Source organism: Micromonospora sp. NPDC093277, assembly GCF_044765245.1.
Classification (GTDB): domain Bacteria; phylum Actinomycetota; class Actinomycetes; order Mycobacteriales; family Micromonosporaceae; genus Micromonospora.
Genome location: NZ_JBIWJO010000006.1, coordinates 225,884 through 282,090 on the forward strand (window position 1 = coordinate 225,884; position 56,207 = coordinate 282,090).

Here is a 56,207-nt window from a genome sequence, read left to right on the forward strand (position 1 = left end):
CCGGCTGACCGCCCCGGTCCGCGGCGGTGCCGCGTGGACGGTCATCGACCTGCTGGACGCGCACCTCGTGGCCCCACCCCGGAAGGTCCCGGGCGCGCTGAACGTGCTGGCCTTCGGCGCCGACCCGACCGGGCGGCGGGAATCCGCCGACGCGTTCGACCGGGCCGTGGCTTACGCCCGTCGGGCGCACCGCACGCTCTACCTGCCGTCCGGCACGTACCAGGTGAACCGGCACGTCATCGTGGACGACGTGACCATCGCCGGCGCCGGCAGCTGGTACACCGTCGTCAGGGGACGCGAGATCGCCCTGGACACCCCCGCCCCGGACGGCTCGGTGCACACCGGCGTCGGCTTCTACGGCCGGGACGCGGCGGACGGCGGCAGCAGTAACGTCCACCTCTCCGGCTTCGCCGTCGAGGGTGACGTCCGCGAGCGCATCGACACCGACCAGGTCAATGCCATCGGCGGGGCGCTGAACCACTCCACCATCGACGGGCTCTACCTGCACCACACGAAGGTCGGGATGTGGTTCGACGGGCCGATGACCGACCTGCGGGTCACCGACACCGTCATCGCCGACCAGATCGCCGACGGGGTCAACTTCCACACCGGCGTCACCCACTCCTCCGTCTCGCACACCTTCGTCCGCAACACGGGTGACGACGGCCTGGCCATGTGGTCGGAGCGGAGCGGCAATGCGCACAACACCTTCGACCACAACACCGTGCAGTCGCCGGTCCTGGCCAACGGCATCGCCCTGTACGGCGGCACCGACAACACGATCTCGCACAACCTGGTCGCCGACCCGGTACGCGAGGGCAGCGCGATCCAGGTCGGCTCCCGGTTCGGCGCCGAGCCGTTCACCGGGCACCTGTGGATCACCGACAACACCACGGTCCGCGCCGGCAGCTACGAGCTGAACTGGAACATCGGCCTCGGCGCGATCTGGTTCTACGCGCTGGACCGCAGCATCGACGCCGACATCCAGGTGGTCGGCGACGCCTTCCTCGACAGCACCTACAACGCGATCATGCTGGTCAGCGACTGGCCGGTGAAGGACGCGGTCACGATCAGCAACGTGCACTTCCGCGACATCCGGGTCGACGGGACGGGCACCTCGGTGGTGAGCGCCCGGACCGCCGGCTCCGCGTCCTTCGCCAACGTCGACGCGCGCCACGTCGGAGCCGTCGGGGTCAACAACTGCGGATCGTTCCACTTCACCCCGGCCGGCTCGGAGTTCACCCTCACCGACCTCGGCGGCAACGACGACGGGTGGCTCGCGCCCTGGCAGCTGCCCAACACCATCACCTGCGACGACCGTCCACCGGTGGTGCCGCCGCCGGCGCCCACACCGTGGTGAGCAGGGTCAGGCCCCCGGCAGCCCCTGGTGGTTGAGGTAGAGCAGGACGCGGAACCGTCCGCCGTCGTCGTGCAGCAGATAGGACGACGCGAGGTGCACCGGCGCGCCACCGTCGATCCGCGGGGCGTCCCACTCGGTGCGGGCCAGGACGTACCGGTCGTCGAGGCGGTGGCAGGTGACGCCGGTCAGCGCCGCAGGGCCGAGGCCGGCGTCGGCGAACATCCGCTCCCGGCGGGGCAGGGCGGCGAGGAATGCGGCGCGGGACACCGGGCGGGCCCCGGTGTCGTCGGCCAGCAGGAACGGATCGGCGAAGCAGGTGCCGACGGCGTGGGCGTCCACGCTGTCGGCGTCCGGTGACAAGCCGGCGAGGAAGCTACGGACGCGGGTGTCGAGAGCGGCGGTGGACGCCTCGGGCATGCGACTGGTCCCTTCGGGAGCCGGCCGCGCCGTGGCTGGCGCGGCATGAGGATGGGCGCTCCCGACGACGCGTGCCGCCGCCCCGGGAGCCGCCGCCAAGCTACCAGTCGCAAATGGATATAATACCATATGGACTTATTAATATCAAGTACCGTGCGGCCCTCCTCCGTCCTACCTGCGGTGCATTCCTTCGGCACCGGAGTCACTGCGTTGCCGGGACACCCCTGTCCCCGTGGGGCGCGGCGAGCGCGGCCAGACGGTCGATCTGCCGGGGGTCGGACAGCGCCGACCCGACCGCGACGACCCGCACCCCCGCGGCGAGGAAGTCCGGCGCGTTCTCCGCGTCGATCCCGCCGGTGGCCACGAAGCACGCCTCGGGCAGCGGCCCGGCGACCGCCCGGAACCAGGCCGGTCCGAGGCTGACCGCGGGAAACGCCTTCAGCCACCGCAGGCCGTGGTCGAGGGCCCGCTGCGCCTCGGTCGGGGTGGCCACCCCGGGCAGATGCGGAATGCCGTGGCCGGCCGCCGCGTCGGCGACCGCCAGGTCCAGCCCGGGTGCCACGGTGAAGGCGGCACCGGCGTCGACCGCCTGCCGGACCCGCTCCGGAGTGCGGACCGTCCCGGCACCGACCAGCCGGTCCCGGCGACGGCCCGCCGCCACCGCGGCACGCAACGCCGGCACCGCGTCCGGCGTGCGGATCGGCACCTCCACCACGCCGATGCCGAGGTCCCAGGCCCGCTCCGCGAGGCGGACCGTCTCGTCGGCGGGCAGGTCGCGCAGGATCACCATCACCCGCGCGCCGCCGAAGACCGGCCCGAAGTCGTGTTCGCTCAACGTTCGATCCCTTCCCGCAGGGAGTTCGACAGGTCCAGGGTGGCCCAGTCCGCCGCGGGCAGCGTCAGCAGGTGGGCCGTCCGCACCGGGTCGGGCGGTGGCGCGGTGTCCCCCGACGCGGCGAGCGCCGGGACCGCGGTGAGGTGCCCGAGCCGCAGACAGCCCGGCAGGTCGAGGCCGCGCAGCAGCCCGGACAGGAAGCCGGCGGCGAAGGCGTCCCCCGCCCCGACCGGCTCCACCACGACCGCCGGCAGCGCCGGCACGAACGCCGCCGCCCCGGTACGGGGCAGCGCCGTCGCCCCCACCGCACCGTCCTTCACCACGACGAGGTCCGGCCCGGGCAGCAGCCGGCGTACCTCGGGCGGGTCGACGACGCCCCACAGCGTCCGCGCCTCGTCCAGCCCGACGAGGACCACGTCGGCCCGGTCGGCGAGCTCGCGCAGCACCGGAGCCGCCCGGCGGGCCGACCAGAGTCGGGGCCGGTGGTTGACGTCGAAGCTGATCCGGGCCCCGGGCAGCGGCCGCCGGGTCAACGCGTGGTCGACCAGGCGTCGGCAGCCACGGGACAGCGCGGCGGTGATCCCCGACAGGTGCAGCAGCCGTACCTGCGCCAGCCGGGGGTCGTCGAGGGCCCGGGCGGTCAGCCGCGACGCCGCCGAGCCGGCCCGGTAGTAGTGCACCCGGGTGCCGGCCGGGCCGGGATCCTTGAGGTAGACGCCGGTGGGTGCAGCGGAGTCGACGGTGACCAGCGAGGTGTCCACACCGGCCGCCGCGACCTCCCGTACCACCCGGCGGCCGAACGGGTCGTCGCCGATCCGGCTGACCCAGGCGGCCCGGTGCCCGAGCCGGGCCAGCCCCATGGCCACGTTGGACTCCGCGCCGCCCACCCCGACGGCGAGCCGGTCGGCGTGCTCCAGCGCCGTCCCGGTCGGCGGGGCGAGCACCGCCATCGACTCGCCGACGCAGGCGACCTCCGGCCCGGTCACGTCCGCGTCGACCGGTCGAGCCGGGCCGCCACGGCGGCGCGGTCCAGGTGGCCGTCGGCGACCAGCACCCGGTGCCGGCGGCGACGCGGCCGGCCCGCGGGGACCACCGCAGGCCGGTCGAAGGCGTAGGCCACACAGACCCCCGGGTACATCGAGGTCCGCACGAACCACCGGTCGCCGGGCCCCCGCCCGGTGAAGACCAAGGTGTACGCCGCGCCACCCGGCACGGTGCCGGCCAGCGCGAGCCACGGCGCCGCACTGCCGTTGACCGTCTCCTCCCCCTCGGCCTCCGCGGTGAACACCCGGGGCTCCGCCTCGGCGACCGCGCGCCAGAAGAAGCCGCCGTAGCCAGCCCCGCCGGGGCGGCCGTTGGTGGCCGGGCTGCCCAGGTGCACGTCCCGACCGGTGGTGGAGGTGAGCGTGGTGTCCAGGTCGAGCCACCAGGCGCGGCCGTCGGCCGGGGTGGCGCCGAGCCGGCGCCGCTCGGTCAGCAGCGGGCGGCCGGCCCGGTCCCGCCAGTGCAGGTCGTGATCGAGCCGGTCGGGGGTCCGCTCCCGCCAGCCGGTGTGCGCGATCACCCCGTGGTCGTCCCGCCAGGTGTAGCCGCTGTCCCGCACGTACGTGCGGCCACCCCACAGGTTCGTGCCGTCGACGTCCTGCATGGCGAGGGAGGCGCCCAGGTGCCAGACGTGGTCGGCGGGGAGCACGTCGGTGACCGACGTGCCGGCCAGGGTCCGTACCGGGTGCAGGTACGGCCGGGGCCCGTGCCGTCGGTCCAGCTCGGGGTGGACGACGTAGCGGGCCACCTCGGTGCCGTCGACGACCAGCCTCGGGTCGTCGTCCGAACCCGGCGGGGTGGCGGGCGCGGCGGCCCGGGAGCCGCTCGTCACGGGGCCTCCGGCTGGGTGACCGGCCGGCGGGTGGCGACGGCGTGCAGGGCGGCCAGGGCGTATCCGGCGAGGATCGGCACCGCGATCGGGGTGACCAGCACCGCGAGCAGCCCGGCCAGGCAGCACACGCCGCTGGCGGCGGCCCAGGTGCCGGGCCGCGCCGGGCAGACACGCGCCACCGCCCGGGCCGCGGCCCGCCAGCCCCGGCCGCCGGTGCGGCCGACGGCGACGGCGACCAGGCCCGCGTACCCGAGGAGAGCGGCACCGACGACGGCGGTGACGGCCAGCGCGGGCCCGCCGCCGGGCACCCGGCCGGTGGCGAGGGCGACCAGGTCGGCGCCGAGCACGCCGGCCACCGCGAGCCCGACGGCGCTGACCGCCAGCCCGGCGGGGAGCGCCCGCCCGAACCGGGCGAAGGTGGTCCGGGCGTCCGGCCAACTCCCCGTCACGCTCCGCTGGTGCAGCGCGGCGCTGGCGGTGCCCACGGCCGGGGCGAGGGTGAGCACCGGCAGGGCGGCCAGGGCGAGGGCGAAGCCGAGCAGTGCCAGGTCGGTGGCCTCGCGCAGGGTGTCCCGCCAGTCCCGGCGGGCCGGCTCGCCGCTCACCGGCGCGCCGCACCGATGATTCGCTGGCTGATGCTCGCTCATCCCTTGATCCCGCTGGTGTTGATGCCCTCGACCAGGAGGCGCTGGAAGGCCAGGAAGAACAGGAACACCGGCAGCAGGGACAGCACCGACATGGCGAACATCGGCCCGACCGCGCTCTGGCTGGTGGAGTCGATGAACAGGGTCAGCGCCACCGGGACCGTGTAGTCGTCCAGCTTGGACAGGTAGACCAGCTGCCGGAAGAAGTCGTTCCAGGTCCAGATGAACGAGAAGATCGCGGTGGTGACCAGCGCGGGGCGGCTCAGCGGCAGGATCACGTGCCGGAAGATGCCGAACGAGGACGCCCCGTCGATCTTGGCGGCCTCGTCCAGTTCCCGCGGGATGCCCCGCATGAACTGCACCATGAGGAAGACGAAGAACGCCTCGGTGGCCAGGAAGTGCGGGATGAGCAGCGGCAGGTACGGCCAGTCGCCGCCGACCAGGCCGAGGCTGCGGAACAGGATGTACTGCGGCACGATCAGCACGTGCCCGGGCAGCAGCAGCGTGCCGATCATGACGGTGAACCAGACCCGGCGCAGCCGGAACCGCAGCCGGGCGAAGGCGTACGCGGCCAGCAGGCAGGAGAGCGCGTTGCCGACGACGGTGAGCAGGCTGACCAGTGCGCTGTTGAGGAAGAACCGGCCGAAGGCGACGTCGAAGTTGGCCCAGCCCTGCCGGTAGTTGCCGGGGGTGAACCGTTCGGGCAGCAGCCCGATGTTGTTGACGATCTCCTCCTGGGACTTCACCGACGTCCCGACCATCCAGACCAGCGGATAGAGCACCACCGCGACGATCGCGATCAGGACCAGCAGCCGGACGGCCTGCCGGGTGCCGGGGCGCCGCCGAACGGGGGCGAGCGTGGTCATGGCGACTCCCCATCGGAGTAGTGCACCCAGAACCGGCCGGTGCTGAAGAAGACGGCGGTGATGATGGCGACGGCGATCAGGAAGACCCAGGCCATCGCGGAGGCGTAGCCCATCTCCAGGTCGGTGAAGCCGGAGATGTAGAGCTTGAGCGTGTACATCAGGGTGGAGTCGACCGGGCCGCCGGTGCCGTTGCTCAGCACGAAGGCGGCGGTGAAGCCCTGGAAGCCGTGGATCGTCTCCAGCACCAGGTTGAAGAAGATCACCGGGGAGAGCATCGGCAGGGTGACCGCCCGGAACTTCCGCCAGGTGCCGGCGCCGTCGACCGACGCCGCCTCGTACAGCTCGGTGGGGATCTGCTTCAGCCCGGCCAGGAAGATCACCATCGGCGCGCCGAACTGCCAGATGGCCAGGACCATCAGCGTCTCCAGGGCCCAGTCCGGGTCGCTGACCCAGGGCAGGCCCTCGACGCCGAACAGCGCGAGGAAGGAGTTGAACGCCCCGTCCCGGTTGAACATGTTGACCCAGACGATGGCCAGCGCCACGCTGCCGCCGAGCAGCGACGGCAGGTAGAACAGCGCGCGGAACAGCCCGACGCCGCGCCAGGCCCGGTTGAGCAGCAGCGCCACGCCGAGCGCGGCGGCGAGCTTCAGCGGCACGGCAACCAGGGCGAAGGTCAGCGTCACCCGCACCGCGTGCCAGTACGACGGATCGGCGGTGAACATCCGTTCGTAGTTGGCCAGCCCCACCCAGTGCACCTCGGAGAGCGGGGTGAGGATGTCGTAGTCGGTGAAGCTCAGCCAGAGCGAGAGCAGCATGGGGATCGCCGTGATGCCCATCAGTCCGATGAGCCAGGGCGAGAGGAAGACGTACCCCGCCAGACCTTCGCCGTGCCGGACCCGGCCGGACCCACGCCGCTTGGGGTGGGTGCCGGCCGGGCCGGTGCGTCGGCTCCGGGCGGGCGCCGTGGTGAGTGCCACGGGCCGGCTCCTTTCCGTCGGCCGTCAGGTCAGCCGATCGCGGCCTTGCAGGCGTCGATGAACTGGGCGGCGGCCTCGGCCGGGGTGGCCCGGCCGTACTGGGCGTTCTCGGCGGCCTTGGTGAGCTCGGACCGGATCTTGCTGTGCCCCTTGATCGGCACCTGCGGCGACGAGCCGAACTTCTGCGCGAGCTCGGACTCGACCTGGATGGAGAGCTTCATCGCCGGGTCGGTGGCCGTCTCGCTGACCTTGGCCCGCAGGTCGAGGTTGGACGGCAGGCCGCGGTCGGTGCCGAGCAGGGCGACCGCCTCCGGGTCGTTGTTCATGAAGTTGATCACGTCGACCGCGACGTCCTTGTGCTTGCTGCCCTCGAACACCGACCAGTACATCGAGGCCCGAGCCCACTGCGCGCTCGGGTCGCCCGGGTACGCGATCACACCGAGCTCGTCCTTGGTGTTCTTCTTCAGGTCCGGCATCTGGTTGGCCCAGACCCAGCTGGTGGCCGCCTTGCCGGTGACCACCAGCTGCTTGGTGATGTCGGTGGCGTTGCCCTCGTGGATGACGTCCGGGGTCGGGGTGGCACCGCGGTCCCGGGCGCCCTTCCACAGCTCGAACCACTTGGTCACGTCCTCGGCGGTGAAGCCGAGTTCCTTGCCCTGGTAGAGGTCCTTGCCCTGCTGGCGCAGCCAGACCCAGAACGCCTTGTAGTCGGCGCTCGGGTCCTGGGTGCCGGGCACCTTGGTCTTCTTCGCCACCTGCTCGGCCCAGGCGATGTGCTCCTCCCAGCTCATCCCGGTGGTGGGCTCGGGCAGGCCGTTCTTCTCCAGCAGGGTCTTGTTGTAGACCAGGCCCTGGGTGTTCTCTCCCGAGGCGATGCCGGCGAGCTTGCCGTCGACCACGCCGTACTGCCACAGGCTCTCGGGGAACTTCGACAGCTCCAGCTTGCCGGAGTCCTTGTAGCTGGTCAGGTCGAGGGTGGTGCTGCGGCCGGCGTACTCGGCGAGGTAGTTGTCGTCGATCTGGAACAGGTCGGGCGGGTTGCCGCCGGCGGTCAGGGTGGCGAGCTTGTCGAAGTAGCCCTGGTTGGCCTGCCAGGTTTTCTCGAAGGTCACGTTGGGGTGTTTCCTGGTGTAGAGGGCGAGGGCGTCCTCGGTGAGCTTGGCCCGGGCCTCGCCGCCCCACCAGAAGATGGAGAGCTTGACCGGGCCGTCGGCGGCGGCCTCGTCGTCGCCGCCGCAGCCGGCCGCGCCGAGGGCCAGGGGTACGGCCAGCGCCACGGCGGCCAGGCCGCGCACGAATCGACGTCGGGTCAGGGGAGTACCGTGGTTCCGCCCGGCGGGTGTGCCGGTGGTGGGGGATGTTGCGGGGTGCATCTGCGCTCACTCCTCGGCTGTGGGAGGCGACGACGTCACCGGTGGCCGTCCACGGGCCGCCCGGGTCCGCACGGCGATGCGGGCCCGGGCCAGCACGTCAGGCACCGGGGGCGTTCCGGCCGGGCGGTGGGACGGGCCCGGTCGAGTCGCGGACGACCAGTTCGGTCTGGAGCATTACCTGTGCGGTGGTGCGACGGTCGCCGGCTGCCGCACCACGTCCCCGGGCGCCGCGGGACGCGTCGGGGTCGTGTTGCAGCAACATGTCGACGGCCGTCCGGCCGGCGGCCGCGGTCGGCGTGGCCACCGTCGTCAACTTGGGGCGGGTGAGCCGGCTCAGCGTGATGTCGTCGACGCCGATGACGCTGACGTCCTCCGGGACCCGCAGCCCGAGCGCGTCGAGCCCCTCGATCAGGCCGATCGCCATCAGGTCGTTGTAGGCGAGCACGGCGGTGACTCCGCTGCGGCGGACCTGCTCGGCCACGGTCCGGCCGCCCTCCTCGGTGGGGTGGTTGGGGCCGAGAACGGTCAGCTCCGCGCCGCCGGCCCGGGCGGCGACGCCGGCCGCCCGGCGGATCTCCCGGTTGGTCCACGAGCCGCGCGGACCGCCGAGCAGCGCGATTTGCCGGTGGCCCAGGCCGAGCAGGTGCTCCACAGCGGCCCGGGCGCCCTGCCCGACGTCCATCATCACGCAGGGCAGGCCCGCGACCAGCCGGTTGATCACCACCACCGGGACCTCCCGGCTGACCTGCTCGATCAGGCTGTTGCTCATTCGGGGGCTGCACAGCAGCACCCCGTCGACCTGCTTGGCCAGGGCGTGGACCAGTTCCTCCTCGGCGGAGGCGTCCTCACTGGTGTCGGCGACGAAGACGTGGTAGTCGCGGTACCTGGCCTGCCCCTCGGCCGCCTTGATCAGGGGCGGGAAGAACGGGTTGGCGATGTCGGCCACGATCAGCCCGATGTTGTGCGTACGCCCGGTGATGAGGGCCCGTGCGGCCCGGTTGGGCCGGTAGCCGAGGTCCTCCGCGCAGGCCAGCACGCGGACCCGGGTCTCCGGGTTGACCAGGTGCGGCGCCGAGAACGCCCGGGAGACGGTGGAGATGTGCACCCCCGAGGCGCGGGCGACGTCCCGGATGGTGGCTGGCACGGCGGGCTCCCTCGTCGGTGTGGCGGCGGTCACGTAGGTGCGGCCAATTAATGCAAACGGTTGCTCCAGTGTCAACGGCCGATTGTTACGGCTGGAGTACAGAGCCGCTTCCGGCGCACCCTTCAATCCCCCTAAACCAGCGTGAATACGACGGCTTTGATTGCCGCCGTTGACGGAGTCTTCACCGGCGTGGTTTCGTCGCTGCAAACCTTTGCAGCGACGCCGGGGAGGCCGACAGATGTCACCACCCGCCCGGGAACGGGTCCGTCACGCCCTGGTCGGGGCCGGAGCGCGGGCCGAGATGTTCGTCCGCGCCCTCGCCCTCGACCACGCCGACACCGCCGAACTGGTCGCCCTCGCGGACGTCAACCAGGCCCGGATGGACGCGCACAACCGGTGGCTGGTCGAGCTGGGCCACCCGCCGGTGCCCACGTACCGGGCCGCGGACTTCGCCGCGATGCTGGCCAAGGAGCGGGTGGACGTGGTGCTGGTGACCAGCGTGGACGTCACCCACGACGAGTACGTGGTGGCCGCCCTGCGGGCCGGCTGCGACGTGGTCGCCGAGAAGCCCATGACCGTCGACGCGCCGCGCTGCCGGCGGATCCTCGACGCGGTGGCCGAGACCGGCCGGCGGGTCACCGTCGCCTTCAACTACCGCTACAACCCGCTACACGAACTCCTCCGGCGGATGCTCGCCGACGGGGCGGTCGGCGAGATCGGTTCGGTGCACTTCGAGTGGCTGCTCGACGTGCGCCACGGCGCCGACTACTTCCGCCGTTGGCACCGCGACAAGGCCACCTCCGGCGGGCTGCTGGTACACAAGGCCAGCCACCACTTCGACCTGGTCAACTGGTGGCTGGACGCCCGCCCGGTCGAGGTGCACGCGGCCGGCCGGCTGTTCTTCTACGGCGACACCGGCCGCCGGCACGGCTACGCCCGCGACTACGAGCGGGCGCACCGCTCCCCCGCCGCCGAGGACGATCCGTTCGCCCTGCGGCTGGCCGAGCACCCCCGGCTGCGCGAGCTCTACCTCGACGCCGAGTCCGAGGACGGCTACCACCGCGACCGCAACGTGTTCGCCCCCGGGGTGACGATCGAGGACGACCTCGCCGTGCTGGCCCGCTACTCCTCCGGCGCGACCATGACCTACCACCTGACCGCGTACGCGCCGTGGGAGGGCTACCGGGTCATGATCAACGGCAGCCAGGGTCGCCTCGAGCTGGAGGTCACCGAGAGCGACCACGTCAGCCCGGCCGGCGCCGGGGCGCTCAAGGGCGCCGCGCTGCACGGCGACGAGGCCGCGGTGGAGCGCGGCGAGGCCCGGCTCACCCTGCGGCCGTTCTGGGCGCCGCCGGTGCCGATCCCGGTGGAGGGCTGGACGAGGCAGGGGCACGGCGGCGCGGACGCCCGGATGACCCGGGTGCTGCTGGGCGGCCAGCCCGACCCGCTCGACCGGGCCGCCACCGCGTACGACGGGGCGCTCGCGCTGCTCACCGGCCTGGCCGCCAACCGCTCGCTGGACACCGGCGCGCCCGTACGCGTCGCCGACCTGCTCACCCTGCCCTGACCGAGGAGTCCACCCCCGTGCCGATCGTTTCCCGCAGCGATTTGCTCCTGCCCGCCGAGCCCGGCCAGCGCGCCCTCGCACGCGAGCTGTACGCCCTGGCGGCCGAGCAACCGATCATCTCCCCGCACGGGCACGTCGACCCCGCCCTGCTGGCCGAGGACCGCCCGTTCCCCGACCCGGCCCGGCTGCTCGTCGTGCCCGACCACTACCTCACCCGGATGCTGCTCAGCCAGGGTGTGCCGCCCGCCGACCTCGGCGTGCCCACCATCGACGGCAGCCCGGCCGAGACCGACGGGCGGACCATCTGGCGGCGCTTCGCCGCGCACTGGCACCTGTTCCGGGGCACCCCGTCCCGGCTCTGGCTGGAGCAGACCTTCCGCACGGTGTTCGGGGTGGACACCGCGCTCTCCCCGGCCACCGCCGACGCGATCTACGACGAGCTGGCCGCCCGCCTCGCCGAACCGGAGTTCCGGCCCCGGGCGCTGTTCGAGCGGTTCGGCATCGAGGTGCTCGCCACCACCGAGTCCCCGCTGGACGACCTCGCCCAGCACGCCAAGCTCGCCGCCGACGGCTGGGGCGGGCCCGGCGGGCGGGTGGTCACCACGTTCCGCCCGGACGACGTGGTGGACATGGAGTTCGACAACTGGTCGGCCAACGTGGACCGGCTCGCCGAGGTCTCCGGCGAGGACACCGGCACGTACGCCGGCTACCTGGCCGCCCTGCGGCAACGCCGGGCGGCGTTCGTCGCGGCCGGCGCCACCTCCTCCGACCACGGGCACCCGACCGCCCGTACCCTGGCGCTGAGCCAGGCCGAGGCGGCGGCGCTCTACGACAGGGGCCGGCGCGGCCTGGCCGACGCCGCCGACGCCGAGGCGTTCCGGGCGCACATGCTGCTGGAGTTCGCCCGGATGTCCCTCGACGACGGCCTGGTGCTGCAGCTGCACCCGGGCGCGGTGCGCAACCACAACCGCAGGCTGTACGCCCGGCACGGCCGCGACGTCGGCGGCGACGTGCCACAGGCCACCGAGTACGTGCACGGGCTCGCCCCGCTGCTCGACGCGTACGGCAACGACCCGCGGCTGCGAGTGGTGCTCTACACCCTGGACGAGGACACCTTCACCCGGGAACTCGCCCCGCTCGCCGGCGGGTACGCGGCGCTGTATCTCGGCGCCCCCTGGTGGTTCCTGGACTCGCCGGAGGTGCTGCGCCGGTTCCGGGAGACGGTGACCGAGAGCGCCGGCTTCTACAACACCGCCGGGTTCGTCGACGACACCCGCGCGTTCTGTTCCATCCCGGTGCGTCACGACGTGGCCCGCCGGATCGACGCCGGCTTCCTGGCCCGGCTGGTCGCCGAGCACCGGCTGCCCGCCGACGAGGCCGCCGAGACCATCGTCGACCTGGCGTACCGGCTGCCGAAGCGAGTCTTCAAGTTCGGGGGAAACGCATGACCACCATCACCGACGTCACCGTGCACGACGTGCGGTTCCCCACCGCCGCCACCGGCGACGGCTCGGACGCGATCAACCGCGGCGACTACTCGGCCACGTACGTCGAGCTGGTGACCGACGAGGGGCCGATCGGGGCCGGGTTCACCTTCACCAACGGCCGGGGCAACGAGATCACCTGCGCGGCCGTGCACGCCCTGGCCCATCACGTACGCGGCCGGACGGTCGCGGAGATCGCCGCCGAGCCGGTGGCGTTCTGGCGGTCGCTCACCGCCGACGTGCAGCTGCGCTGGCTCGGCCCGGAGAAGGGGGTCATCCACATGGCCGCCGGGGCGCTGGTCAACGCGGTCTGGGACCTGCGTGCCAAGCTGGCCGGCAAGCCCATGTGGCGGTACCTCGCCGAGCTGCCCACCGACGAGCTGGTGGCCAGCGTCGACTTCCGCCACATCAGCGACGCGCTCACCCCCGACGAGGCGGCGGCCATCCTCGACAAGGGATTGGTCGGATGGGACGACCGGCTCGCGGAGCTCGAGCAGACGGGTCTGCCTTCGTACACCACCTCGGTCGGCTGGCTCGGCTACCCGGACGACAAGGTGCGGACGCTGACCCGCGCGGCGTACGACCAGGGGTGGCGGGCGATGAAGATGAAGGTGGGCGGCCCGCTCGACGACGACCTGCGCCGGGCCCGGATCATCCGGGCCGAGATCGGCCCGGACGCGCTGCTGATGATGGACGCCAACCAGGTGTGGGACGTCGACGAGGCGATCACCGCGATGACCGCGCTGGCCGAGGTCGACCCGTACTGGATCGAGGAGCCCACGCACGCCGACGACGTGCTCGGTCACGCCCGGATCGCGCGGGCGGTCACCGACCTGACCGACGGCCGGTGCCGGGTCGCCACCGGCGAGGTCGCCGCCAACCGGGTGATCTTCAAGCAGCTTCTGCAGGCCGAGGCGGTCGGTGTCATGCAGGTCGACGCCTGCCGGGTCGGCGGGGTCGACGAGGTCCTCGCCGAGCTGCTGCTGGCCGCCAAGTTCGGGGTGCCGGTCTGCCCGCACGCGGGCGGCGTCGGACTCTGCGAGTACGTCCAGCACCTGGCGGCCTTCGACTTCCTCCGGGTCGGCACCAGTCTCGACGGCCGGATGGTCGAGTACGTCGACCACCTGCACGAGCACTTCGTCGACCCGGTGCGCACCCGGGGCGGGCGCTACCTGCTGCCCACCGCGCCCGGTTACAGCAGCACCATGCGGCCGGAGTCGATCGCGCGGTTCCGCTTCCCGGACGGCCCGGCATGGCGGTGAGCATGGACACCGACCGACTCGGCCTGGCCGCCCTGCGCCGGCTGCCCGTCGACTGCCGGCCGCTGCTGCGCCCCGGCACCGTGCCGGCCGGCATCGTCCACCTCGGGCTCGGCGCGTTCCACCGGGCCCACCAGGCGGTGCACACCGAGGCGGCGGTCGGCGCGGCCGGCGGGGACTGGGGCATCATCGGTGTCGCGCCGCGCAGCACCGACGTGGTCGAGGCCCTCGCCGCGCAGGACGCCCTGTTCAGCGTCACCACCCTCGCCGCCGACGGCGCCGCCACGCGGGTGGTCGGCGCGCTGGCCGGGGTACGGCACGCGGCCAGCGACCCGGCCGCCGTGGTGGGCCTGCTCGCCGACCCGGCGATCCGGGTGGTGACGTTGACGGTGACCGAGAAGGCGTACCAGCTCGACCCGGTCACCGGAGAGCTGCGCGCGGACCCGGACCTCGTCGCCGACCTCACCACCGACCGTCCGCCACGGACCGTGCCGGGGCTGCTGGTGCGCGGGCTGCTCGCCCGGGCCGCCGCCGACGCCGGCCCACTCGCCCTGGTCAGTTGCGACAACCTGCCCGCCAACGGGCGGCGGCTGCGCGGCCTGGTGACCCAGGCCCTCGCGCTGGCCCGGGTGCCCGACGGCCCGGCCGGCTGGATCGAGGCGCAGGTCAGCTTCCCCGGCACCATGGTGGACCGGATCGTGCCGGCCAGCACCCCGGACACGCTGACCGCCGCCCGGCGGGCGCTCGGGGTGGCCGACCTGGCCGCGGTGGCCGCCGAGCCGTACTCGCAGTGGGTGATCGAGGACGACTTCCCCGGGGGGCGGCCCGCCTGGGACCAGGCCGGGGCCGTCCTCACCGACGACGCCGGCCCGTGGGAGCGGCTGAAGCTGCGCGCCCTCAACGGCGTGCACTCGGCCACCGCCTACCTGGGTGCCCTGGCCGGCGCGGAGACCGTCACCGACGCGCTCGCCCTGCCGCACCTGGACACCGTGCTGCGCCGGTTGGTCGCCGAGGACATCGCGCCGAGTTTCACCCCGCCCCCCGGCGTCTCCGTGCCCGGTTACGGGGAGCAGGCGCTCGCCCGGTTCGCCAACCCGGCGATCCGGCACCGCACCCTGCAGATCGCCATGGACGGCTCGCAGAAGCTGCCGCAGCGGGTGCTGCACACCATCACCGACCTGCGTGCCGCCGGCCGGTCGGCCCGGTGGGGCACCCTCGTCGTCGCCGCCTGGCTGCGTTTCCTCCTCGGGTACGCCGACGACGGCCGCCCGCTGCCGCTGGACGACCCGCTCGCCGGGCGGATCCGGGCCGCCCTCGCCGCCGGACGGGACACCCCCGCCGGGGTGGTCGACGCGCTGTTCGCCCTGCGCGAGGTCTTCCCCGCCGAGCTGGCCGCCGACGACGAGGTGCGCGCCGACGTGGTCGGCTGGCTGACCGCATTGGAACAGCACGGCGTACGCGCCACCCTGGCCGGTGCCGGATGACCGCCCGGGGCGGCGACGGCGGGGTGCCCCGGGTGGTGCTGGTCGGGGCGAACGGGCACGGCCGCTGGCACCGGCGGGCGATCGCCGCGCTGCACGCCGCGGGCCGGCTGCGCCTGGCCGGTCTGGTCGACGTCCGGCCGCTGGAGGACGAGCCGGCCGCCCCGGTCCCGCCGGACGCGGCGGTCGGCACCGACCATCGGGCGATGCTCGCCGCCGTACGCCCCGACGTCGTGGTGATCTGCACCCCGCCGCACACCCACCTGCCGATCGCCCTGGACGCGCTGGGCGCCGGCGCGGACCTGCTGCTGGAGAAGCCACCGGTGCTCGACCTGGCCGAACACCGGATCCTGGCCGCCGCGGCGGCGGAGACCGGCCGGGCCGTGCAGGTCGGCTTCCAGGCGCTCGGCTCGGCGGCGCTGGCCGAACTGACCGCCGCGGTCGCCGCCGGCCGGCTCGGTCCGGTCGGCGGCATCGCCACCGTCGCCGCCTGGCAGCGCCCCGACGCCTACTACGCCCGCTCCCCCTGGGCCGGTCGACGGACCCTCGACGGCCGGCCGGTGCTCGACGGCGCCCTCGCCAACCCGCTCGCGCACGCGGTGATGCAGTGCCTCGCGGTCGCCGAGGCGGTGGCCGGGTCGCCGGTCGCACCGGACCGGATCGAGGTGGAGCGCTACCGGGTGCGGCCGATCGAGGTGGACGACACCGCCGTGCTGCGGGTGACGCCGCGGACCGGGCCACCGGTGCTGGCCGCGGTCACCCTGGCCGGCGAGGACTTCGTGGCCGGCGAGGTGGTGGTCACCGGCGCCCGGGGACGGGCGGTGCTGGAGTACCCGACCGACCGGCTGTGGCTGCCGGGCGAGCCGGAGCCGCGTCCGGTGCCCGGCCGGCGGGGGCTGCTGGAGAACCTGCTCGACCACCGTGCGGCCGGGGTGCCGCTGATCGCGCCGCTGGCGCGCACCGCGCCGTTCACCGCGGTGCTCACCGCGCTGCGGGACGCGCCCGAGCCGGCGCTGCTCGGCGGCGACCTGGTGGACGCCGTCGGCGACGCTCCGCAGCGGGTGCTGCGCGTCCGGGGCGTCAACGCGCTGCTGCGCCGGGCGGCGAAGTCCGGGGCGCTGCCGTCGGAGCTGGGGGTGCCGTGGGCGGTCCCGCCGTACCGGGTGGACGGGCTGGCCGGGGAGGTGCCGCAACGGTAGTGCAAACCCGGCCCGGCCGGGTCCGGGGCGATCCGGACAGACGACCGCCATTCCCGCCGCGTACCGCCGGGGCGACGCCGCACGCACGGGAAAACTGCAACAAACCTGCACATCATACGCATTGACTGTTGTAAATATATAACTCTACCGTCGCAGCTATCGGCCATCGAAAGCTGACAGGACGGAACGAGTCATGCGAACAACAGCAGTCGGCGCCGCGCTCCTCGCCGCCACGCTCGCGATCACCGCCGCCGCCACACCCGCGCCGGCCGCCCCGGCCGGACCGGCACTGTCCTGGGCCGCCCGGCAGCTCGGCCGCCAGGCGTTGCCGGCGAACGACGGATGGGCCGCCGAGGGCCCCGGCACCACCGGCGGCGCGGCCGCCGCCCCCGACCGGATCCACGTCGTGCGCACCCGCGCCGAACTGGTCGCGGCGCTCGGCGGCGACAACGCCCGCAACGCCACCGACGCCACCCCAAAGATCGTCTACGTCGACGGTCTCATCGACGGCTTCGAACGCCCCGACGGCACCCTGCTCGACTGCGCCGGTCTGGCCGACCCCGGCTACTCGCTCGACGCCTACCTCGCCGCGTACGACCCGGGTGTGTGGGGACGGGTGGATCCGAGCGGCCCGCTGGAGGAGGCCCGGGCCCGGTCGGTGGCCAACCAGACCCGGCAGACCCAGATCAACGTCGGCTCGAACACCACGATCATCGGGCTGGGTGGCGCCCGGCTCACCGGGCTGACCCTGATGGTCGACCGGGTCAGCAACGTGATCGTCCGCAACCTCGCCTTCGACGACGCCCGGGACTGCTTCCCGGCCTGGTCCCCCACCGACGGCGACACCGGGAACTGGAACTCCCAGTACGACAACCTCTCGGTCCGCCGCAGCGAGCACGTCTGGGTCGACCACAACACCTTCACCGACGGCGACAACCCCGACAGCGGCCAGCCCAGCTACTTCGGCCGCCCCTACCAGGTGCACGACGGGTCGCTGGACGTCACCCACACCGCCAGCCTGGTCACCGCCGCCTGGAACCGGTTCGCCGGCCGGGACAAACTCATGCTGATCGGCTCGTCCAACACCGTCGGGCCAGATGTCGACCGGCTCAAGGTCACCGTGCACCACAACCTCTTCGACGGGGACCTGCAACGGCTGCCCCGGGTCCGGTTCGGCCAGGTCGACGTTTACAACAACCACTACCGCCTCCGCGGCCCCGGCTTCGAGTACGCCCTCGGCGTCGGCGTCCAGTCCGCGATCTTCGCGGAGAACAACTTCTTCACCCTGGCCGACGACATCGACCCGGCCGACCTGATCCGGGACTGGGGCGGCACGGCGCTGACCGAGCGGGGCAGCTGGCTGCGCCGCGGCAACGGCCCGGTGCGGCCGGTCGACCTGCTCGGGGCGTACAACGCGGCACACGACCCGGACCTCGGCGGCGACGCCGGCTGGACGCCCACCCTGCGCGCCGCACCCGTCCTGCCGGCACCCCTGGTACCGCCCGCCGTCGACATCCTCGCCGGCGCCGGCCGGCTACTCCGCTGACCCCCGGGCCCGCGCCCGTCGCGCGTGGTGCCCCGGGTCACGGCGGCCGCCCCACGGCCGCCCGTCCCCCACCACACCCACCACCACAGGAGGAAGCACCGTGCGACTCCGACACCACCACCGGGCGGCGCTGGCCACAGCCGGCGCCGGCCTCACCGCCCTGCTGCTCGCCGTCACGATGACCGGCAACGCCGCGGCGGCCACCCTGTTCGGCGACAACTTCGACGACGGCAACGCCGACGGCTGGTCCAAGTCCGGCGGGGACTGGTCGGTGGTCACCGACGGCACCCCGGCGTACCAGCAGAGCAACAACACCAGCGAGCTGGCCCGCGCCTTCGCCGGCCAGACCAGCTGGACCGACTACCAGGTCCAGGCCCGGGTCAAGCCGCTGTCGTTCAACGGCAGCAACCGGCTGGTCGGGCTGGCGTCCCGGTCCACCAGCGCCACGAAGATGTACCGGCTGGCGCTGACCAACGCCAACCGGGCCGAACTCCAGATGGTCAACGGCAGCCAGCTCACCGTGCTCGGCTCCGCCACGCTGACCGTGTCCACCGGCACCTGGTACACGCTGCGGATCGAGGCCAGCGGCAGCACGATCAAGGGCTTCGTCAACGGCACCCAGGTCGCCTCCGGCACCGACACCGCGTACTCCGCCGGCCGGATCGTGCTGGTCACCGCGTACGCCGGCGCGGTCTTCGACGACGTCACGGTGGACGGCGTCGGCGGCACCCCGACCACGCCGCCGACCTCCTCGTCACCGACCGCCTCCCCGACCAGGTCGCCCACGCCACCGCCGACCTCCGCCCCGCCGCCCGCCACCGGGCTGGTCGGCTGGGCCACCCAGAACGGCGGCACCACCGGCGGGGCCGGCGGCGGCACGGTCACGGTGACCGACGCGACGGCCCTGGCCAACGCGGTCAACGGCGACACGGCGACCACCGTGCGGGTCAGCGGGAACTTCAACTGCTCGACCGAGATCCGGGTCGGCTCGAACAAGACGGTCATCGGGGTCGGCGCCGGCTCCGGGCTGACCGGCTGCGGGCTCAACCTGCGTGACGCGCGCAACATCATCGTCCGCAACCTGAACATCGCCAAGGTGCCGGCGAGCGTCGGCAACGGCGACGCCGTCCACCTCGACAACTCCACCAACATCTGGATCGACCACAACGACCTGTCCAGCGACACCAGCCACGGCACCGACTACTACGACGGCCTGCTGGACGTCACCCACGGGTCGAACTTCGTCACCGCCTCCTGGAACCGGCTGCACGACCACGTGAAGTGCTCCCTGGTCGGGCACAGCGACAGCAACTCCGGCGAGGACACCGGCAAGCTGAAGGTGACCTACCACCACAACGTGTTCAGCAACTGCTTCCAGCGCAACCCGCGGGTCCGGTTCGGCAACCCCGTGCACGTGTTCAACAACTACTACGTGAACACCGCCAACCCGTCGTACAGCTACGGCGTCGCCACCACCTGCAACGCCGGGGTGCTGGTCGAGGGGAACTACTTCGAGAACATGACCGACCCCACCCACGTCGGCGAGGGCTCCTCGCCCGTCGGCAACCTGGTCCAGCGCAACAACGTGTTCGTCAACTCCGGCACGCCGCAGACCGCCGGCAGCGTCGCGGCCATCCCCTACGCGTACACCCTGGACGCCGCGAGCACGGTGAAGTCCGCGGTGACCGCCGGGGCCGGCACCGGGAAGATCAGCGGCTGACCCACCGTCCGCGACCGGGCCGGCGTCCCCTCGGGGCGCCGGCCCGGCCCGGGTACGTCCCGCTGGCGGCGCCTGGCCCTGGCGACCGGCGACCTGGGCAGGCGGTCGCCCTCGGGCGGTGCCGGGCCGAGTCAGGACAACCCGGCGGACGCCTTCCGCGCGCGGCGGGCCCGGATCAGCCGGACCAGTATCAGCAGCACCACCAGGGCCAGCAGCGCCTCGCCGCCCCAACCGAGCCGCCGCTCCAGCAGCCGGTACGACGCCCCGAACACGTAGCCCAGCACGGCCACCGTCACCGCCCAGAGCGCGCCGCCGGTGACGTTCGCGACGGTGAAGGCGCGGCGCGACATGCCACTCATCCCGGCCAGTCCGGGCACCAGCGCACGCAGCGCCGCCACCCAGCGGCCGAGCACCACCGCGAAGGAGCCCCGGCGACGGATCAGCGCAAGCCCTCGGCGTACGTCGTCGGGTCGGACGAGCCGGTGGGGCGCCCGGTCGAGCAGCCGGTGACCGTACCGGCGGCCGACGAGGTAGCCGGCCTGGTCGCCGAGGGCCGCGCCGGCGATCGCGGCCACCATCACGGCCCACAGCGGCAGCCGCCCCTCGTGGGCGAGCACGCCACCGACCAGCACCGCCACCTCCCCCGGCACGACCAGCCCGAGGAAGGTCGACGCCTCCAGCGCCGGGAACAGGAAGACCAGGGACAGGACCAGGGCCGGCGGCAACGTCACCAGCAGGTTCAGCACCCGGTCCATCCGCCGATTGTCACCCGGCGGGCCGGCGCTCCGCCGGTACTGGCGCGGGTTGCGGCCGTACGCCTGTTCGCGCGCCTCGGCGGCGACGGCCGTCGGATGACCGACGGCGGGTCCCGCCGGCCGGCGAAGATCAGTTATAAGGAACGCATGGAGTTCCCCGCCTACCTGGCCACCATGCCGATGCACGCGATCACCGAGATCCACGGTGAACCGGGACTGCTGGCACGGTTCCGACTGGAGATCCGGGCGTTCGACGCCGCCGCGCGGGAACGACTCACCGCGGCCCTCGACCTCGCCGCCGAGCTGCACCGCGACGACCGGCGGGTCCGCGAGCCGTACCTCAACCACCTGCTGCGGGTGGCGATCCGCATGATGCACCACTATCAGGTGCGGGACGTGGACGTGATCGTGGCGGGCCTCTTGCACGACGCGGCGGAGGACCATCCGGTGGAGCTGGCCGACCTGGGACAGCGCCAGCTCGGTGCGCCTGACCCCGCGCAGCCGCCCGGAGCCGGCGGCGACGATCCGACGGCCGCGGCGTTGGCCGTGCTGGCCGACCGGTTCGGCCCGCGGGTGGCCCGGCTGGTCGGCGCGGTCACCAACCCGGCGTACGACCCGGGACGCGACCGGCACGTCCAGTACCGGGAGCACGTCGCGGCGAGCCTCGACCGGGAGCCGTGGGCCCGGGTGATCAAGATGTCGGACTTCACCGACAACGGGGTGGGTGTGATCCACACGGTCGGGCCGAAGGTGGCCCGGTCGGCCGCCAAGTACCGGCCGCTGGTGCCGGTCTTCCGGGACCTCATCGCCCGGCCGGACACGCCGCTGTCCGCACCGGTGAAGCAACACATCTTCGCCCAGCTCGATCTGGCCGAGGAGCGGTTCAGCGCGATCCTCGACCGGCCGAACTGAGCGGGCGGGGTCACCGTCGGGTTGGTCCGTCGGTGCGCCTGTCGTCCGGTGGGACGGCCGGAGCGCCGGGCGGGACGGCGGCACCGGCGAGAGCCGACGCGATCCGCTGCCGCACGGCGGGCAGCCGTTGCGCCCGGTCCCGCAGCACCAGCCGCAGCGGCTGGTGCCCACCGGCGGCGACCCCGCCCAGCACGTCGAGGAAGGTGCCGAGCTGCGCGGGCGGCTCGTCGGCCAGAAGTTCCGCCGCGTCGCTGACGACCAGGGCCAGTGGGCCGGCGTCGAGCCGGTCGGCCAGCACGTCGGCGAGCGCGTCCCAGTTGCGCCCGAACCAGTCGGGCAGGGCGAGGGCCGTGGCCAGCGCGTCGAAGAGACCGGCGCGGGTGCGGGCCGCCGTCCCGGCGAGGACGACCTCGCCCGGGTCGGCCGGCGCTCCGGTGTCGAACGCGAGCCAGGACGGCGGGTGCGGCTGGGCTGCCATCCGTCCCTCCCCCCTCCAGTACGCCTCGGGCGGGTCGGGCCGTCGGGCGGCCCGACCCACATGGTGTCACGGTCAGATCCGGTAGAAGTTCACGTAGTGGTCGGGCGAGAACCAGGTGACCCCGGTGCTCTTGTTGACCACGATCCGGTACGCGTCACGGGCGGCGCCGTTGGCGCGCGGGTAGACGTCGTACTCGTAGTAGGTGGCGTTGGCGGGGAGCTGACCCTCACGGTTGAAGAACTGGCCGCCGGCGTAGTTGTACTGCCCGCCGCTCCAGGAGTACCAGCCGCGGCTGGTCGGGAAGCCCTTACCGGACCAGCCGGAGCGCGCGGTGCGGGCGTCCGCGCAGCGGGTCATCGTGCAGGAGCTGTAGACGGCGGCGTGGGCCGGGTCGGCAAGCTTGGTGGAGACCACCGACGGGCCGACGAGCCCGGTGGCGACCATGGCCGTGAGTAGCGCGAACGCGCCGAGAACGCGGCGTACGCGGGTGGCGGGACGCGGGGTCGCGAGCGTGGTCAAGGGGATCCTCCCTGTCCTGAGGCGACAATATATCGATCGGCGTCGTTTCCGATCGCGCCCCAGTCTGGCGGTGATCCGCTACGCCGTACAGGCCCCGGACGGAAACCGGGCCGCAATCCCCGATGAACGGTTGATGATCGGCCACGGGCCGGGCCACCCGAACACGGATCGCCCGGCCCGGGCCGATCAGCAGCCGATCTTGTTGGCGCTGAGCGCCACGTCGTCGAACCAGAGCGTGTCAGCCGCCCCGCCGTAGCTCTCCCAGCCGAGCTTGAGGTCGGTGAGCCGGGGCCGCCAGGTGCGGTTGTACCACTGCCCGTCGATGTCGTGGGTGGGTACGCCGTCGGCGGTGAGGCCGGCGACCGCGGCTCCGTCCAACCAGGTACGCAACTGTCCGGTGTTCCCGTCCACCATGAACTCCACACACGACCAGCGTCCGGTGGGCAGCGGCACGCTCAGCGCCACCCCGGCCGGGCTCTGCTCGGGCAGGGTGGCGTCGTCAGAGGCCCGGTTCCACTGCAGAGCACCGTTCTGGCCGCCCATTCGAAGGTCCCGGTTGCCGTCCGCGGTGTCGGTCATGGCGAGCAGGGTCACGTGGTCGGCCGGGAGCGCGGTGGTGTGCCGCACCCAGACCCGCCCGTAGCGCAGCGTGCCGAGCGAGCTGAGGTCACGGTTGGACCGGACGAAGACGTGGTTGCAGTAGCCACCCGCGCCGTTGATCCGGATCGACCGGCTGCCGGCGTGGACCGTGCTGGTGTCCACGACGGCCGAACCGGTCCCGGAGCAGTCCGGCTGGGCCACGCTCCAGTCACCCGCCGGGGTGGACCCGGTCTGGTTCTCGAAGCCGTCGCAGAGCACCCCGCTGCCACAGCCCGGCGGCGGCGGGGTCGGGGTGGGCGAGGGCGGCCTGGTCGTCGGCGGGGCGGAAGGGCTCGGCGAGGTCGTCGGCGGGGTGGAAGCGCTCGGCGAGGTCGTCGGCGGCGGGCTGTTCGTCGGCGGAGCGGTGGTCGGGACCGGCGCGCCGTTGCAGGCCACGCCGTTGAGCGCGAAGCCGGTCGGGGCCTGGCCGGTCGTGCTGGCCGTGCCCTGGACGCCGAACTCGGTGCTGCCGCCAGCCGGCACGCTGCCGTTCCAGTCCGCGTTGCGGGCGGTGACGGTCTTGCCGGACTGGCTGACCACGGCATTCCAGCCGCTGGTGATCCGCTGGTCACCGGGGTACGTCCAGGTGACCGTCCAGCCGTTGACCGGGGTGTCGCCGGGGGCGACGCGGACCGTGGCGGTGAAGCCGCCGGACCACTCGTTCGGCAGGTAGTCGATCCGGCACCCCTGGGCGGCGGTGGCGGATCCGGCGGCCAGCGGGATGACGACGGCGGCGGCGACCAGGGTGGCCGCGGCCGCGATGAGCGGGGTGAAACGGGTGCGGGAGATCCTCATCGGGGTCCTCTCGGGCGGACCACCGGCCGGTGACCGGCGGTACGGAGCTGTGAAGACCTCGCGTGCCGACGCGACGATGCGTACGGGAAATGCCCGGCTCGGGCGTGACATGCAGCCGCCCTGGGGCGGCGCCCGCCGGTCAATGTAATGAGTTTTGTCGATTCATAGCAAGGGGTACGGATGCGGTGCCCGCCCCGACGGCGAGCAGGTCCGCCCCACACCGGGCGGGCGGTCGAAGCGCCACCGCGATCTCGGGCCGTGACATTTGTCAGCGCTCCCCGAGCCCACGCGAGGCTAGCCTGGGGCGATGTCCACGACGCTGCGGGCGAGCCGTACGGCGATTCTGGTCTGCCAGGGCCGCGCCGCCGCGGACGGCTTGATCGCTTCCGGCCGGTTCGCCGACCCGACGGCCGCGCGCCTCCTGCGTCCCGGCGAGCGGGAGGCCGTCGAACGGGTACGCGAGGGTGCCGCACCCCAGGAGTGGCGGCAGCGAGTCGACTACGAGTCGGTCCGGGCCGCCGCCGAACTGATGGCACCCCGGACGGTCGCCATCGACGACGCCATCCGCGCCGATCCCAGCCCTCAGCTGGTGGTGCTCGGCGCCGGACTGGACGGCCGCGCGTGGCGGATACCGGAACTCGCCGGTGTGGCGGTCTTCGAAGTCGACCAGCCCGCCTCGCAGCAGGACAAGCGCGACCGCGCCGCGGACCTGTCCGGCACCCCGCCGACGTACGTTCCGGTGGACTTCGGCCGGGACCGGCTGGACCAGGCGCTCGCGGCCGCCGGCCACCGGGTCGACCAGGCCACGACCTGGGTCTGGGAGGGCGTCGTCCCATATCTGACCAGGGCGGAGGTCGCCGCCACCGTCAGCACGGTCGCCGCCTGTTCGGCGCCGGACAGCCGGTTGATCGTCAACTTCCAGCTGCCCTCCACGGTCGCGACGTTCGGCCGCCTCGCGGCCCGGGCCCTGGCCGCGTCCACCCGCCGCCGCAGCGTCTGGGCGGACGAGCCGTGGCGCTCGACCTGGACACCCGCCGCGATGGCGAGCCTGCTCGGACGGCACGGCTACACCGTCACGCGCGACGATGACCTGTTCCAGGTGGCGAAGGCGCTGGCGACCCCGACCCGCCACCACAGGTCGCTCGGCAAGAGCCGGGTGATGGTCGCCGACCGGCGCTGACACCCGGCGTACGCCCGACCCGCCTGGCGCGATGTCGCGAGGGCCGGCCGGGTTACCAGCCGGCCGGCCGGACGGGCCGGAGCCGCAGCTTGTCGCGGACGTTCGTCAGCCGGTGCCGGCCATCGCCGCGAGGCGGCGGGCGAGCCGGGCGGCGGCCTCCCGCAGTTCCGGAGGCTCCAGCACCTCCGCGTCGAAGCCCAGCCGGGCCACCTGCGCGGCGAGCCAGTCCAGGTTCTCCCCGCCGACGACGAGCACGCACCACCCGTCGCCATCGTCCTCGACCCGCCCCACCTGGGGCGGCACCCACTCCCGCACCTGGTCGGGCGTGGCGTGCAACCGCACCCGGGCGAGATACCGGTACGGCGCCTCGGCCACGGACCGCTGCACGTAGGCGACCGGGTCCGGATGCTCCCTCGCCCGGAAGCGCCAGGTCGTCGCCACCACCTCGCGCATCCGGTCCAGCCGGAAGGTGCGCCAGTCGTCGCGGTCGACGTCCCGGGCCATCAGGTACCAGCGGCGGCCGGTGGTCACCATCCGCACCGGCTCGACGGTGCGCTCGCGTTCCTCACCGTCGCGACCGGCGTACCGGAACCGCACCCGCACGGCGTCGCGACAGGCTCGCGCGAGCGTGACCAGCAGTTCCGCGTCGATCTCGATCCCGGGACCGACCAGTGTCTCGGTGGCGCCGTGCACCGCGCGCACCTCGGCACGCAGCCGGGACGGCATCACCTGGTCGAGCTTCGCGAGCGCCCGCAGCGCCGCCTCGCCCGCCCCGGCGACCGTGCCGCCCGACGCCAGCCGCAGGGAAACCGCCGCCGCGACCGCCTCCTCGTCGTCCAGCAGCAGCGGCGGCAGCCGGGTGCCCGCGCCGAGCCGGTAGCCACCGCCGACGCCCGCCGTCGCGTACACGGGGTAGCCGAGCGCGCGCAGCCGCTCCACGTCACGGCGCACCGAACGGTCGGTGACTCCCAACTCGGCGGCGAGTTCGGCGGCGGTCCAGGACGCCCGCCGCTGCAGCAGCGCCAGCATCCGCAGCACCCGCTCGGTCGTCGCCTCGACGGTCACCCACTCATCGTTCCACAGATCACGGAACGATCCTGTCCGCTATATCCGGGAGGCTGGAAGCACGACCTGCCGGCGACCGACGCCGGCCGCGCGGATCTTGGAGAGCTCTCATGGCACTCGGTTGGAAACTGGTTATCGATTCGGGCGACCCGCACCGCCAAGCCGCGTTCTGGGCGGAGGCGTTGGGGTATCAGATCGAGGACAACGGCAAGCTGATCGAGCGACTGCTGGCCGCCGGGACGGTCGAGGAGAGTCTGTGCGTCGAGTTCCGGGGCCGACTGTTCTGGCGGGACGCCGCCGCCGTCCGGCACCCCGACGACCCGTTCGACCCGGTCAGCGGCACCGGCCTGGGCCGACGCCTGCTGTTCAACCGCGTACCGGAGCCGAAGGCGGGGAAGAACCGATTCCACGTTGACATCCATGCCGATCGAGGTCAGCGGGAGGCGACGGTGGCCCGACTGCGGGAGCACGGCGCGACGCTGGTCCGGCACGTGAAGGAGCCCGGGGGCGAGTGGACCGTGCTCACCGACCCCGAGGGCAACGAGTTCTGCGTCGCCTGAGCCAGGACGGCGCGTTCCGCGTGGAGCGAGGCGGACGGCAAGAATCCGACGGTCAGGCCTCGCCGAGATCGGTGCAGTGTGCGATCGTCGCGTCGTCCGCCACCACCGCGTGGCGCGCCTCCGCCTGCCGGACCCGACGGATGACCTCGGCGGGTCCGCCCGACGCAAGGACGGCCATGACCTCCGGCCAGTCGGCGAGCCGGAACCGGTCCACGATGCGACTGGCTCCGTTGCTGAGCAGGACGGCACCGGTCACTTCGGAGGTCGGGCAGCTTCCGGTGATCGCCTCGTCCGCCGCCCGCGGGTCGTCCTTGGCCACCCAGAAGCCGCCCGGCTGATTCCGGTTGGCGCGCAGGTCTCGCAGGACTCGGTGGTACTCGTCGCTGCCCTTCGTGGTCGCTCCGAGCGCGGACTCGTACGCCCGGCTGATCATCACCTCGCGGGGATCGGAGACGACGAGCGGCGCAGCGGCTGCTCTGTCGAGTACGAGGAACGAGTCGCCGAGCACCAGGTGCTCGATGCGGCCGTCGGACAGCCGCAGGATGGCCACGGTCGCCGACGGACTGATGGGGTTGGTGACGTCGCAGGTGTCCCGGTGATCGTCGGTCACCTGCTCGATGGCCTCGGCGAGCAGCGCCGGAAGCCCGCCGTCCCGCCCGAGTGACAGGAGGCCGAGGAGGCTGCCGCCCAGGCGGGCGGCGTACCAGGCCACGCCGTGCCGGCAGACCGATCCGGTGCCGGGGATGCCGGCGCCGTCGACCAGCACCGCCGCCGTCGGTACGGCACCGGTGAAGTCCTCGTTCGCGCGGCCGATCCGTGCCGCCACGCTCGCGGTCGCCACCCGCATGTCCTGCCGCCGCCCTCCGGCCGGGTAGAGCGTCGACCCTACAACCACCCGACAGGCTCGGCGCGCACGATCCGCCGCCGGCGATGCACCTGTCGGGCAGCGGTCCACCCACCGCACGAGGGCCCGTCACCTCTGCGCGGCCGGCGGAATCTCAAGGGGCGATGGCCGCACTCGGTAGACTTTCGTGCCCAAGCCGTTACCCGCGCCAGGATGCGACCGTTGGGAGGTGCCGCGATGAGGGTCCGCCAGGAGAGCGACCGTCACCGGTCCGCGGCATGGGCCCTGGCGATCGCGCTGGCCGTGGTCACCGGCGTCGGGATGCTGCTGATCGGAATGAGCGCCGCGCCGGAGCTGAGGCCGGGCGACGCGTTCCAGGTGAAGCCGCGTTCCGCGCCGGGCGCCACCGCCACCGGCGTCACCTTCTCCGCGGGCACCGCCGCCTGGACGCCGTCGGGCACCTGCGACCCGCCGTACGGCGACAGCGGTGACGGCGGCGGTGGACCTCTGGCGGTGTTGCCGCCCCGGGCCCACCTCGACCCGATCGGCTACCTCGTCGTCCTCCCCGCCACGGGGACCGCCGCGGTGTCCTCGCGCGCCCCGGTCACCCTCGCGTGCCGGGGTCCACCCGCCTCCGTGACGCGCTAACGCTCGACGTCACCCATTCACCGCCGCCCGCTGGCCGGCGGCGCGTCACTGTCTTCGGAGGCTGTTTTGTACCGCCCGTTCGCGGTACGGGTCACGCTGCCCGTACCGCCATCAGCGCATTGCTGGACACCGAATCCCCATCCGCACGCGACCTGCCACACCATGGCCGACGGACCGCCAGGGGGCCGCCCATGAGCGCCGTCGCCGCCATCGTCATCTTCGCGGTGGCGTTCTTCTTCATCGCCACCGAGAAGGTCCACCGGGTCGCGGTGGTGCTGGCCGCCGCCGGGTTGATGGCACTGCTACGCCTGGTCCCCGGCAAAGACGTCTTCTTCTCCGAACACGCCGGCATCGACTGGAACGTCATCTTCCTGCTGCTCGGCATGATGATCATCGTCGGGATCGTCAAGCGGACCGGCCTGTTCGAGTTCCTGGCGATCTGGGCCGCGAAGAAGGCCCGGGGCCGGCCGTACCGGCTGATGGTGATGCTCATGCTCATCACGGCGGTGGCGTCGCCGTTCCTGGACAACGTCACCACCATCATGCTCGTGGCGCCGGTGACCCTGCTGGTCTGCGACAAGCTGGGCGTCTCCGCCGTCCCCTACCTGATCGCGGAGGCACTCGCGTCGAACATCGGCGGCGCCGCCACGCTGATCGGCGATCCGCCGAACATCATCATCGCCAGCCGAGCCGGTCTCACCTTCAACGACTTCCTGGTGCACATGGCGCCGGTGGTCACCGTGGCGTTCGTCGTGTTCGTGGTGATGTGTCGGTGGCTGTTCCGGCGCTCCTTCGAGTACCACCCGGAGCGGGTCGCCGAGGTGATCGCCCTCGACGAGCGCGAGGCCATCACCGACCGCCGGCTGCTGGTGCGCTGCCTGGCCGTCCTCGGCCTGGTCATCGCCGCCTTCTCACTGCACACCGTCCTGCACCTCGAACCGGCCATCGTGGCCCTGCTCGGCGCCGGCGTGATGGTGCTGGTCACCCGCGCCACCCCGGAGCAGTTCCTGCCCGAGGTGGAGTGGTCCACGCTGGTGTTCTTCATGGGGCTGTTCATCATGGTCGGCGGGCTGGTCGAGACCGGGGTGATCAACACCGTCGGTCACTGGGTGGTGGGCGCCGTCGGCGACGACTACTTCGCGGCCGCGTCCTCGCTGCTGTTCGGTTCGGCCGTCCTCGGGGCGTTCCTGGACAACATCCCGTACGTCGCCACCACCGCGCCGATCGTCGAGGACATCGTGGCGGAGAGCGGCGACCCCGCCGCCATGCAGCCGCTGTGGTGGGCCTTCGCCCTCGGCGCCGACTTCGGCGGCAACGGCACCGCGGTGGCGGCGAGCGCCAACGTGGTGGTGCTCGGGGTGGCCGCCCGCGCCGGCCAGCCGATCGGCTTCTGGCAGTTCACGAGGTACGGCATCGTCACCACCGCCGTCACCACCATCGTGGCCTGGGCCTACGTCTGGCTGCGCTATTTCGCCTGAGTTCGTCGGGGCCTCCGGCCTCGTCACCCGGCGGCGCCGGGTGACGCGAACCGGTTGGCCGCGCTGGTTCTGAGCGTGCCGGACGGCGGCCGGTTCGCCCTGCCCTGCCGCAGCCACCACCCGTGGCTGTAACGGCGGACAACGGACCAACGCTGACCTACGAGGGGACGGCCGGGGACGCACGGCCAACCCTCGCCGGACGGGACTAGGGACCCACCCTCCCCCTCGTCCCGTCCGGCTCCGGCGCTTCGCCGGTGGTGACGTCCGGGCTGGCGTTGAGGCCGGCGGCGGTCCGATCCGGCAGCGGGTAGACCTGCTCGACAGGCAGTCGAGCTGCCGCCGCCTGTTTGTCGCCGCCGCGCAGGAGCTCTCGGACCTGCAGCACCGTCGGGGTGATGTCGGTGATGGCAACGACCCAGTCGTCGACGTACCGGTCGACAGCCTCGCGGGACAGCCCGACCTGCAGTGACCGGTACGGCAACGCCGTCAGATGCAGGGACCGTTCGGGATCCCACTGCACTCGAACCGGGCTGGTCTTCAGTTGCCGTGACCAGGTCGCCTGGTCGCCGTGCAGGTCCCTGTCGTAGTGGCTCAGGCAGGCCCGCGCCAGCGCCCACTCAAATCCTTCCCGCGTGATGTCGATGGACAGCACGCGCTCCTGCCCTGGCTTGGTGGCCCAACCGCAGCGGTACATCATCCAGAGGAAAGACGGTTTGATCCACGTCATCCGGTCCCGCTTGAAGGGGGTCACGAAACGGCCGGCCGCCACCGCCGGCAGCGCGATCTGCGGAGGATACGCCTGGTACACGGTGATGGTGTCGGCCGAGTAGCGGGCGCGGATCTGACGGACGGGAACAGGCACACCCTGATCCTTACCGACCGGGACTCGACCGCTCCACCGAGATTCCGGAATCCGATCTTGCGGGCCTCCGGACGGTTCAGGCAGGTCTCCGGCCCCATGCCGAGATCATCGGCGAGGTGGCGAGGTCGAGATGCCCTGCCGCGATGTTGCCGAGGTGCTGGTCGATCTCTTCGTCGGTGGCCAGGCCGGCGACGGTCAGCCGGTGGCGGATCTGCCGCACCGTGGCCTCTTCCAGCAGGGCACAGGAGGCGCCGGTGATCGGGAAGAAGGCGTCGGCCTCGACGTCGGCCAGTCCCGCGTCGCGTAGCAACCGAGGCAGCGTGCGCCCGTAGGACAGGTCGACACCACGCTGGGCCATCAGCGTACGGAAGTCGCGCTTGAGCTTGTTGGCCAGCCGCTGGGCCGGGCCTGACTCGTCCGGGCAGACCAGCGGCTGCATCATCGGGTCCGCCTCCTCCAGCAGCAACCAGCCGCCGGGCCGGAGCGCCGAGGCCATGGCGGCGAGCGCCGCGGCCCGCTGGGGAACGTGTACGAGGACCAGGCGCGCGTGCACCAGGTCGAAACCCTTTCCCGGCGGTGGATCTACGCCGATGTCGTGGCGGCGGACCTCGTAGCCCGCGTCGGCGGTCATCCACGAGACGTCGATGTCGGTGGCGAGCACGTGCCCGGTCGGCCCGACCCGCTCGGCGAGCCAGGACGGTGTGCTCGTGCCTCCCGCGCCGACCTCCCAGCAACTCCAGCCTTCGGTGATGCCGAGCGCGTCGATGTGCCGAAACGTGGCGGGGTTGAACAGCGCAGCCAGGGCGTCGAAGCGTTCGCCCGCCTCCGCCTGCTGGTTGTCGAGCAGATAACCGCCGTCGTCAGCCACGATCGCATCATCTCAGCCGCCGATGCCCACGGCCAGGCCAGCCGTGACCTTTGACTGAACGAATCAACTCAGCGAATCAAGAAAATCAAGGCCTTGGGCTTGCCTGCTCAAGAAAATCAAGGTACAACTTAAACATCGAAGCCGAATGTGGGTGATCGGAGCACCGGATGGACTGGCAGGAGTTGACCAACCTCACGGGCGGCCAGCCGTTCGTGGTCGAGCGGGTGCGCCTGACCGCTCGGGGCGTCGCCATCGAGGGCGAGTTCGAGCCCCCGCAACTCGCCCAACTGGGCGTCGAGGACCAGGTGTTCGTCACCGCGTTCGTCCGCTGCCACGGCTCGATCAAGGAGATGGAGCGGATCTTCGGGGTGAGCTATCCGACGATCAAGTCCCGGCTCAACCGGATCGCGCAGGGGCTCGACTTCGTCGACACCGATCCGGCTCCGTCGCGGGCCGACGTCATCGACCGACTGCAGCGGGGCGAGATCAGCGCGCAGGAGGCGTTGCGGGAGTTGGAGGGACCGAGATGATGCCGCAGCTGGTGAGCGTACGGGTCAGTAACGGACGAGGTCGGCGGGTACGGCTCTGGATCCCGATCCTCCCGGTGCTGCTGATCCTGTCGCCGGTGCTGTTGCTCGCGCTGGTGGCGGCGGCGGTCGCCTGCCTGATCTGGCGGGTCAACCTGGTCCGAGCGCTCGGCGCCGGCTGGGGGCTGCTGTGCGCACTGCGCGGCACCCGGATCGAGATCGAGCAGAGCCGCACAGCCGTGCTGGTCAACATCAGGTAGGAATGGAGCCATCATGAGTGAGCAGCGCAGGCAGATCCTGCAGATGCTGGCCGACGGAAAGATCACCGCGGATGAGGCCGAGCGGTTGATCACAGCTCTGGAGCGGAACCAGCCCGACCCGTCGTCGCCCGACGCCGAGCCGCAGCAGAAGCCTCGGCCGAAATACCTACGGGTCGTGGTGGACTCGGCGGACAACTTCGGCGGCGACGGACCCGGCCGGGTCAACGTGCGGGTGCCGCTGCAACTGCTGCGGGCCGGGGTGCGGCTGGCCAGCCTGATCCCACCGCAGGCGCTCAGCCAGGCCAACGACGAGTTGACGAAGTCGGGTGTGCCGATCGACCTCACGCAGTTGAAACCGCAGCACATCGAGGAGCTGATCGAACATCTCGACGAGATGACCGTCGACGTCGACCAGCCCGACGCGAAGGTACAGGTGTTCTGCGAGTGAGTACCGGGCGGGGACGAGCTCCCGCTCCGTTGACCTCAGTGAGGCGCGGCGGGCAGGAGCACGGTCACGGTCGTGCCGTGCGGCGGGTGTTCGCACGGCACGTCGTACCGGGGGTTGACGCGCTGGTGGGCACCGGCGGAGCAGAGGCGTAGTTCCCCGTGGTGGGCACGGACGATGGCGTCGACGATCGACAGGCCGAGGCCGGCGCCGGGCGAGGTGCGGGCCGGATCGGCGCGGCGGAAGCGTTCGGTGGCGTGTGGCAGGAACGCCGGGTCGATTCCGGGGCCGTCGTCGTGCACGGTGATCCGGACCAGGCTGCCGACACCGCTGGCAGCGACGGTGATCGGGGGTGCGCCGTAGCGGGTGGCGTTGTCGAGCAGGTTGGTCAGAGCCCGGCCGAGACGGTTGGCGTCCCCGCGCACGGTCAGGCCCGGCTCGGCTCGGCTGTGTAGGGCGGCGGGGTCGGCGCCGGTGCGGGTCCGGTAGCGGTCGACCGTGGCCGTGAGCAGGTCGGTGACGTCGACCGTGGGGGCTGTTTCGTCCTGGTCGGGCTGGGTGCCGATGGTGAGCAGGGCATCGGCGAGGGCGATGAGATCGGCGGTGTCGGCAGCGGCGTCACGCAGGGTCTGTTCCAACTCGACGGTGGTGCGAGGGCGGCGCAGGGCCAGTTCCAGTTCGGTGGCGAGCAGGGTCAACGGGGTACGGAGTTCGTGGCTGGCGTCGTTGATGAACTGCCGTTCCCGATCCAGTGCCGCCTCCAGCGCGCTGAGCATGTCGTTGAGCGTGCGACCGAGGCGGGCGACCTCGTCGCCGGTGGCGGGGACCGCGAGGCGTACCCGGGTGGCGCCGGCGGCGATCCGGGCGGCTTCGCTCCGGTAGCGCTCGACCGGGGCGAGCGCGGCGCGGGCGAGGCGGTAGCCGACCAGGGAGGCGATGGCGAGGGCGGCGAGGTTGGCCAGGGCGAGTTGGCCGATGAGTTCCCGCAGGGCCTCGTCGCGTTGGTCGCGGCGGATTGCCGCGACGGTGACCGCGGGCTGGCCCGCCGCCGGGGCGGTACCGGGCCGGACGGGGGCCGCGTACAGGCGCAGGGGGCGCGGGCTGATGGGCAACAGGGTGCCCCGGTCGGCCCGGACCGGCTGGCGCAGGGCGCGGTCGAGTTGTTCGGGGGTGAGCAGGGAGCCGGCGGGTAGCCCGGGGCTGGCGGCGAGGACGTGGTTGGCGGCGTCGAGGAGTTGCCAGTACTCCCCCGGACCGGTCCGAGCGGCGGCGGCCAGTGGCGTGCCGGCGCGCGCGGCGGTGGTCAGCTGCGCCGACTGGGTGGCCAGGTCCTGGTCGAGACGCAGGTCAAGGGCATACCGGACGCGCAGGTAGACGAAGGCCCCCGCGCCGGCGAGGACCACCAGCATCGCGGCGGCGAAGCCGGCGACCAGCCGGCCCCGCAGCGGCAGCCGGCCCCACCCGGAACCCCGTCGGCGACGTCGCGGCATGTCAGCCACCGTCGGGGCGGAGCCGGTAGCCGACGCCGCGCAGGGTTTCGATGGCATGCCGGCCGAACGGTTTGTCGACCTTGGCGCGGAGGGTGGCGATGTGGACGTCGATGACGTTGGATCGGAGGTCGGTCTCGCCGTCCCACACCTCGTCGAGGATCTGGTAGCGGGTCAGGCACTCCCCCGCCCGGGCCATCAGCAGCGTGAGGATGTCGAACTCCCGCGCGGAGAGGTCGATCTCCGCCTCGCCGCGGAACACCCGCCGTCGGGGCGGGTCGAGCAGCAGGTCGCCGGCGCGGACCTCGGACGGCTGTGGGAGGGCGGAGCGGCGGTACAGGGCGCGTAGCCGGGCCAGGAGTTCGTCGAAGGAGAACGGTTTGGCCAGGTAGTCGTCGGCGCCGGCGTCCAGGCCGGCGACCCGGTCGGGAACCTCCCCGCGGGTGGTCAGCATCAGCACGGGTACGTGGTTGCCGTGCTGGCGCAGGGTGCGGCAGACCTGTGTGCCGTCGAGGCCGGGCAGCATGATGTCGAGCGCCACCGCGTCGTACCTGCCGGTGGCCGCGGCGAGCAGTCCTTCGGAGCCGGTGTGCCGGATGTCGACGTCGTGTCCGGCTTCGCGCAGCCCCTGGGCGAGCATGCCGGCCAGCCGCCGCTCGTCCTCCACGACCAGAATCCGCACCCGCGCCCCCGTCCCGTCCTCGGCCGGCAGTGGAACACACCGGCCGCTGATCTTCATCTGCCCTTCATGTCCGGCTGCCTCCTGTCGGCGTCTTGATCCCGACAGCGAAGGAAACAGCATGAACACCCGGCTCTTCCTGGAGATCAACGAGCTGGCCCCGGGCGACGCCATGGTTGCACGCCCCGTTGGGCCACGGCCCGGCTCTGACTTCGACTTCGAGGTTTTCGTCGTCCACGCCTGGGTTTACCCGGGTGGTGACGAGGAACGTTGCCCGCTGGGACCGGGGCTCCCTGCTCCGCAAGGGCGCGGCGGAGCAGGCGACGTTCGTCGAACTCTTCTTCGACCTGGCCATGGTGTTCATCCTCAGCCGGCTGGTCGCACAGGCGTTCGACGTGCTGGCCGAGGGGTCCGGCGCTTCGGGCTGGGTGCTGCTGGGGCAGAGCCTGCTGCTGTTCCTGCCACTGATGCGGGTCTGGACGTTGACCGCGTACATCACCGCCCGGTTCGATCCGCGACGGCCCGCGGTGCAGGGGTGCGTCATCGGCAGCGTGTTCGGTGTGCTGGTCTTCGGCGTCAGCGTGTCGTGGGCCTTCGACGGGCGTGCCGTGGCCTTCGCGGGCACCTACATCGTCATGCAGGCCGGCCGAACCCTGGCGACCGGCCTCCTCGCCGCGGTGCCCGCGGTGCGTACCGCTTATCTGCGGGCCTTCTGCTGGTACTCGGTCGTTTCCGTCCCGTGGCTGGTCGGCGCGTTCCTGCCCGGGCCCGTCCGCGCGGCGCTGTGGGCCTCGGCGCTCCTGGCCGAGTTCGGCGCGAACGCCGGTGGCTGGCCGGTGCCCCGGCTCGGCGCCGGCTTCGAGAACCTGTGGGCGACGGCCGCCCGATACCTCGCCGAACGCTACCAACAACTGCTGATGATCTCTTTCGGTGAACCGCTGCTCTCCGTGGGCGTCACCTTCACCCAGGTACCGGCCAGCCCGTACCGGATCACCGCACTGACCCTGGCGTTCCTGACCACCGTCCTGCTCTGGCGCCTGTACTTCCACGTCGCCGGTCAACTGGTCGACGACGCCGTCCTGGCCGCGTCGGACCCGGCCCGCGCCGGGCGCGTCGCCGGCGTCGCACACCTGATCATGATCTTCGGGATCATCACCACGAGTGTGGGACACGATCTGGTCGAGAAGCACCCCGCCGTGCACACCCCGCCCACCTGGTCGGCTGTCATCCTCGCCGGGCCCGCCGTCTTCCTCGTCGGCCGCTCCGTGCTGGAATACGTCGTCTACGCCCGGGTCTCGCTGCCCCGCCCGGCCGGCGTCGTCGCTCTCCTGGCCCTGATCGTCCCGCTGACCCTCACCCCACCGTTGGCGGTCTCCGGCGTCGCCGCCGTCGTCCTGCTCGTCATCGCCGCCGCCGACACCAGACGCTCGCACCGCCACCCCGGCGAACATCCCACCCCGCCCTGACAGTCGCCAGGACGGCGATCCGCCGGTCCACCCGAGGCTCGACTCGGCCAACCGATCCAGGCGGGTAGTGGGCCGGACCGTGTCGACCGGCTCACCGGGGGCTGTCGGGTCTGGTGGCCGCGTCGCGGACGAGGTGGTTGGCCTCCTCGGGGGTGATGTCGGCGGCGCGGAGCAGGTCGCTGGCCGCGCTGCGGATCTGCAGCATGACGGTCTCGCCGAAGGTGCATGTCTGGTGTCTGCTGGCGTATCCAGCCAGGCGTGCGGCTTCGAGAACCGCCCGGCGCGTCTGCCCCGATGCTCGGGCCGCAGTGCATTCGCCGTGGAGGTGGGTCAAGGCGTCGCCGAGAGCGTCGACGGCCTGGTGCAGTGGGGGCGGCACGGGTTCGCGGTATTCGAGCAGGGTGGCCACGCGGCGAGCCATTATCCGAATATCGGTGGTGAAGGCACCGAGTTGGTCGACGGCTGCGCGGTACTGCTGGTAGCGGCGGCGCCGGTGGTGCCACCAAGGGGCGATGCTGACGGTTTCCTCGGCGCCGCGCAGGGCTTCGTCGAGGCGTGCGGCGTCCACGTCGATCGTGGCGAGGCGGCCCATAGCCTGCACGGCCAGGTCCCGATCGCCGGCGGCGAGGGCCTGTGCGGTGGTGTGGATGGCGGCGGCCAGATCGGTGAAGAACGGCTTGGCGGCCCGGTCGACGGCCCGCAACGGGTCGAAGGGCCGCAACAGCGCCACGGCGAGGAAGCCGATCGACGCGCCCACGGCGGCATCGATGATCCGAGGTAACTCGAGACTGCGCTGGTTGCCGGCGAGCGTGGCGAACAGGGTGGCGGTGGCGCCGGCCTGACTGACCAGGGCGCCGCTGCGGCCGGCGACCAACAGGCCGAGCCCGATGGAACTGGAGACGACCACGGCGATCTGCCACGCCCCGCTGCCGATGAAATAGAGCAACGCGTCGGACACCGTGATGCCCAACCCCACACCGACGAGCAACTCCACCGTCTGCCTGGCACGCTGCCCGGTGGCCGAGGCGATCGTGGCGAGAGCGGCCACGGGCGCGAAGACCGGCGCGTCCTGGCCGAGGAAGTCCGAGGCGATGATCCACGCAACGGCGGTGGCGAGACCACCCTGGGCGGCAAGCAGCGCGATGGCGGCCAGCTGCCGGGTAGCCAGAAAGCGCCGCACGGCCGGCAGCACCCGGCCGAGGCGACCGGCGAAGTGGCCCGGCTCTCTGCCACGGCCGCCCGAAATGGCCATGCCAGGGCCTTCCCGCTCCTGCTGGAATTATTCCCGGCCCAATTGACCATAACGAGCGGTATCCCCGCTGATCGCCGAACCGCGCGGGCCGGGCCGTGACCGACGGCGGCGGACGGCTACGGCCCGTCGAGGGCGAACTCGTCGAAGAGCACCGGCGCGGCGTTCGGATCGACGGTGTCGAAGCGATACGAGCGGACCAGCCCGTCGGCGGTGTCCAGCAGCGTGAAGACGGTGATCTCATTGCTCGCCACGTACGGCAGGGCGGCGCCGTCGGGCCCGGTCAGGGGCGCGACGGTGGGGACGATCGCGGCCAACCCTCCCGGGTCGCCCTGCTGGACGTACCCGTCGGGCAGCTCTCGCGTCCGACCGGACGTGACGTCGTAGGCGCCGTAGCTGTTGCCGACGTTGGAGGTCTCCAGCCAGTGCACGCCGGCCGGGTTGCGGAACCGGTTCCACACGTGTGAGTGTCCGTTGAGGACCAGGTGGACCCGCGCCTCGTCGAGCAGCGGCTCGACGTCGCGCAGGATGTAGTCGTCGCCGAGCGGATAGTGGTAGGTGATCCCGCCCGGCCGGACGGTCGGCACCGGATCGGTGAACGGCGGTGCGGAGTGGTGACCGAGCCCGTGGCTCGGGTGGTGGAACATCACCACCCGGTACCGGGCGGACCGGGCCGCCGGCGACGCCAGTTCGTTCGCCAGCCAGCGGTACTGCGCCGAGCCGCGGGCGATCGGTTCGAAGATGAACTGGCCGTGCCCCCACCGCTGCGGATGGTCGACGTCCTGGGCCGCCTCCTGGAACTTGCCCCGTCCGATCGGCTTGGGTGACCGCCAGATGGTCGTGGCGAAGAGGCTGATCAGATGGACGTCGCCGATCGTCCGCGACCACCAGCGCGGCCCGCCCGCGTCGCTGCGCGGCACCGGGAAGAGCTCCTCGTAGCTGGTGACGTCCCACTCACCGGGACGGGCGTCGTTGAACTGCTCTTCCAGCGAGGCGGTCTCCGCCCAGCGTCCCATGACCTCGTGGTTGCCGATGGACGGGTAGAGCGGGGTGTTCGGCAGGATCGGTGCACCCGGCCAGCGGCCGGCCGCCCGGCCGGCGAAGCTGGCGAAGAAGGCCGGCCGACGGGTGCTGTCGAACCAGTCGCTGGCCCGGTCCGGGACGTTGACCATGTCGCCGGCCATCAGCACGCCGTCGAGGGCGCTGCCCGCCGTCTCGCCGACCTTGGCCAGGTTCGCGGGGACCATCGGCATGAGCTGGTGGTCGCTGGTCAGCAACAGCCGGACCGGTCTGCCCGACGCCACCGCCGGGGCCAGGCTGTAGCTGGACGTGACCTCGGCCCGCCCGTCGTCGTCGATCGACACCACCCGGTACGGCGTACGCCCGGCGGGCAGTCCGCCGACCCGGGCCAGGTGCCGGTGCACCGGGCGCCGGGCCACCCCGGAGTACGTCCGGCCCGGCACCGAGGACTCGGCGTCCTCCCGCATCCGCGACAGGGGCCGGGTCTGCGCGGGAAACCGGCGCCACCCGCCGCCCGGATCGACGGGGCCGGTCGCGGCGGCGTACGCCTGCTCCTCGGTCATCTGCGGCACGTCCGGGCCGGCCAGGACGACCTGGCACCGGCCGACGCGCTCGGTGTGCCACAGCACGTGGACACCGTCGGGCTGCGGGTCGAGCAGGTACGGTTCGCAGAGCAACGTCACGGCACGAGTATGCCGTGACGCCCGCACATCCGGCGAAACGCCGGAGCCGGCAGGGGGCAGCCGATAACATGCTGTCCATCCGCACCTGAGCGGCCCGGGTTCGGGGTTGCGGCGCGCCTGGTGAGCAGGAGGTCGCGCGGTGGTCGTGCTGCGATCGACGTCCGTACGCCTCCTGGCACTTCTGGCCCTGACCGCGCTTCCACCGCTGCTGGAAGCGGTGCTGTCGACCCACTTCGGCCTCCGGTCCGCGGTGGGGCTGGCTCCACAGGCGAGCGCGCCACCCCCCTTCGCGACCTTTCACGACGTGCGATGGATCTCCGTCTATCACCACTCGTGGCCGCAGTTCGCAGGGGAACTGCTCGCCGCGGTGGTGGCGCGCGGTGTGTGGACCGCCGCCGTCGTGTTGCTCGCCTGGCCGAACCAGGCGGGACGGCGACCGACGGTGGGCCGGGCCCTGGTCACCAGCATCACGGGCATCGCCGCACTGACCGTCTTCCTGCTGCCCTGGGCCGCGCTGTCGGTGGCGGTCAACGCGACCTCGCTGTCCTGGCTCTTCATCGCCGACGTGGGTGTGGTGTTCGTGCTCGTCCTCGTCGTGCAGCGGGCCGGCCTGGTGCCCGACTGGTGGCGAGGGCTACCGCCGCCGGCCGCCGCGCTCTGGGCCGCGGTGTCGTTCCTGATCCTGACCGTCGCCGCCGTGCTCCTGTCCGCCGTGCCGGGCCCGTTTCCCATCGTGCTGGCCGCTGTCGCCGGAATCGTGAACGGCTGGCTCTGGCGGCGTCTGCTCGCGGTGGTGCTGGCGGCACGCATCCGGCTGGTCCGGGTCCCTGCCGCCCCGATCGTCGCCGTCGGGCTGCTGCTCGGCATCGCCCCGGCCGGGTTCGTGGCCAGGACCGCTGTCCAGGCCGCCGAGCAACCGCCGCCTCCCCTGGCCGTCGGCCCCGGCGGCAGGCCGCCTCAGGCGCTCATCTTCGTGGGTGGCTACGACTCCGTCGGCGACGGATCGTCAACGGTCGGTGGCCAGCACATCACCGACAGCATCCCGTTCGAGATGTTCTCCTACGCCGGCCTCGACGCCGGCGGGCGGCCGCTGCCGTATCGGGCACAGCAGACCCAGCAGTCGTTGGAGACCAGCGCGGAACTGCTCGACGCCCAGGTCGCCGAGGTGCACACCCGCACCGGCAAGCCGGTGGCCCTGCTCGCGGAGAGTGAGGGAACCCTCGTCGTCCGCACCTACCTGGCGACTCGTCCGCACCCGGCCGTGGTCGCGGTCGTTCTGCTCAGCCCAGTGCCCAACCCCGCCGCAGCCGCCTTCCCACCGGCCCGTGACGGACACGGTTGGGGACTGGCCGCGGGCGCCCAGTTGCGGGCGATCCTGACGGTCGCCAGCTGGTCCAGCGGCCTGCCGATCAGCATCGACGAACCGCTCATCCACTCGCTCCTGGCCAACCCACAGCGCTACCGCGATCAGATGTTCTGTCCCGTTCCGGGGGTACGCACGGTGGCGTTCGTGACGCTCAGCGATGCCCTCGCCGATCGGCCGGGCAACCGGTTGGACGTGCCGTTCATCCTGGTGGTCGGCGTACACGGGGACGCGTTCGACCGCAGCCGGGTGCAGCGGGACCTGGTCGCGTTCCTCCATGGTGAGACACCGCGGACGACGGGCGCGACGCTTTACCGGACAGTGCGGGCCGCGGCGGTCGCCTGGCAAGCTCCGCCGTTGCGGCTCTCGCTGATCCCTCCGGGGCCGGCCGGGTACGAGACGCCGCGGTGTCACGGCTGACCGCCCTGGTCCAGCCACCGACCGAGCCGTGGCGGCCATGCCCGTCCGCGCGGGTGCTCGCCCGGTCCGGCGAGTGCCGCCGTCCGCTACCGGTGGCACTCACTTACCGCCGTTCGACGGGACGGGTTAGACCGGGGTGAGCGCTCGCCGGAGCGGTCGCAGCCGGCCGGGAAGGGGGTCGAGCACGGTGCGGACGGACCGCCCCAGCCCGCATCTCGGCAGCCTCGCGTCCGTGGCGCGTGACCGCGCCGAGGCCGAAGACCTGGTATGAGTGCGGGCCGGGGCCGGCAGAATCTTCTCATCAGCGCGCTCACCGTGACCGCGGCCGGCACCGACGCGCTGAGCTACCTCGGTCTCGGCCACGTCTTCCCGGCCAACATGACCGGCAACACCGTCCTGCTCGGCCTGGGTGCCGCCACCGGTGACTGGCCCGCCCTCAGTCGATCCGCGACCGCGCTGGGCGCGTACGTGCTGGCCGCGGTGGCCCTCGGTGCCGCGCTGCCGGAGAATCCCCGACCGCGCCACGTCCGTGCGGCGCTGCTCGCCGAGGTGTGGCTGCTACTGGCCGCGGCGGTGTGGTGGCACCTGCTGACCGGCCGCCCCGACGGCGCGCCGCGATACGCGCTCATCGCTCTCGCCGGCACCGCGATGGGGATGCAGAGCGTCATCGCGGCCCGGCTGCGCCTACCCGGTGTCGCCACCACCTACATCACGGGCACCTGGACGGGGCTCAGTATGGGCATCGGCGAGCTGCTGCGCCGCCGTGGTGGCGGCCGGCCCCCCGACGGGCAGACGGCGCGGGGCCTCGTCGTCGCCCTGTACCCCGCCGCCGCGTTCGCCACCGCCACCGCCTACATCGCATGGCACAACGTCGCCGCCCTGATACCGGCGATGTCCGTGGTCCTCGCCTGGCTCATCTGCCGCGGCCGGCTCGGCAGATCGGCCGGCTGACCGTACACGGGCCTCGCCCGTCGGCTGAGGCAGGAGAGTTGCACGGGTGCTGATATGCGCACCCGACAGCTGGACGAGCTTATTGGAAATGACTACCGTTTCGTTCATCCGATGAGCAAGGAGCGGTTGTGAACCTACCCATCCGTATGCTCGGCACCGTCCTGGCGATGGCGACTATCGGCGCCTCCGCCGGCTGCGGTGCCGACACCGGCACCTCGACGGCGGCGCAGCGCGGCACGATCACCGTGGTCGCCACGACGCCCGAGGTCGCCGACTTCACGCGCAACGTCGGCGGCGACGCCGTCCGCATCACCCAGATCATCAAGCCGAACGTCGATCCCCACGACTACGAGCCCACCCCCGCCGACATCCAGGCGATCGGGGCCGCCAAGCTCGTCGTCAAGAACGGCGTCGGACTCGAGGGATGGCTCGACGACACCATCTCCTCGGCCGGCTTCACCGGCACCGTCGTCGACACCTCCCAGGGCGTGGCCCTGCGCAAGGGCGACCCCGACGACGAGGAGACGAAGGACGGCGACCCGCACATCTGGCACAACCCCCGCAACGCGAAGACCATGGCGGAGAACATCGAGAAGGCCCTGGTCAGCGCCGACCCCGGCCATGCCGACGCCTACCGCGCAAACTTCCAGGCGTACGCGGCGAAGCTGGACAAGCTCGACGCGGAGAACGAGCGCAAGTTCGCCACCCTGCCGGCGGACGACCGCAAGCTGGTCACCAACCACGACGCGTTCGGCTACTACATCGACCGCTACCAGCTGCAGTTCATCGGCTCGGTGATCCCCAGCATGGACACCAGCGCCGAGCTGTCCGCCACCCAGATCAACGACCTGGTGGCGAAAATCAAGGCCACCGGCACCAGGGCCATCTTCAGCGAGAGCTCCCTGCCGCCCAAGGCCGCCGAGGCGATCGCCCGTCAGTCGGGCGTGAAGGTGGTCGGCGGAGAGGACGCCCTCTACGGCGACAGCCTCGGCCCCGAAGGCACCCCACAGGGCACCTACCTCGGCGCCGAGGAACACAACACCGACACCATCGTGGCGGCCATCGGTGGCTGAACCCACCCGCGCGCCGGTAGCCGACGCCGCCCTCCGCCTCGTCGGGGTCGGCGTCGGCTACCGGCGCCACGCCGTCCTCACCGACGTGAATCTCACCGTGGAGCCCGGTCGGATCATCGCCCTCGTCGGCGCCAACGGTGCCGGCAAGTCCACCCTCATCAAGGCCGTCGTCGGGCTCGCCGACGTCCTCGCCGGCGCGATCACCGTCGCCGGACGGCCGCCGCGGCAGGCCCACGGCGCCGCCGCCTACGTGCCGCAGGTCGATGCCCTCGACGCGGACTTCCCCGTCACCGCCGCCGACGTCGTGCTGATGGGCCGCTACCGGCCCACCCGCTGGCTACGACAGATCCGCGCGGCCGACCGCGCCATCGCCGCGGACGCGCTGGCCCGGGTCGGGCTGGCCGACCGCGCACGCACCCGCTTCGGACTGCTCTCCGGCGGCCAACGCCAACGGGTCCTGCTCGCCCGCGCCATCGCCGCCCAGCCCCGGCTGATGCTCATGGACGAACCCTTCAACGGTCTCGACGCCACCAGCCAGGACGTCATCGTGGCGCAACTGCGAAACCTTGCCGCCGCCGGCACCGCCGTACTGCTCAGCACCCACGACCTGCGCCTGGCCCGCGACCTCGCCGACACCGCCTGCCTCATCCACGGCGGCCGGGCCGTCACCGGCCCCACCGCCCGGATCCTGGCGGAGCTCCCCGGCGCCCACGGCTACGGCAGCCAGGCCGCCGACCTGCACACCACGCGGCCCGGACGGTGACGGTATGAGTGGTCTCGTCGCGCCGTTCAGCGTGCCCTTCATGGGCCGCGCCACCGCGGAACTGCTCCTGCTCGCCCTGGTGTGCGGGCCGGTCAGCGTGCTGGTCTTCGTGCGCCGGCTGGCCTTCGTCGCCGACGCGCTGACCCACACCGTCTTCCCCGGCGTGGTCATCGGGTTCCTCGTCTCCGGTTGGACCGGCATCGCCGGTGGGGCGCTCGTCGCCGCCCTGCTGACCGCGGTCGCGCTCACCGTGCTCACCCGCTGGGGGCGGCTCAGCGACGACACCACGGTGGCCGTGCTGCTGACCACCATGTTCTCGATCGGAGTGGTGCTCGTGTCCCGTCGGCACTCCTACACCAGTGACCTGACCGCGTTCCTGTTCGGCCGGCTGCTCACCGTCACCCCCGCCCAGCTCGCGCAGACCGCCGTGCTGGCCGCGGTCGTGCTCACCGGCCTCGCCGTCACCGCCCGGCCGCTGGTCCTGCGGGCCTTCGACCCGATCGCCGCGGCCACCGCCGGATACCGCCTCACCCTGCTGGATCTCGGGCTCAACACGGCCGTCGCACTGGTCGTCGTCGCCGCCGTGCAGGCCGTCGGCACCATCCTGGTGATCGCCCTGCTCATCGTGCCCGCCGCCACCGCACGCCTGCTCACCGACCGGCTCACCGCCATGTCCGTCATCGCCACCGCGGTCACCGGCCTCGCTGCCTACCTGGGCCTGGTGGCCAGCTGGACCGCCTCCGTCCGCTACGGCGTTCGGCTCACCTCCGCCGCCGCGGTGGTGCTCGCCCTGGTGACCTGCTACCTGCTCGCCCTGCTCGCCGGGCAGTTGCGCCGGCAGCGCCACCCGTCCGGCGCGACGGCGGCCCGGTGACCTGGCTGCTGCGGGACGCCTTCGGCCGCGCCCTGGTCGAGGCCGTCGCCGTCGGGGTACTCACCGGACTGGTCGGCGTGCACGTCGTGCTGCGCCGGCTGTCCTTCTTCGCCATGGCCATGGCCCACGCCACGTTCCCCGGCGTGGTCGCCGCGTCCATCCTCGGAGTCAACATCTACCTGGGCGGCGTGGTCGCCGGGCTGCTGACCGCCGCCGCCGTCGCCGCGCTGGCGCGTACCCGGGGTCAGGAGGCCACGGCCGCCACCGGCGTCGTCCTCTCCGCCGGTTTCGCGCTCGGCGTCGCGCTGGTCGCCACCCAGAACGGATTCAGCCGGGACCTGTCCGCCTTCCTCGTCGGCTCGATCCTCACCGTCACCACCGAGAACCTGGTCGTGACCGGTGCCCTGCTGGCGCTCACCGCCGCCGCGCTCACCGTCGGGGGCCGGCACCTGTTGTACATCGGTTTTGATCCCGCCGGCGCCCGCGCCGCCGGGTACCGCGTCCGGCTGCTCGACCTCACTCTCCTGCTGCTGATCGACCTCGTCGTCGTCGCGATCGTGCCCGCCGTCGGCACCATCCTCGCCCTGGCGCTGATCGTCGCCCCCGCAGCGGCCGCCCGCGCCTGGACCGACCGCCTCGCCCCCATGTCCGCGCTCGCCGCCGCGCTCGGTGCCGGCAGCGCCGCCGGGGGGCTGTGGTTCTCCCGGCTGTGGGACATCGCCGCCGGTGGCAGCATCTCGTTGACCGCCGCCGCCGTCCTGCTCGTGTCGCTGGCGGCGCACCGCCTACGCAACGACGGCGCTACGCCCCGACCGGCTGTGCCGTCGCCTGACGGTGACGGGTCAGCGCCGTTTCGGCCGCCTCTCGAAGCAGGACCCCGAGCAGGCGTCCCTCCGACGTGGTGACCGGGATCGCGTTGACGTGACGGTCGCGCATGCGTGCCGTCAACACCTCGATCTCCTCGCTCGGACGCACGGTCGTGGGCCCGAGGGTCATCGCCTGCTCAGCGGTGGCCCGGCCCGGCGCGTGTGCCAACGCCTCGCCGCGCAGCGCGCCCTGCACGACGCCGCCGTCGAGCACGACGCACAGGTCCGGTTCGTCGAGCCTGCGGCGGATGTCGGCGAGGCGCTCGTCCAGCCGACAGGTTGCTGCGTCGCGGGCGATGACATCACCGACCAGCAGGGCCTCGCCGCCGTGCGGCAGTCCGTGGGACAGCCAGTCGATCTTCCCGGCGACGTAGTCGTACACCGCCGGGAAGCCGAGCCGGCGCAGCCGCACCGCGGCACGGGGGCTCAGGTCGCACTCGGTGTCGTGGCAGTAGACGACGACCGGCCGGCTTCGGTCGAGGGTGGTCGCGGTCTCGGCGCTGAGCTGCTTCAACGGCAGGTTCACCGCGCCCGGCAGGTGAGCCCATTCGTACTCCGGGCGGGGCAGCACCTCTACGAGTTGGGCACGCTCCTGCCGGACCAGCCGCTGAACGCCGTCCCGGTCGATGCTGTCGGTCATGTCCATCCCCCGTCAGGTTTCGCCGTCCGGCTTTCCCCCGGTCCGATCACCGAAACCGCCGCCACCTGCCCGCCGCACCCACTCCGCGTGGTAAACCCAATAGTCAACACCAGGGGTAGTACACTCTGAAGTCAACAACTGGGGTCGGGAGGTGGAAATGGCGACCGTTACCGGCGCAGCGGGGCGGCTGCCACGTGCCAAGCGGCGGGAGCAGATCCTGGTGGCGGCGACCCGGGCGTTCGCGCGGGCCGGGTTCGCGGGCACGAGCCTGGACGACATCGCCACCGAGGCGGCCGTCACCCGGGTGCTCCTCTACCGGCACTTCGAGTCGAAGACCGACCTTTACCACGCGGTGCTCAACCGGGTGTGCGCCCTGCTGACGACCCACGTCGACGAGCCGGTGGGCGGCTTCACCGGCGCGAGCGTGGACGGCCTGCTGGCGGCGGCCGCCGACGAGCCGGCGGGCTTCCGGCTGCTGTTCGTGCATGCCGCCAGGGAGCCGGAGTTCCAGGCCTGCATCGACGCGTTCCGCACCGAGATGACCAACATCGCGCACGCACAGATCAAGGCCGCGGTCCCGGACGAGACCTGGGCACGGTGGGCGGCCCAGCTGGCGCCCACCGTCGCGGTCGAGGCCGTCATCGCCTGGCTCGACGCCGGGCAGCCGGACGCCGCCGCGGCGGCCGACCGGATCCGCCGCGTGATCGCCGGCGTGATCGCCGCCGCCGGCGCCCCGGCTCAGTCATCCGCCCGTCGTACCTGACCATTCGCATCCGGAGGTTCTCGTGACAGCCGAGGAAGAGTCGACAGCGAAGGCGCGGCGGGTGTGGGAGACGGTAGCTCCCCGCTACGACCGCGGCATCGAGTTCTGGGAGAGGGTCCAGTTCGGCGGGGGCCGGGAATGGGTGTGTTCCCGCGCCACCGGCGACGTGCTGGAGGTCGCGGTCGGCACCGGCCGGAATTTCCCGTTCTACCCGGCACGGGCGCGACACATCACGGGGATCGAACTGAGTCCGGCGATGCTGGACATCGCCCGGAAGCGCGCGGCTGACCTCGGTCAGGAGGTCGATCTGCGGGTGGCGGACGCCCAGGCGTTGCCGTTCGCCGACGCCAGCTTCGACACGGTGGTGTGCACCCTGTCGCTGTGCGCGATACCCGATCACCGCGCGGCGGTCACGGAGATGGCCCGGGTGTTGCGTCCCGGTGGCCGGCTGCTGCTCCTCGATCACATCGGCAGCAACTGGTGGCCGGTCTGGGCGGGGCAACGGCTGGTCGAGCTGATGACGATCCGCGCCGCCGGCGAGCACATGACCCGCCGTCCCCGGTCGCTACTGGCCGCCGCCGGGCTTGAGGTCGTCGAATCCGAGCGGCTCAAGGCCGGCACGGTGGAGCGGGTGTACGCCCGCAGGCCGGCCGGCGGTAGTTGATCCATGACGGTTGCCGCGACCCGTCCGCCCGTACCCGCCAGCCGAAAGGATGCTGCCCGATGACACTGTCCGAACTCGACCCCGCCGCGCGACACCGCCACGTCGCCGCCGCTTTCACCGACCGCGTCCGCGCCGCCGGGCACTGGGACGTCCCCGCGCCGGTGGCCGGCTGGACAGCCCGGGACGTGGTGCGCCACCTCGTCGAATGGCTCCCGCCGTTCCTCGCCGCCGGCGCCGACGTCGAGCTGGCCGGCGGGCCGAGCGTGGACGACGACCCGGTCGCCGCCTGGCAGGCGCACCGTGACGGGGTGCAGGCGCTGCTGGACGACCCGGGAACCGCGCAACGGGTGCTGGCCAACCGGCATATCGGCGAGGTGCCGCTGGATCAGGCGATCGACCGGTTCTACACCTCGGACGTGTTCATGCACACGTGGGACCTGGCCCGCGCCACCGGGCAGGACGATCGGCTCGACGCCGACTTCTGCGCAGCGCTGCTGGCGGGGATGGAGCCTCTCGAGAACCTGCTCCGCTCGTCAGGACAGTACGGCGCACGCGTGCCCACCCCCGACGACGCCGACGCCCAGACCCGACTCATCGGATACATCGGCCGCGACCCATTCTGGACGCCCGCCCAGTTCAGCCGCTAAGTTTGCATCCTCAACTTTTTCAATTAACCTGGCTCGATTCCGGTCGCGCGGAAGCCGGCGCGGCGCGGCGCGCTGCCGGTGACGCGTCAACAACCACGGACCGGATGGGATGACGATGGTGCGGCTGTCGGTGGTGGTGCCCTGCTTCAACGAGGAAGCGTCGGTGGAGCGGTTACACACGGCGGTGATCGAGGCGCTCGCGGACCTGCCCGACGTCGAGGTCGAACTGGTGTACGTCGACGACGGCAGCGAGGACGGCACTCTCGAGGCGCTGCGCCGGCTCGCCACCAGGGACCCGTCCGTGCGGTACACGTCACTGAGCCGCAACTTCGGCAAGGAGGCGGCGATGCTGGCCGGCCTCAAGCGTGCCACCGGCGACGCGGTCGTCATCATGGACGCCGACCTGCAGCACCCGCCCCGGCTGCTGCCCGACATGCTGACGCTCTACCGCCAAGGGTTCGACCAGGTGATCGCCCGCCGGGACCGGCACGGCGACCGGTTCCTGCGTACGCTGGCCTCGCGGTCCTTCTACCGCATCGTCAACTGGTGGATCGACGTACGGCTGCAGGACGGGGCGGGCGACTTCCGGCTGCTGTCCCGGCTGGCGGTGGACGCCGTGCTGGCGATGCCGGAGTACAACCGGTTCTCCAAGGGGCTGTTCTCCTGGATCGGGTTCCGGACCGTCGTGGTCGCGCACCGCAACGAGACCCGGCAGGCAGGGCGGAGCAGGTGGAGCTTCGGCAAGCTCTTCAACTACGCGTTCGACGGGCTCCTGTCGTTCAACAACCGGCCGCTGCGCCTGGCCATCTACGGGGGCCTGTTCCTCACCCTGATCGCCGTGGGCTACATGGCCTGGGTGGTCGCCGACGCCGTCGAGAAGGGCATCGACGTCCCCGGCTACACCACCATCATCGTCAGCGTGATCGGTCTCGGCGGGATCCAGATGATGATTCTGGGCGTGATCGGGGAGTACATCGGCCGGATCTACTACGAGACCAAACGCCGGCCACACTACCTGGTCCAGGAGACGGAGCATCTCGCCACGGAGACCGACCCGGCATCCCGCCCGCCGGTCGAGCCGGTCCGGCAGCGGGTGCCGGCCCACGATGAACGCGGTCTCCGGCACGCCGCCGACGAATCGTCGTCCTAGGCACAGGCCTCCCACGGCCGGTGCCCTGGGACCTAGCCGCGGACGGGTGCAGCGGCGCGGGTGTAGCCGTTGAGCAGGGCGAAGTCGCGACACTGACCCCCTCCGCCGCCGGCACCGTCCAGCGTGGTGCCGGCCCGTCGGCAGGTGGCTCGCAGGCTGATCACCCGGCCGGCGGAAACCTCGATCGGCGAGACCATGTGGTAGTCCAGGTCGCGGAAGTTGTTCAGCGCCACAGTCAGCACCGTCGTGCCGTCGACCACCAGGTCGAGGCGTCCCTCATCGCCCTGCGGGTTCTGCAGGAAGATGTCGGTCAGCACGAAGACCCGACGGGCCGCCACGGTGTACTGGTCGGTGCGGTTGGTCCCGGTCTTCGCGGTGACGGAGAGTCGACGGCTGAACGACTCGGCACCGGCGGGGAGACCCGGCACGCCCGCGCTGGGCGTCGGTGAGGGCGGTGGCAGCCTGGTGCTCGGGGTGGGCAGCGGGGAGGCGGCCCCCGGCGCAACCGCATCGACCGCCTGCTGGGCCTTGCTGTCCGCCTGTTGGGCGCGGGCGTCGGCGGCGCTGGCCTGCTGAGCCACTGGCGCGACCTGCTCCTGAGCAGCCTCCTCGGCCAGGGATTTCACGGTGGGGCGCAGCAGCGCGTACCAGAGACCCACACCCACCAGTGCCAGCACCAGCAGTGCCGCCACCACGCGCGCCAACCCCCGCGGGAGCAGCGGCTCCTGCACGGTAGCGGCGTCGAGGGCCGCCGGGGGCGTGTCGTCGGAGCTGACGTTGACCTGGAACGGAACGGTGACCGGATGGCCGCGCCACAGCAGCCGGCGCGGGCGGGCACGCACCTGGACGAACGACGTCGTGCCGGGGGCGACGGTGACCTGCGGCGGGCGGATCGCGACGTTGAGCCGGTTGTCCGGGTCGCTGCCGGTCAGCACCAGGCCGAGCGGGACGTTGCCCTGGTTGGCCACCGACAGCTCATGGCGGCCACCCCAACGGCCTCGGGAGGTGCGGGGCAGAATCTCCGGCGCGATCTCGGCGAACGGCAGGACCCGCACGGTGGCCTCCGGGACGACCTGCGCATCCGGAGTCTCGGTCGGGGTCACCCGCACCGCGAACGGCCGGTCGCCGGCCACCACCTGGGCGGAGCGGGGCGGGTGGAAGCGGACGGTGACGGATTCGGCGGAGCCCGGATAGACCGAGACGGTGGGCGGATCCACGCTGGCCCAGCCGGCCGGCTCGCCGAGCACCTCAATCACGTACGACTCGACGATCGGGCCGCCGTTACGGATCTCCAGCCGGCAGCTCGCCTCGCTGCCCGGGCTGACCTCGACGAGGCCGGTCTCGAGGTTCGCGTCGGTGGTCATGGCGCGACTCTAGGATCGGCCTCGTCGATTCAATCAGGCGTAGAGGAAGACCTTGGGGCAATGTGTGGGGGCCGTTGAACCCACGTTGACTGCACGATTGGCGCGCGAGGCGATACTCAGCGCAACGTGTCGTCCGGACAAGCAGCCGCTGGGAGGGCTCATGCGACGTCTGCCCGTCCACCTCTACTCCACCGACGTGATCTCCCGGGCCGGGGTGGTCAGCCAGCTCCGCCCCCGTCCGGAGGTGTTGCTGCTCGACGAGTCCGAAGCGGAGCAGGCCGTCGTCGCCGTGATCGTCAGCGACAGCATCGACGAACCGACCCTGCGTACGCTGCGCGCTCTTCGCAGTCGGGGCAGGTCCGCCCTGGTGCTGGTGGTGACCCAGGTGGACGACGCCGGCCTGGTCGCGGCGGTGGAGCACGGGGTGGCGGGGATCGTGCGCAGGTCGGAGGCGAGCGCGGACCGCCTGGTCGCGGTGATCGGGGCCGCCGCGGCCGGCGAGGGCGCGGTGCCGCCGGACCTCCTGGGCAGGCTGTTGCAGCAGGTCGGGGCGCTGCAACGGGAGGTGCTCGGGCCGCGGGGGCTGACCTTCTCCGGGCTGGCCGAGCGGGAGGTGGAGGTGCTGCGCCTGGTCGCGGAGGGCCTCGACACCGCGGAGATCGCCGCGAAGCTGGCCTACTCACAGCGGACGATCAAGAACATCCTGCACGACGTGACGAGCCGGCTGCACCTCCGCAACCGCTGCCACGCGGTGGCGTACGCGTTGCGTAACGGCCTGATCTGAGGCGCGCTGCCCGTTCGGGCAGACCACCCTGCCCACAGGCCGGCACCGACTGTCACCACCTGACGGAGCGCGGGCAGCCACGGTGGGGGCACAGGTGAGCGCGGGAGGTGTCGTGCGCTGGGGCAGTCGCCGTTGGGGAGTGATGGTGCTCGCGTTGTTGGCCGGGCCGGCCGTGGCTGCCCCCGAGCCCGCGGGCCAGCCGGCGTCGGCCCCCGCATCGTCGCTGGCCGAGGTGGACTACCGGCTGGGCTACACCAGCCCCGAACGCCCGACGCTGTTGATCAGCAGGGCCACCACCGAAAGGCCTCAGCCGTTGCTGTCCGAGGCCGAGCGCGGTGACGCCGAGCAGGAGGCCGACGCCCGCGCCGGCCGGGTGGTCTGGGTGGGACGGAAGGCGGTCGGTGGGGGCGCGGACCTGGGCGGCGGGCTCTACCTACGCCGGCCCGGGTCGGCGCCGTTGCTGCTGGTCGGCGGCCCCGGCACCATCGCGCACCCCGCGCTGTCCCCCGACGGCCGACGGGTCGCCTTCAGCAGCGACCGGGCGGGCAGTGCCGACCTCTGGACCGTCGGCGTCGACGGCACCGGCTTGCGCCGGCTCACCGACCACCCGGCCGAGGACAGCTGGCCGACCTGGTCCCCCGACGGCACCAGGATCGCGTTCGCCAGCACCCGCGACGACCCCGCCGGCGATCTCTGGGTGATGCCCGCCGCGGGCGGCGCTCCGGTACGGCTCACCGACGGCCCGGCCGCCGACGGGCAACCCGCCTGGTCGCCGGACGGTCGGCGGCTCGCCTTCACCACCACCCGCTTCGCTCCGGCCAGCGCCCTGAGCCTGCGTACGGTGGCCACGGTGGCCGCGACGGGCGGCCCGGTGACCAGGGTGGTGCCCGGCCCCGGCGACGCCGCGGAGCCGGCCTGGTCCGCCGACGGCACCCAGCTGGCCTTCACCACCACCCGCGACGACCCGTCAGGTGACGTGTACGTCCTCCGGGCCGGCCGGGCAGTCCCGGTCGCCACCGGCCCGCTGCCGCAGCACCAGCCCGGCTGGCAGGGCAACGACCTGCTGTGGACGGCCACCGAGGCCGACGACACCACCGACGTGTGGAGCGCCGACGCCACCGGCGGTGACCGCCGGAACCACACCGCCCGGCCCGGGATGTCCGAGACCGGGCCGGCGTTCAGCCCCGACGGCCTCCGGCTGGCCTACAGCGCCGAGCAGCCCGGCGGCGGTGCCCGCATCGTCGTCGCCGACGCCACCGGCGCCAACCCACAGCTCCTCGCTCCGCCCGGCACCGGCGACCGCGACCGCGACACCGACCCGACCTGGTCACCGGCCGGGGACGCGATCGCCTTCAGCCGGCAGCCGTCGGACGGCGAGGGCCCGTCGCGGCTCCTGGTCGTCTCGGTCGCCGACGCGCGGCTGCTCGCCGAGGTGCCGGTGCCCGCGTACCTCACCGGCAGCGACACCGAGCCGTCCTGGTCACCGGACGGCCGGCAGTTGGCCTTCGCCCGGTACGCCTCGGCCCGGGACAGCGACCTGGCGACCCCCGTCGTGGATCGGCCCGCGCTTCCCGGCAGGGCGTTCACCGTGCAGCAGTCGGTACGCACGCCGGAGATTCCTCCCCGGCCGGACATCGTCTTCCTGGTCGACGACACCGCCTCGATGTCCCAGCCCGGCGAGGGCGGTTCAAGCGTCATCGAGCAGCTCAAGGCCCGGTTGCCCGACGTGATCGGCAACGTCCGGAAGAGCCAGCCCGAGGCCCGGTTCGGTCTCGCCACGTTCAGCGGACGCGCCGACGTCGGTGGGCCCTACGACGAGTTGATGTACTTCCCGCGGCAGCCGGTGACCGACCAGGACGCCGCGGTCTACGACGCGGTCGGCCACCTGACCGCACAGAACCCGTACGGCATCGAGAACTGGTTCTACGCGTTGCGGCAGCTCGCCCGCAACGACCGGATCAGCTTCCGCCCGGACAGCAGCCGGGTGGTGGTGCTGATCAGCGACACCGACAGCGTGGACAAGACGCCCCTGCCGCCCGAGGAAGGCACCATCGCCGAGGCCGACCTCACCCGCGAGCTGCGGGCCGCCGGGATCGCGCTGATCGGCGTACCCATCGTCGGCGCCGACTTCGAACGCGGCCTCAACTACGACGGCGCGGCCGGGCGGATCACCGCGGCCACCGGTGGACGGCTCACCGCCAACAGCGACCCGGCGGACATGATCGACGCGGTGGAGCAGGCCATCCGCGAACTCACCGTCACGGTGAAGCCCAGCGCCACCTGCGAGGACGGGCTCTCCGTCGAGTTCGACCCCGATCCCGCCCGGGTGGCTGCCGGCGAGCGGGCGGTCTTCGCGGAAACCGTCTCGGTCGCCCCGGACGCGGTCCCCGGTTCGGTGCTGCGCTGCACGGTGCGCTTCGACCTCGAACCACCTGAGGCCGGAGCGGACGCCACACAGGAGTTGGTCGTCCGGGTCGCCCGACCCGGCATGCCGCTGGTGCAGGTCGACGACGTGCAGGTGGCACCGACCGGACCGAACGGCGCGCGGGTGACCTACCGGGCGTCAGCGGTGGACGGTGCCGACCGGCCGCTGCCGGTGCGGTGCGAGCCGCCGTCCGGTTCCCTGTTCCCGATCGGGCAGACCGTGGTGACCTGCACGGCGACCGACAGCGCCGGCCGCACCGGATCCGACACGGCGCTGATCGTGGTGGCGGACCCGCAGGCCCGAGGCAGCCGGATCTGGCTCGCCCGCCTCGACGGCAGCGCCGCCGGCACGCTGACCGTCACCGACCAGTGGGACCTCAGCGCGCGGGTGGGTGACGGCTGCCCGAGCCGGTCCGCCGACGGTGCTCCGGCCTGGTCGCCGGATGGTGCCGCGATCGCCTTCGCCGACAGCGGCCGGGACCTGTGCGTGGTGGCGCCCGATGGCACCGGCGCGAGACATCCGCTCCCGGCGAGCGACCGAGCCGGCCGAACGGTGGCGGACCCGGCCTGGTCCCCGGACGGACGCCGGATCGCCGTGGCCCTGTGGGACGGCGAGGGGCCCGGCTTCCCGTCGGCCGAACCCGCGGACATCGTGGTGCTGCCCAGCGGCGGCGGAACGCCCACCACCGTGATCCGGGAGGTCGGCAGCCAGCCGACGTTCCAGCGGCTGCCGGTCCCCGACCTGAGCCTCACCGTCTCGGTGGGCGGCCAACCCGGCTACGTCGGCGGCGACTCGATCCCGGTCACCTTCACCGTCCGCAACGCGACCCGGCTGCCGGCCGACAACGTATGGCTGGACGTGGCCGCGCCGGCGCCGCTGCTGCCCCCGCAGACCGCCGACCCGCGCTGCGGTGCCGACCGTCGACTCTGCCTGCTCGGCACCCTCGGCCCCGCCACCCAGCAGGTGATCACCGTGGTGCTGCCGGCGCGGGCAGCGGTCACCGGCACGGTCACCGGCCGGCTCGCCGCCACCGTGCGAGGGATGCCGGCGGCGCATACCGCGCAGGCACCGGTTCGGGTGCTGGCGCCACGGGTACGCCTCGACCCGGCGATCGGCCCGCCCGGCTTCGTCACCACCGCGGTCGGCACCGACTTCCCAGCCGGGGCGCAGGTGCGGCTGCGCTGGGAGCCCGGCATCACCACCACCCCTGACACGGTCACCGTCGGCGCGGACGGCAGCTTCCGTACCCAGGTCCTGATCTTGCGCAAGGACACCCTGGGGCCGCGGGGCCTGACCGTCGGCCCGGTCTCGGGTCGCGCCTTCGGCCCGGTACGCGCGCCCGAGCCGTTCCTGGTGGTGCCGCGCGAACTCGGCCCACCCGCCTTCGGCGGCCGGGGGTGACGGGGTGATCCATGAGATCGACGACGCGCTGCGCCGCCTGGTCCGCGAGGAGGCCCTGCCGAGTTCCAGCGTGGACATCGTGTTGGAGGCGCCGACGAAGGAGTGGGCGGCCCGCCGCAACGCGCCCACGGTCAACCTCTACCTCTATGACATCCGCGAGGATCTGCGCCGCCGTTCGCGTGGGCTGATCAACGAGTACGACGAGCGGGGGCAGGTGGCCCGCCGGATCGCCCCGCCCCGCTACGTGAAGCTGTCCTACCTGGTCACCGCGTGGACGCAGCGGCCGGAGGACGAGCATCGGCTGCTCTCCTCACTGCTGCTGTGCTTCCTGCGTCTCGACGCGCTACCGCCGGCCGTGCTGACCGGCTCGGTGGCCACGATCGGCATGCCGGTGCCGATGACGGTGGCGCTGCCGCCCCCGGAGGACCGGGCCTTCGCCGACGTCTGGACCGCGCTTGGCGGCGAGTTGAAACCATCGCTGGACCTGGTGGTCAGCGCCCCGGTGGACAGCGGCCGCGAGATGCCGGTCGGACCGCCGGCCCGCGAGGGCATGGTGGCCGAGGTCGCCGACCGGACCGGCGACGGCGACGACCGGGTCCGGCACCGCCCGGCGCGTACCGGAGGGTGAACGGTGGCCGGGGAGGCACTGACGCTGCTGCGCCGCCTGCAGCGGGCGGAGTTGGCGGTACGCGCGGCGGTGGCGCGCCGCCGGGAGGGCGACCCGCAGCCGGACGACCCGTTCCGCGGGCTCTACCTCTCCGACGAGGCGGTCGACGCCGCCCTCGCCGCCGCCCGCGAGCCGTTCGACCCGTGGCCCGCCGGCCCGGCCGGCGATCCGGACGCCACGACCACCGACGCCGCCGGCACCAACGACGCGCCCGGCGCCCGGTGT

General features: G+C 72.7%; 54 protein-coding genes (2 of these 54 running past the window's edge). 31 read left to right on the plus strand and 23 right to left on the minus strand.

Annotation, left to right across the window (positions count from 1 at the left end):
- Positions 1–1,360: the 3' portion of a glycosyl hydrolase family 28-related protein gene (locus tag ACIRG9_RS15530; RefSeq protein ID WP_402855488.1), read on the plus strand. It extends 686 nt beyond the left edge of the window; only the last 1,360 of its 2,046 coding nucleotides appear in the window; its start codon lies beyond the left edge, outside the window; its stop codon occupies positions 1,358–1,360.
- Positions 1,361–1,366: 6 nt separating this feature from the next.
- On the opposite strand, the gene ACIRG9_RS15535 is transcribed toward ACIRG9_RS15530, so the two are convergent.
- From ACIRG9_RS15535 to ACIRG9_RS15575, 9 genes are all read right to left on the minus strand, one after another.
- On the minus strand, positions 1,367–1,777 hold the full coding sequence (locus ACIRG9_RS15535; RefSeq protein WP_402855491.1) for a hypothetical protein: 411 nt from the start codon (positions 1,775–1,777) through the stop codon (positions 1,367–1,369).
- A 202-nt stretch (positions 1,778–1,979) separates the two neighbouring features.
- The gene (locus ACIRG9_RS15540; protein WP_402855493.1) at positions 1,980–2,612 is read right to left on the minus strand and encodes a bifunctional 4-hydroxy-2-oxoglutarate aldolase/2-dehydro-3-deoxy-phosphogluconate aldolase; all 633 of its coding nucleotides are present in this window, start codon (positions 2,610–2,612) and stop codon (positions 1,980–1,982) included.
- Entirely contained in the window at positions 2,609–3,598 is a 990-nt protein-coding gene (locus ACIRG9_RS15545; protein WP_402855495.1) for a sugar kinase, read from the minus strand. The genes ACIRG9_RS15540 and ACIRG9_RS15545 overlap by 4 nt, the downstream gene beginning before the upstream one ends.
- On the minus strand, positions 3,595–4,488 hold the full coding sequence (locus tag ACIRG9_RS15550; RefSeq protein WP_402855498.1) for a PmoA family protein: 894 nt from the start codon (positions 4,486–4,488) through the stop codon (positions 3,595–3,597). The genes ACIRG9_RS15545 and ACIRG9_RS15550 overlap by 4 nt, the downstream gene beginning before the upstream one ends.
- Entirely contained in the window at positions 4,485–5,135 is a 651-nt protein-coding gene (locus tag ACIRG9_RS15555) for a hypothetical protein (protein ID WP_402855499.1), read from the minus strand. Before ACIRG9_RS15555 ends, ACIRG9_RS15550 begins: the two co-directional genes overlap by 4 nt.
- Complete coding sequence (locus tag ACIRG9_RS15560; RefSeq protein WP_402855501.1) at positions 5,132–5,998, minus strand: carbohydrate ABC transporter permease; 867 nt, start codon at positions 5,996–5,998, stop codon at positions 5,132–5,134. Before ACIRG9_RS15560 ends, ACIRG9_RS15555 begins: the two co-directional genes overlap by 4 nt.
- Positions 5,995–6,975 (minus strand): carbohydrate ABC transporter permease, encoded by a 981-nt coding sequence (locus ACIRG9_RS15565; protein ID WP_402855504.1) that lies wholly within the window; start codon positions 6,973–6,975, stop codon positions 5,995–5,997. The genes ACIRG9_RS15560 and ACIRG9_RS15565 overlap by 4 nt, the downstream gene beginning before the upstream one ends.
- A 29-nt stretch (positions 6,976–7,004) precedes the next feature.
- Entirely contained in the window at positions 7,005–8,348 is a 1,344-nt protein-coding gene (locus ACIRG9_RS15570) for an ABC transporter substrate-binding protein (RefSeq protein ID WP_402855507.1), read from the minus strand.
- A 97-nt stretch (positions 8,349–8,445) separates the two neighbouring features.
- The gene (locus ACIRG9_RS15575; RefSeq protein ID WP_402855510.1) at positions 8,446–9,492 is read right to left on the minus strand and encodes a LacI family DNA-binding transcriptional regulator; all 1,047 of its coding nucleotides are present in this window, start codon (positions 9,490–9,492) and stop codon (positions 8,446–8,448) included.
- Positions 9,493–9,730: 238 nt separating this feature from the next.
- Between ACIRG9_RS15575 and ACIRG9_RS15580 the strand changes: the two genes are divergently transcribed.
- From ACIRG9_RS15580 to ACIRG9_RS15610, 7 genes are all read left to right on the plus strand, one after another.
- A complete protein-coding gene (locus ACIRG9_RS15580; protein WP_402855513.1) occupies positions 9,731–11,059 on the plus strand; it encodes a Gfo/Idh/MocA family protein in 1,329 nt (442 codons plus the stop codon).
- A gap of 17 nt (positions 11,060–11,076) precedes the next feature.
- Positions 11,077–12,507 carry a glucuronate isomerase gene (gene uxaC / locus ACIRG9_RS15585; RefSeq protein WP_402855515.1) on the plus strand — a complete coding sequence of 477 codons (1,431 nt, stop codon included), beginning with the start codon at positions 11,077–11,079 and terminating at the stop codon, positions 12,505–12,507.
- On the plus strand, positions 12,504–13,805 hold the full coding sequence (locus ACIRG9_RS15590) for an enolase C-terminal domain-like protein (RefSeq protein WP_402855518.1): 1,302 nt from the start codon (positions 12,504–12,506) through the stop codon (positions 13,803–13,805). Before uxaC ends, ACIRG9_RS15590 begins: the two co-directional genes overlap by 4 nt.
- A 2-nt stretch (positions 13,806–13,807) precedes the next feature.
- Complete coding sequence (locus tag ACIRG9_RS15595; RefSeq protein WP_402855521.1) at positions 13,808–15,286, plus strand: mannitol dehydrogenase family protein; 1,479 nt, start codon at positions 13,808–13,810, stop codon at positions 15,284–15,286.
- Entirely contained in the window at positions 15,283–16,482 is a 1,200-nt protein-coding gene (locus tag ACIRG9_RS15600; protein WP_402855523.1) for a Gfo/Idh/MocA family protein, read from the plus strand. Before ACIRG9_RS15595 ends, ACIRG9_RS15600 begins: the two co-directional genes overlap by 4 nt.
- Positions 16,483–16,675: 193 nt before the next feature.
- A complete protein-coding gene (locus tag ACIRG9_RS15605) occupies positions 16,676–18,028 on the plus strand; it encodes a polysaccharide lyase family 1 protein (RefSeq protein WP_402855526.1) in 1,353 nt (450 codons plus the stop codon).
- A gap of 100 nt (positions 18,029–18,128) precedes the next feature.
- The gene (locus ACIRG9_RS15610; protein WP_402855529.1) at positions 18,129–19,748 is read left to right on the plus strand and encodes a family 16 glycoside hydrolase; all 1,620 of its coding nucleotides are present in this window, start codon (positions 18,129–18,131) and stop codon (positions 19,746–19,748) included.
- Positions 19,749–19,879: 131 nt separating this feature from the next.
- On the opposite strand, the gene ACIRG9_RS15615 is transcribed toward ACIRG9_RS15610, so the two are convergent.
- On the minus strand, positions 19,880–20,503 hold the full coding sequence (locus ACIRG9_RS15615) for a DedA family protein (RefSeq protein WP_402855531.1): 624 nt from the start codon (positions 20,501–20,503) through the stop codon (positions 19,880–19,882).
- A 147-nt stretch (positions 20,504–20,650) separates the two neighbouring features.
- On the opposite strand from ACIRG9_RS15615, the gene ACIRG9_RS15620 reads away from it, so the two are divergent.
- Entirely contained in the window at positions 20,651–21,415 is a 765-nt protein-coding gene (locus tag ACIRG9_RS15620; RefSeq protein WP_402855534.1) for a phosphohydrolase, read from the plus strand.
- 10 nt (positions 21,416–21,425) lie between these two features.
- Here ACIRG9_RS15620 and ACIRG9_RS15625 read toward each other — a convergent pair whose 3' ends face one another.
- The 3 genes from ACIRG9_RS15625 to ACIRG9_RS15635 form a co-directional block, all read right to left on the minus strand.
- Complete coding sequence (locus tag ACIRG9_RS15625; RefSeq protein ID WP_402855537.1) at positions 21,426–21,893, minus strand: barstar family protein; 468 nt, start codon at positions 21,891–21,893, stop codon at positions 21,426–21,428.
- Positions 21,894–21,965: 72 nt separating this feature from the next.
- Positions 21,966–22,337: a ribonuclease domain-containing protein gene (locus ACIRG9_RS15630; RefSeq protein WP_402856078.1), complete on the minus strand. Its 372-nt coding sequence runs from the start codon at positions 22,335–22,337 to the stop codon at positions 21,966–21,968.
- A 261-nt stretch (positions 22,338–22,598) separates the two neighbouring features.
- Complete coding sequence (locus ACIRG9_RS15635) at positions 22,599–23,846, minus strand: cellulose-binding domain-containing protein (RefSeq protein ID WP_402855540.1); 1,248 nt, start codon at positions 23,844–23,846, stop codon at positions 22,599–22,601.
- A 307-nt stretch (positions 23,847–24,153) separates the two neighbouring features.
- Here ACIRG9_RS15635 and ACIRG9_RS15640 point away from each other — a divergent pair, with 307 nt between their 5' ends.
- Positions 24,154–25,026 carry a class I SAM-dependent methyltransferase gene (locus ACIRG9_RS15640; protein ID WP_402855543.1) on the plus strand — a complete coding sequence of 291 codons (873 nt, stop codon included), beginning with the start codon at positions 24,154–24,156 and terminating at the stop codon, positions 25,024–25,026.
- A gap of 105 nt (positions 25,027–25,131) precedes the next feature.
- On the opposite strand, the gene ACIRG9_RS15645 is transcribed toward ACIRG9_RS15640, so the two are convergent.
- Positions 25,132–26,091 carry a helix-turn-helix transcriptional regulator gene (locus ACIRG9_RS15645; protein ID WP_402855546.1) on the minus strand — a complete coding sequence of 320 codons (960 nt, stop codon included), beginning with the start codon at positions 26,089–26,091 and terminating at the stop codon, positions 25,132–25,134.
- A gap of 110 nt (positions 26,092–26,201) precedes the next feature.
- On the opposite strand from ACIRG9_RS15645, the gene ACIRG9_RS15650 reads away from it, so the two are divergent.
- On the plus strand, positions 26,202–26,651 hold the full coding sequence (locus ACIRG9_RS15650) for a VOC family protein (RefSeq protein ID WP_402855549.1): 450 nt from the start codon (positions 26,202–26,204) through the stop codon (positions 26,649–26,651).
- Positions 26,652–26,703: 52 nt separating this feature from the next.
- On the opposite strand, the gene ACIRG9_RS15655 is transcribed toward ACIRG9_RS15650, so the two are convergent.
- Positions 26,704–27,498: a hypothetical protein gene (locus ACIRG9_RS15655; protein WP_402855552.1), complete on the minus strand. Its 795-nt coding sequence runs from the start codon at positions 27,496–27,498 to the stop codon at positions 26,704–26,706.
- A gap of 234 nt (positions 27,499–27,732) precedes the next feature.
- Here ACIRG9_RS15655 and ACIRG9_RS15660 point away from each other — a divergent pair, with 234 nt between their 5' ends.
- Together ACIRG9_RS15660 and ACIRG9_RS15665 are read left to right on the plus strand one after the other, a co-directional pair.
- Positions 27,733–28,143 carry a hypothetical protein gene (locus ACIRG9_RS15660; protein WP_402855555.1) on the plus strand — a complete coding sequence of 137 codons (411 nt, stop codon included), beginning with the start codon at positions 27,733–27,735 and terminating at the stop codon, positions 28,141–28,143.
- A gap of 191 nt (positions 28,144–28,334) precedes the next feature.
- On the plus strand, positions 28,335–29,621 hold the full coding sequence (locus ACIRG9_RS15665; protein WP_402855558.1) for an ArsB/NhaD family transporter: 1,287 nt from the start codon (positions 28,335–28,337) through the stop codon (positions 29,619–29,621).
- A 205-nt stretch (positions 29,622–29,826) separates the two neighbouring features.
- On the opposite strand, the gene ACIRG9_RS15670 is transcribed toward ACIRG9_RS15665, so the two are convergent.
- The gene (locus ACIRG9_RS15670; RefSeq protein WP_402855561.1) at positions 29,827–30,483 is read right to left on the minus strand and encodes a DUF4291 domain-containing protein; all 657 of its coding nucleotides are present in this window, start codon (positions 30,481–30,483) and stop codon (positions 29,827–29,829) included.
- A 76-nt stretch (positions 30,484–30,559) separates the two neighbouring features.
- Positions 30,560–31,351: a methyltransferase domain-containing protein gene (locus ACIRG9_RS15675; protein ID WP_402855564.1), complete on the minus strand. Its 792-nt coding sequence runs from the start codon at positions 31,349–31,351 to the stop codon at positions 30,560–30,562.
- Between the two features lie 167 nt (positions 31,352–31,518).
- Between ACIRG9_RS15675 and ACIRG9_RS15680 the strand changes: the two genes are divergently transcribed.
- From ACIRG9_RS15680 to ACIRG9_RS15690, 3 genes are read left to right on the plus strand one after another with little or no spacing between them, the layout of a single operon-like run.
- On the plus strand, positions 31,519–31,881 hold the full coding sequence (locus ACIRG9_RS15680) for a DUF2089 domain-containing protein (RefSeq protein ID WP_402855567.1): 363 nt from the start codon (positions 31,519–31,521) through the stop codon (positions 31,879–31,881).
- Positions 31,878–32,138, plus strand: a complete 261-nt coding sequence (locus ACIRG9_RS15685) for a hypothetical protein (protein ID WP_402855569.1) — start codon at positions 31,878–31,880, stop codon at positions 32,136–32,138. The genes ACIRG9_RS15680 and ACIRG9_RS15685 overlap by 4 nt, the downstream gene beginning before the upstream one ends.
- 13 nt (positions 32,139–32,151) lie before the next feature.
- The gene (locus ACIRG9_RS15690; protein ID WP_402855572.1) at positions 32,152–32,586 is read left to right on the plus strand and encodes an SHOCT-like domain-containing protein; all 435 of its coding nucleotides are present in this window, start codon (positions 32,152–32,154) and stop codon (positions 32,584–32,586) included.
- Positions 32,587–32,621: 35 nt separating this feature from the next.
- Here ACIRG9_RS15690 and ACIRG9_RS15695 read toward each other — a convergent pair whose 3' ends face one another.
- Both ACIRG9_RS15695 and ACIRG9_RS15700 read right to left on the minus strand, forming a co-directional pair.
- A complete protein-coding gene (locus tag ACIRG9_RS15695) occupies positions 32,622–34,073 on the minus strand; it encodes an ATP-binding protein (protein ID WP_402855575.1) in 1,452 nt (483 codons plus the stop codon).
- Position 34,074: 1 nt separating this feature from the next.
- Complete coding sequence (locus ACIRG9_RS15700; RefSeq protein WP_402855578.1) at positions 34,075–34,809, minus strand: response regulator transcription factor; 735 nt, start codon at positions 34,807–34,809, stop codon at positions 34,075–34,077.
- A gap of 197 nt (positions 34,810–35,006) precedes the next feature.
- Here ACIRG9_RS15700 and ACIRG9_RS15705 point away from each other — a divergent pair, with 197 nt between their 5' ends.
- Entirely contained in the window at positions 35,007–36,215 is a 1,209-nt protein-coding gene (locus ACIRG9_RS15705) for a low temperature requirement protein A (protein ID WP_402855581.1), read from the plus strand.
- A gap of 91 nt (positions 36,216–36,306) precedes the next feature.
- Here the strand turns inward: ACIRG9_RS15705 and ACIRG9_RS15710 are convergent, their stop codons facing one another.
- The gene (locus ACIRG9_RS15710) at positions 36,307–37,467 is read right to left on the minus strand and encodes an aromatic acid exporter family protein (protein ID WP_402855583.1); all 1,161 of its coding nucleotides are present in this window, start codon (positions 37,465–37,467) and stop codon (positions 36,307–36,309) included.
- Positions 37,468–37,583: 116 nt separating this feature from the next.
- Positions 37,584–39,167: a metallophosphoesterase family protein gene (locus ACIRG9_RS15715; RefSeq protein WP_402855586.1), complete on the minus strand. Its 1,584-nt coding sequence runs from the start codon at positions 39,165–39,167 to the stop codon at positions 37,584–37,586.
- A gap of 139 nt (positions 39,168–39,306) precedes the next feature.
- Here ACIRG9_RS15715 and ACIRG9_RS15720 point away from each other — a divergent pair, with 139 nt between their 5' ends.
- The 6 genes from ACIRG9_RS15720 (at position 39,307) to ACIRG9_RS15745 (ending at position 45,516) form a co-directional block, all read left to right on the plus strand.
- Positions 39,307–40,950, plus strand: coding sequence for a hypothetical protein (locus tag ACIRG9_RS15720; RefSeq protein ID WP_402855589.1), 1,644 nt, complete (start codon positions 39,307–39,309; stop codon positions 40,948–40,950).
- Positions 40,951–41,217: 267 nt separating this feature from the next.
- Positions 41,218–41,901 carry a YoaK family protein gene (locus ACIRG9_RS15725; protein ID WP_402855592.1) on the plus strand — a complete coding sequence of 228 codons (684 nt, stop codon included), beginning with the start codon at positions 41,218–41,220 and terminating at the stop codon, positions 41,899–41,901.
- 128 nt (positions 41,902–42,029) lie between these two features.
- Positions 42,030–42,974: a metal ABC transporter substrate-binding protein gene (locus ACIRG9_RS15730; protein ID WP_402855595.1), complete on the plus strand. Its 945-nt coding sequence runs from the start codon at positions 42,030–42,032 to the stop codon at positions 42,972–42,974.
- Complete coding sequence (locus ACIRG9_RS15735) at positions 42,967–43,737, plus strand: metal ABC transporter ATP-binding protein (RefSeq protein WP_402855598.1); 771 nt, start codon at positions 42,967–42,969, stop codon at positions 43,735–43,737. The genes ACIRG9_RS15730 and ACIRG9_RS15735 overlap by 8 nt, the downstream gene beginning before the upstream one ends.
- Before the next feature lie 4 nt (positions 43,738–43,741).
- Positions 43,742–44,611 (plus strand): metal ABC transporter permease, encoded by an 870-nt coding sequence (locus ACIRG9_RS15740; RefSeq protein WP_402855601.1) that lies wholly within the window; start codon positions 43,742–43,744, stop codon positions 44,609–44,611.
- Entirely contained in the window at positions 44,608–45,516 is a 909-nt protein-coding gene (locus ACIRG9_RS15745) for a metal ABC transporter permease (protein ID WP_402855604.1), read from the plus strand. Before ACIRG9_RS15740 ends, ACIRG9_RS15745 begins: the two co-directional genes overlap by 4 nt.
- Here the strand turns inward: ACIRG9_RS15745 and ACIRG9_RS15750 are convergent.
- The gene (locus ACIRG9_RS15750) at positions 45,413–46,117 is read right to left on the minus strand and encodes a rhodanese-like domain-containing protein (RefSeq protein ID WP_402855607.1); all 705 of its coding nucleotides are present in this window, start codon (positions 46,115–46,117) and stop codon (positions 45,413–45,415) included. The two genes, ACIRG9_RS15745 and ACIRG9_RS15750, sit on opposite strands and share 104 nt — an antisense overlap.
- Positions 46,118–46,274: 157 nt before the next feature.
- On the opposite strand from ACIRG9_RS15750, the gene ACIRG9_RS15755 reads away from it, so the two are divergent.
- The 4 genes from ACIRG9_RS15755 (at position 46,275) to ACIRG9_RS15770 (ending at position 49,341) form a co-directional block, all read left to right on the plus strand.
- Positions 46,275–46,880, plus strand: a complete 606-nt coding sequence (locus tag ACIRG9_RS15755) for a TetR/AcrR family transcriptional regulator (protein WP_402855610.1) — start codon at positions 46,275–46,277, stop codon at positions 46,878–46,880.
- A 61-nt stretch (positions 46,881–46,941) separates the two neighbouring features.
- A complete protein-coding gene (locus tag ACIRG9_RS15760) occupies positions 46,942–47,544 on the plus strand; it encodes a class I SAM-dependent methyltransferase (protein ID WP_402855612.1) in 603 nt (200 codons plus the stop codon).
- Positions 47,545–47,603: 59 nt separating this feature from the next.
- Positions 47,604–48,191 carry a TIGR03086 family metal-binding protein gene (locus tag ACIRG9_RS15765; RefSeq protein WP_402855615.1) on the plus strand — a complete coding sequence of 196 codons (588 nt, stop codon included), beginning with the start codon at positions 47,604–47,606 and terminating at the stop codon, positions 48,189–48,191.
- A 109-nt stretch (positions 48,192–48,300) separates the two neighbouring features.
- Positions 48,301–49,341 (plus strand): glycosyltransferase family 2 protein, encoded by a 1,041-nt coding sequence (locus tag ACIRG9_RS15770; RefSeq protein ID WP_402855618.1) that lies wholly within the window; start codon positions 48,301–48,303, stop codon positions 49,339–49,341.
- A gap of 32 nt (positions 49,342–49,373) precedes the next feature.
- Here the strand turns inward: ACIRG9_RS15770 and ACIRG9_RS15775 are convergent, their stop codons facing one another.
- Complete coding sequence (locus ACIRG9_RS15775) at positions 49,374–50,705, minus strand: hypothetical protein (protein WP_402855621.1); 1,332 nt, start codon at positions 50,703–50,705, stop codon at positions 49,374–49,376.
- 160 nt (positions 50,706–50,865) lie between these two features.
- On the opposite strand from ACIRG9_RS15775, the gene ACIRG9_RS15780 reads away from it, so the two are divergent.
- The 4 genes from ACIRG9_RS15780 to ACIRG9_RS15795 form a co-directional block, all read left to right on the plus strand.
- Positions 50,866–51,489 (plus strand): LuxR C-terminal-related transcriptional regulator, encoded by a 624-nt coding sequence (locus tag ACIRG9_RS15780; protein WP_402855624.1) that lies wholly within the window; start codon positions 50,866–50,868, stop codon positions 51,487–51,489.
- A 112-nt stretch (positions 51,490–51,601) separates the two neighbouring features.
- Positions 51,602–55,315 (plus strand): VWA domain-containing protein, encoded by a 3,714-nt coding sequence (locus ACIRG9_RS15785; protein ID WP_402855627.1) that lies wholly within the window; start codon positions 51,602–51,604, stop codon positions 55,313–55,315.
- A gap of 4 nt (positions 55,316–55,319) precedes the next feature.
- Complete coding sequence (locus ACIRG9_RS15790; RefSeq protein WP_402855630.1) at positions 55,320–55,943, plus strand: DUF4255 domain-containing protein; 624 nt, start codon at positions 55,320–55,322, stop codon at positions 55,941–55,943.
- A 3-nt stretch (positions 55,944–55,946) separates the two neighbouring features.
- Positions 55,947–56,207 carry the 5' end (the start) of an AAA family ATPase gene (locus ACIRG9_RS15795; RefSeq protein WP_402855633.1) on the plus strand. The gene runs 1,836 nt beyond the window's last position, so the window shows 261 of its 2,097 coding nt (coding positions 1–261); it begins with the start codon at positions 55,947–55,949; its stop codon lies beyond the right edge, outside the window.

What these genes read in the sequence shown, in the direction of transcription:
- ACIRG9_RS15535 (WP_402855491.1), bottom strand. Translation starts at nt 1,777, where the DNA reads ATGCCCGAGGCGTCCACCGCCGCTCTCGACACCCGCGTCCGTAGCTTC.
- ACIRG9_RS15555 (WP_402855499.1), bottom strand. Translation starts at nt 5,135, where the DNA reads ATGAGCGAGCATCAGCCAGCGAATCATCGGTGCGGCGCGCCGGTGAGC.
- ACIRG9_RS15560 (WP_402855501.1), bottom strand. Translation starts at nt 5,998, where the DNA reads ATGACCACGCTCGCCCCCGTTCGGCGGCGCCCCGGCACCCGGCAGGCC.
- ACIRG9_RS15570 (WP_402855507.1), bottom strand. Translation starts at nt 8,348, where the DNA reads ATGCACCCCGCAACATCCCCCACCACCGGCACACCCGCCGGGCGGAAC.
- ACIRG9_RS15580 (WP_402855513.1), top strand. Translation starts at nt 9,731, where the DNA reads ATGTCACCACCCGCCCGGGAACGGGTCCGTCACGCCCTGGTCGGGGCC.
- ACIRG9_RS15590 (WP_402855518.1), top strand. Translation starts at nt 12,504, where the DNA reads ATGACCACCATCACCGACGTCACCGTGCACGACGTGCGGTTCCCCACC.
- ACIRG9_RS15595 (WP_402855521.1), top strand. Translation starts at nt 13,808, where the DNA reads ATGGACACCGACCGACTCGGCCTGGCCGCCCTGCGCCGGCTGCCCGTC.
- ACIRG9_RS15600 (WP_402855523.1), top strand. Translation starts at nt 15,283, where the DNA reads ATGACCGCCCGGGGCGGCGACGGCGGGGTGCCCCGGGTGGTGCTGGTC.
- ACIRG9_RS15605 (WP_402855526.1), top strand. Translation starts at nt 16,676, where the DNA reads ATGCGAACAACAGCAGTCGGCGCCGCGCTCCTCGCCGCCACGCTCGCG.
- ACIRG9_RS15615 (WP_402855531.1), bottom strand. Translation starts at nt 20,503, where the DNA reads ATGGACCGGGTGCTGAACCTGCTGGTGACGTTGCCGCCGGCCCTGGTC.
- ACIRG9_RS15620 (WP_402855534.1), top strand. Translation starts at nt 20,651, where the DNA reads ATGGAGTTCCCCGCCTACCTGGCCACCATGCCGATGCACGCGATCACC.
- ACIRG9_RS15625 (WP_402855537.1), bottom strand. Translation starts at nt 21,893, where the DNA reads ATGGCAGCCCAGCCGCACCCGCCGTCCTGGCTCGCGTTCGACACCGGA.
- ACIRG9_RS15630 (WP_402856078.1), bottom strand. Translation starts at nt 22,337, where the DNA reads ATGGTCGCCACCGGGCTCGTCGGCCCGTCGGTGGTCTCCACCAAGCTT.
- ACIRG9_RS15635 (WP_402855540.1), bottom strand. Translation starts at nt 23,846, where the DNA reads ATGAGGATCTCCCGCACCCGTTTCACCCCGCTCATCGCGGCCGCGGCC.
- ACIRG9_RS15640 (WP_402855543.1), top strand. Translation starts at nt 24,154, where the DNA reads ATGTCCACGACGCTGCGGGCGAGCCGTACGGCGATTCTGGTCTGCCAG.
- ACIRG9_RS15650 (WP_402855549.1), top strand. Translation starts at nt 26,202, where the DNA reads ATGGCACTCGGTTGGAAACTGGTTATCGATTCGGGCGACCCGCACCGC.
- ACIRG9_RS15655 (WP_402855552.1), bottom strand. Translation starts at nt 27,498, where the DNA reads ATGCGGGTGGCGACCGCGAGCGTGGCGGCACGGATCGGCCGCGCGAAC.
- ACIRG9_RS15660 (WP_402855555.1), top strand. Translation starts at nt 27,733, where the DNA reads ATGAGGGTCCGCCAGGAGAGCGACCGTCACCGGTCCGCGGCATGGGCC.
- ACIRG9_RS15665 (WP_402855558.1), top strand. Translation starts at nt 28,335, where the DNA reads ATGAGCGCCGTCGCCGCCATCGTCATCTTCGCGGTGGCGTTCTTCTTC.
- ACIRG9_RS15680 (WP_402855567.1), top strand. Translation starts at nt 31,519, where the DNA reads ATGGACTGGCAGGAGTTGACCAACCTCACGGGCGGCCAGCCGTTCGTG.
- ACIRG9_RS15685 (WP_402855569.1), top strand. Translation starts at nt 31,878, where the DNA reads ATGATGCCGCAGCTGGTGAGCGTACGGGTCAGTAACGGACGAGGTCGG.
- ACIRG9_RS15690 (WP_402855572.1), top strand. Translation starts at nt 32,152, where the DNA reads ATGAGTGAGCAGCGCAGGCAGATCCTGCAGATGCTGGCCGACGGAAAG.
- ACIRG9_RS15695 (WP_402855575.1), bottom strand. Translation starts at nt 34,073, where the DNA reads ATGCCGCGACGTCGCCGACGGGGTTCCGGGTGGGGCCGGCTGCCGCTG.
- ACIRG9_RS15700 (WP_402855578.1), bottom strand. Translation starts at nt 34,809, where the DNA reads ATGAAGATCAGCGGCCGGTGTGTTCCACTGCCGGCCGAGGACGGGACG.
- ACIRG9_RS15710 (WP_402855583.1), bottom strand. Translation starts at nt 37,467, where the DNA reads ATGGCCATTTCGGGCGGCCGTGGCAGAGAGCCGGGCCACTTCGCCGGT.
- ACIRG9_RS15725 (WP_402855592.1), top strand. Translation starts at nt 41,218, where the DNA reads ATGAGTGCGGGCCGGGGCCGGCAGAATCTTCTCATCAGCGCGCTCACC.
- ACIRG9_RS15740 (WP_402855601.1), top strand. Translation starts at nt 43,742, where the DNA reads ATGAGTGGTCTCGTCGCGCCGTTCAGCGTGCCCTTCATGGGCCGCGCC.
- ACIRG9_RS15750 (WP_402855607.1), bottom strand. Translation starts at nt 46,117, where the DNA reads ATGACCGACAGCATCGACCGGGACGGCGTTCAGCGGCTGGTCCGGCAG.
- ACIRG9_RS15755 (WP_402855610.1), top strand. Translation starts at nt 46,275, where the DNA reads ATGGCGACCGTTACCGGCGCAGCGGGGCGGCTGCCACGTGCCAAGCGG.
- ACIRG9_RS15765 (WP_402855615.1), top strand. Translation starts at nt 47,604, where the DNA reads ATGACACTGTCCGAACTCGACCCCGCCGCGCGACACCGCCACGTCGCC.
- ACIRG9_RS15770 (WP_402855618.1), top strand. Translation starts at nt 48,301, where the DNA reads ATGACGATGGTGCGGCTGTCGGTGGTGGTGCCCTGCTTCAACGAGGAA.
- ACIRG9_RS15775 (WP_402855621.1), bottom strand. Translation starts at nt 50,705, where the DNA reads ATGACCACCGACGCGAACCTCGAGACCGGCCTCGTCGAGGTCAGCCCG.
- ACIRG9_RS15780 (WP_402855624.1), top strand. Translation starts at nt 50,866, where the DNA reads ATGCGACGTCTGCCCGTCCACCTCTACTCCACCGACGTGATCTCCCGG.